Source organism: Barnesiella sp. An55 (assembly GCF_002161555.1).
Taxonomy (GTDB): Bacteria; Bacteroidota; Bacteroidia; order Bacteroidales; family Barnesiellaceae; genus Barnesiella; species Barnesiella merdipullorum.
Genome location: NZ_NFHZ01000020.1, coordinates 1 through 48,696, shown reverse-complemented (window position 1 = coordinate 48,696; position 48,696 = coordinate 1). Strand labels below are relative to the sequence as shown.

General features: G+C 45.7%; 56 protein-coding genes. 49 read left to right on the top strand and 7 right to left on the bottom strand.

Annotation, left to right across the window (positions count from 1 at the left end; genetic code table 11):
- Positions 1 to 149 precede the first annotated feature (149 nt).
- The 3 genes from B5G10_RS11590 to B5G10_RS11575 all read right to left on the bottom strand — a co-directional run bounded on the left by B5G10_RS11590 (position 150) and on the right by B5G10_RS11575 (position 2,581).
- Entirely contained in the window at positions 150 to 1,424 is a 1,275-nt protein-coding gene (locus tag B5G10_RS11590) for a site-specific integrase (RefSeq protein WP_158098822.1), read from the bottom strand.
- A gap of 38 nt (positions 1,425 to 1,462) precedes the next feature.
- Positions 1,463 to 1,771 carry a hypothetical protein gene (locus B5G10_RS11585; RefSeq protein WP_087424894.1) on the bottom strand — a complete coding sequence of 103 codons (309 nt, stop codon included), beginning with the start codon at positions 1,769 to 1,771 and terminating at the stop codon, positions 1,463 to 1,465.
- Positions 1,772 to 2,152: 381 nt separating this feature from the next.
- On the bottom strand, positions 2,153 to 2,581 hold the full coding sequence (locus B5G10_RS11575; RefSeq protein ID WP_087424892.1) for a hypothetical protein: 429 nt from the start codon (positions 2,579 to 2,581) through the stop codon (positions 2,153 to 2,155).
- 445 nt (positions 2,582 to 3,026) lie between these two features.
- On the opposite strand from B5G10_RS11575, the gene B5G10_RS11565 reads away from it, so the two are divergent.
- The 28 genes from B5G10_RS11565 to B5G10_RS11420 all read left to right on the top strand — a co-directional run bounded on the left by B5G10_RS11565 (position 3,027) and on the right by B5G10_RS11420 (position 25,071).
- On the top strand, positions 3,027 to 3,242 hold the full coding sequence (locus B5G10_RS11565) for a DUF3873 family protein (RefSeq protein WP_087424890.1): 216 nt from the start codon (positions 3,027 to 3,029) through the stop codon (positions 3,240 to 3,242).
- A 205-nt stretch (positions 3,243 to 3,447) separates the two neighbouring features.
- Positions 3,448 to 3,687: a hypothetical protein gene (locus B5G10_RS11560; protein ID WP_087424889.1), complete on the top strand. Its 240-nt coding sequence runs from the start codon at positions 3,448 to 3,450 to the stop codon at positions 3,685 to 3,687.
- Positions 3,688 to 4,081: 394 nt separating this feature from the next.
- A complete protein-coding gene (locus B5G10_RS11550; RefSeq protein WP_087424887.1) occupies positions 4,082 to 4,330 on the top strand; it encodes a hypothetical protein in 249 nt (82 codons plus the stop codon).
- On the top strand, positions 4,327 to 4,632 hold the full coding sequence (locus tag B5G10_RS11545; RefSeq protein ID WP_087424886.1) for a DUF3853 family protein: 306 nt from the start codon (positions 4,327 to 4,329) through the stop codon (positions 4,630 to 4,632). The genes B5G10_RS11550 and B5G10_RS11545 overlap by 4 nt, the downstream gene beginning before the upstream one ends.
- Before the next feature lie 21 nt (positions 4,633 to 4,653).
- Positions 4,654 to 6,714, top strand: a complete 2,061-nt coding sequence (locus tag B5G10_RS11540) for an AAA family ATPase (protein ID WP_087424885.1) — start codon at positions 4,654 to 4,656, stop codon at positions 6,712 to 6,714.
- Between the two features lie 19 nt (positions 6,715 to 6,733).
- Positions 6,734 to 7,501 (top strand): hypothetical protein, encoded by a 768-nt coding sequence (locus B5G10_RS11535; protein ID WP_087424884.1) that lies wholly within the window; start codon positions 6,734 to 6,736, stop codon positions 7,499 to 7,501.
- 8 nt (positions 7,502 to 7,509) lie between these two features.
- Complete coding sequence (locus B5G10_RS11530; RefSeq protein ID WP_087424883.1) at positions 7,510 to 8,331, top strand: hypothetical protein; 822 nt, start codon at positions 7,510 to 7,512, stop codon at positions 8,329 to 8,331.
- 2 nt (positions 8,332 to 8,333) lie between these two features.
- Positions 8,334 to 9,092: an MBL fold metallo-hydrolase gene (locus B5G10_RS11525; protein WP_087424882.1), complete on the top strand. Its 759-nt coding sequence runs from the start codon at positions 8,334 to 8,336 to the stop codon at positions 9,090 to 9,092.
- A 2-nt stretch (positions 9,093 to 9,094) separates the two neighbouring features.
- Entirely contained in the window at positions 9,095 to 9,493 is a 399-nt protein-coding gene (locus tag B5G10_RS11520) for a hypothetical protein (RefSeq protein ID WP_087424881.1), read from the top strand.
- Positions 9,494 to 9,509: 16 nt separating this feature from the next.
- The gene (locus B5G10_RS11515) at positions 9,510 to 10,064 is read left to right on the top strand and encodes a hypothetical protein (protein WP_087424880.1); all 555 of its coding nucleotides are present in this window, start codon (positions 9,510 to 9,512) and stop codon (positions 10,062 to 10,064) included.
- Positions 10,061 to 10,906: a hypothetical protein gene (locus B5G10_RS11510; protein ID WP_087424879.1), complete on the top strand. Its 846-nt coding sequence runs from the start codon at positions 10,061 to 10,063 to the stop codon at positions 10,904 to 10,906. The genes B5G10_RS11515 and B5G10_RS11510 overlap by 4 nt, the downstream gene beginning before the upstream one ends.
- 49 nt (positions 10,907 to 10,955) lie before the next feature.
- Entirely contained in the window at positions 10,956 to 11,768 is an 813-nt protein-coding gene (locus tag B5G10_RS11505) for a DUF6291 domain-containing protein (RefSeq protein WP_087424878.1), read from the top strand.
- Positions 11,769 to 11,799: 31 nt separating this feature from the next.
- Positions 11,800 to 12,378: an AAA family ATPase gene (locus tag B5G10_RS11500; protein WP_087424877.1), complete on the top strand. Its 579-nt coding sequence runs from the start codon at positions 11,800 to 11,802 to the stop codon at positions 12,376 to 12,378.
- A 116-nt stretch (positions 12,379 to 12,494) separates the two neighbouring features.
- Positions 12,495 to 13,094 (top strand): DUF4406 domain-containing protein, encoded by a 600-nt coding sequence (locus B5G10_RS11495; protein ID WP_087424876.1) that lies wholly within the window; start codon positions 12,495 to 12,497, stop codon positions 13,092 to 13,094.
- Positions 13,095 to 13,101: 7 nt separating this feature from the next.
- Positions 13,102 to 13,779: a hypothetical protein gene (locus B5G10_RS11490; RefSeq protein WP_087424875.1), complete on the top strand. Its 678-nt coding sequence runs from the start codon at positions 13,102 to 13,104 to the stop codon at positions 13,777 to 13,779.
- Between the two features lie 4 nt (positions 13,780 to 13,783).
- On the top strand, positions 13,784 to 14,008 hold the full coding sequence (locus B5G10_RS11485) for a hypothetical protein (RefSeq protein WP_087424874.1): 225 nt from the start codon (positions 13,784 to 13,786) through the stop codon (positions 14,006 to 14,008).
- Positions 14,002 to 14,436, top strand: coding sequence for a single-stranded DNA-binding protein (locus B5G10_RS11480; protein ID WP_087424873.1), 435 nt, complete (start codon positions 14,002 to 14,004; stop codon positions 14,434 to 14,436). Before B5G10_RS11485 ends, B5G10_RS11480 begins: the two co-directional genes overlap by 7 nt.
- A gap of 9 nt (positions 14,437 to 14,445) precedes the next feature.
- Positions 14,446 to 14,901 carry a hypothetical protein gene (locus B5G10_RS11475; protein WP_143241143.1) on the top strand — a complete coding sequence of 152 codons (456 nt, stop codon included), beginning with the start codon at positions 14,446 to 14,448 and terminating at the stop codon, positions 14,899 to 14,901.
- A gap of 5 nt (positions 14,902 to 14,906) precedes the next feature.
- Positions 14,907 to 15,146, top strand: a complete 240-nt coding sequence (locus B5G10_RS11470) for a hypothetical protein (RefSeq protein ID WP_143241142.1) — start codon at positions 14,907 to 14,909, stop codon at positions 15,144 to 15,146.
- The gene (locus B5G10_RS11465; protein ID WP_087424870.1) at positions 15,124 to 15,417 is read left to right on the top strand and encodes a hypothetical protein; all 294 of its coding nucleotides are present in this window, start codon (positions 15,124 to 15,126) and stop codon (positions 15,415 to 15,417) included. Before B5G10_RS11470 ends, B5G10_RS11465 begins: the two co-directional genes overlap by 23 nt.
- A 141-nt stretch (positions 15,418 to 15,558) precedes the next feature.
- The gene (locus B5G10_RS11460; protein ID WP_087424869.1) at positions 15,559 to 15,789 is read left to right on the top strand and encodes a hypothetical protein; all 231 of its coding nucleotides are present in this window, start codon (positions 15,559 to 15,561) and stop codon (positions 15,787 to 15,789) included.
- A gap of 168 nt (positions 15,790 to 15,957) precedes the next feature.
- On the top strand, positions 15,958 to 16,389 hold the full coding sequence (locus B5G10_RS11455; protein WP_241147763.1) for a VRR-NUC domain-containing protein: 432 nt from the start codon (positions 15,958 to 15,960) through the stop codon (positions 16,387 to 16,389).
- Between the two features lie 509 nt (positions 16,390 to 16,898).
- On the top strand, positions 16,899 to 17,648 hold the full coding sequence (locus B5G10_RS11445) for a hypothetical protein (RefSeq protein ID WP_087424867.1): 750 nt from the start codon (positions 16,899 to 16,901) through the stop codon (positions 17,646 to 17,648).
- 182 nt (positions 17,649 to 17,830) lie between these two features.
- Positions 17,831 to 19,264: a DNA methyltransferase gene (locus B5G10_RS11440; protein ID WP_087424866.1), complete on the top strand. Its 1,434-nt coding sequence runs from the start codon at positions 17,831 to 17,833 to the stop codon at positions 19,262 to 19,264.
- Between the two features lie 8 nt (positions 19,265 to 19,272).
- Positions 19,273 to 19,713: a DUF5681 domain-containing protein gene (locus tag B5G10_RS11435; RefSeq protein WP_087424865.1), complete on the top strand. Its 441-nt coding sequence runs from the start codon at positions 19,273 to 19,275 to the stop codon at positions 19,711 to 19,713.
- Between the two features lie 4 nt (positions 19,714 to 19,717).
- The gene (gene terL / locus B5G10_RS11430; protein WP_087424864.1) at positions 19,718 to 21,175 is read left to right on the top strand and encodes a phage terminase large subunit; all 1,458 of its coding nucleotides are present in this window, start codon (positions 19,718 to 19,720) and stop codon (positions 21,173 to 21,175) included.
- Between the two features lie 16 nt (positions 21,176 to 21,191).
- Positions 21,192 to 22,679 carry a phage portal protein gene (locus B5G10_RS11425; protein WP_087424863.1) on the top strand — a complete coding sequence of 496 codons (1,488 nt, stop codon included), beginning with the start codon at positions 21,192 to 21,194 and terminating at the stop codon, positions 22,677 to 22,679.
- Between the two features lie 121 nt (positions 22,680 to 22,800).
- The gene (locus B5G10_RS11420; RefSeq protein WP_087424862.1) at positions 22,801 to 25,071 is read left to right on the top strand and encodes a hypothetical protein; all 2,271 of its coding nucleotides are present in this window, start codon (positions 22,801 to 22,803) and stop codon (positions 25,069 to 25,071) included.
- Positions 25,072 to 25,102: 31 nt separating this feature from the next.
- On the opposite strand, the gene B5G10_RS11415 is transcribed toward B5G10_RS11420, so the two are convergent.
- From B5G10_RS11415 to B5G10_RS11400, 4 genes are all read right to left on the bottom strand, one after another.
- Entirely contained in the window at positions 25,103 to 25,369 is a 267-nt protein-coding gene (locus B5G10_RS11415; protein ID WP_087424861.1) for a hypothetical protein, read from the bottom strand.
- Positions 25,359 to 25,676, bottom strand: a complete 318-nt coding sequence (locus B5G10_RS11410; protein ID WP_087424860.1) for a hypothetical protein — start codon at positions 25,674 to 25,676, stop codon at positions 25,359 to 25,361. The genes B5G10_RS11415 and B5G10_RS11410 overlap by 11 nt, the downstream gene beginning before the upstream one ends.
- Positions 25,676 to 25,897, bottom strand: coding sequence for a hypothetical protein (locus B5G10_RS11405; protein WP_087424859.1), 222 nt, complete (start codon positions 25,895 to 25,897; stop codon positions 25,676 to 25,678). Before B5G10_RS11405 ends, B5G10_RS11410 begins: the two co-directional genes overlap by 1 nt.
- Positions 25,898 to 26,252: 355 nt before the next feature.
- Entirely contained in the window at positions 26,253 to 26,801 is a 549-nt protein-coding gene (locus B5G10_RS11400) for a hypothetical protein (protein WP_087424858.1), read from the bottom strand.
- Between the two features lie 562 nt (positions 26,802 to 27,363).
- On the opposite strand from B5G10_RS11400, the gene B5G10_RS11395 reads away from it, so the two are divergent.
- The 21 genes from B5G10_RS11395 to B5G10_RS11285 all read left to right on the top strand — a co-directional run bounded on the left by B5G10_RS11395 (position 27,364) and on the right by B5G10_RS11285 (position 48,614).
- Positions 27,364 to 28,077 carry a hypothetical protein gene (locus B5G10_RS11395; protein ID WP_087424857.1) on the top strand — a complete coding sequence of 238 codons (714 nt, stop codon included), beginning with the start codon at positions 27,364 to 27,366 and terminating at the stop codon, positions 28,075 to 28,077.
- A gap of 18 nt (positions 28,078 to 28,095) precedes the next feature.
- Complete coding sequence (locus B5G10_RS11390) at positions 28,096 to 28,680, top strand: hypothetical protein (RefSeq protein ID WP_087424856.1); 585 nt, start codon at positions 28,096 to 28,098, stop codon at positions 28,678 to 28,680.
- A gap of 13 nt (positions 28,681 to 28,693) precedes the next feature.
- Positions 28,694 to 29,800 (top strand): major capsid protein, encoded by a 1,107-nt coding sequence (locus tag B5G10_RS11385; RefSeq protein WP_087424855.1) that lies wholly within the window; start codon positions 28,694 to 28,696, stop codon positions 29,798 to 29,800.
- A 50-nt stretch (positions 29,801 to 29,850) separates the two neighbouring features.
- The gene (locus B5G10_RS11380; protein ID WP_087424854.1) at positions 29,851 to 30,162 is read left to right on the top strand and encodes a DUF6706 family protein; all 312 of its coding nucleotides are present in this window, start codon (positions 29,851 to 29,853) and stop codon (positions 30,160 to 30,162) included.
- Entirely contained in the window at positions 30,156 to 30,548 is a 393-nt protein-coding gene (locus tag B5G10_RS11375; protein WP_087424853.1) for a hypothetical protein, read from the top strand. The genes B5G10_RS11380 and B5G10_RS11375 overlap by 7 nt, the downstream gene beginning before the upstream one ends.
- Entirely contained in the window at positions 30,539 to 31,021 is a 483-nt protein-coding gene (locus B5G10_RS11370) for a hypothetical protein (protein WP_087424852.1), read from the top strand. Before B5G10_RS11375 ends, B5G10_RS11370 begins: the two co-directional genes overlap by 10 nt.
- The gene (locus B5G10_RS11365; RefSeq protein ID WP_087424851.1) at positions 31,018 to 31,434 is read left to right on the top strand and encodes a hypothetical protein; all 417 of its coding nucleotides are present in this window, start codon (positions 31,018 to 31,020) and stop codon (positions 31,432 to 31,434) included. Before B5G10_RS11370 ends, B5G10_RS11365 begins: the two co-directional genes overlap by 4 nt.
- 13 nt (positions 31,435 to 31,447) lie before the next feature.
- Positions 31,448 to 31,957, top strand: coding sequence for a hypothetical protein (locus tag B5G10_RS11360; RefSeq protein WP_087424850.1), 510 nt, complete (start codon positions 31,448 to 31,450; stop codon positions 31,955 to 31,957).
- Positions 31,958 to 32,054: 97 nt separating this feature from the next.
- Positions 32,055 to 32,630 carry a hypothetical protein gene (locus tag B5G10_RS11355; RefSeq protein WP_143241141.1) on the top strand — a complete coding sequence of 192 codons (576 nt, stop codon included), beginning with the start codon at positions 32,055 to 32,057 and terminating at the stop codon, positions 32,628 to 32,630.
- 211 nt (positions 32,631 to 32,841) lie between these two features.
- Positions 32,842 to 37,053, top strand: coding sequence for a hypothetical protein (locus tag B5G10_RS11345; protein ID WP_087424847.1), 4,212 nt, complete (start codon positions 32,842 to 32,844; stop codon positions 37,051 to 37,053).
- Positions 37,054 to 37,064: 11 nt separating this feature from the next.
- Positions 37,065 to 37,568, top strand: a complete 504-nt coding sequence (locus B5G10_RS11340; protein ID WP_087424846.1) for a hypothetical protein — start codon at positions 37,065 to 37,067, stop codon at positions 37,566 to 37,568.
- Between the two features lie 2 nt (positions 37,569 to 37,570).
- Positions 37,571 to 38,791 (top strand): LamG-like jellyroll fold domain-containing protein, encoded by a 1,221-nt coding sequence (locus tag B5G10_RS11335; RefSeq protein WP_087424845.1) that lies wholly within the window; start codon positions 37,571 to 37,573, stop codon positions 38,789 to 38,791.
- Positions 38,776 to 42,786, top strand: coding sequence for a phage tail protein (locus tag B5G10_RS11330; protein WP_087424844.1), 4,011 nt, complete (start codon positions 38,776 to 38,778; stop codon positions 42,784 to 42,786). The genes B5G10_RS11335 and B5G10_RS11330 overlap by 16 nt, the downstream gene beginning before the upstream one ends.
- Before the next feature lie 151 nt (positions 42,787 to 42,937).
- On the top strand, positions 42,938 to 43,198 hold the full coding sequence (locus tag B5G10_RS11325; RefSeq protein ID WP_087424843.1) for a hypothetical protein: 261 nt from the start codon (positions 42,938 to 42,940) through the stop codon (positions 43,196 to 43,198).
- Between the two features lie 10 nt (positions 43,199 to 43,208).
- Positions 43,209 to 44,540: a hypothetical protein gene (locus B5G10_RS11320; RefSeq protein WP_087424896.1), complete on the top strand. Its 1,332-nt coding sequence runs from the start codon at positions 43,209 to 43,211 to the stop codon at positions 44,538 to 44,540.
- 95 nt (positions 44,541 to 44,635) lie between these two features.
- Positions 44,636 to 44,995, top strand: coding sequence for a hypothetical protein (locus B5G10_RS11315; protein WP_087424842.1), 360 nt, complete (start codon positions 44,636 to 44,638; stop codon positions 44,993 to 44,995).
- Positions 44,996 to 45,253: 258 nt separating this feature from the next.
- Positions 45,254 to 46,288 carry a reverse transcriptase/maturase family protein gene (locus tag B5G10_RS11310; protein WP_087424841.1) on the top strand — a complete coding sequence of 345 codons (1,035 nt, stop codon included), beginning with the start codon at positions 45,254 to 45,256 and terminating at the stop codon, positions 46,286 to 46,288.
- The gene (locus B5G10_RS11305) at positions 46,266 to 46,649 is read left to right on the top strand and encodes a hypothetical protein (protein ID WP_087424840.1); all 384 of its coding nucleotides are present in this window, start codon (positions 46,266 to 46,268) and stop codon (positions 46,647 to 46,649) included. Before B5G10_RS11310 ends, B5G10_RS11305 begins: the two co-directional genes overlap by 23 nt.
- Before the next feature lie 4 nt (positions 46,650 to 46,653).
- Positions 46,654 to 47,187 (top strand): hypothetical protein, encoded by a 534-nt coding sequence (locus B5G10_RS11300; protein ID WP_087424839.1) that lies wholly within the window; start codon positions 46,654 to 46,656, stop codon positions 47,185 to 47,187.
- A 256-nt stretch (positions 47,188 to 47,443) separates the two neighbouring features.
- Positions 47,444 to 48,016: a glycosyl hydrolase 108 family protein gene (locus B5G10_RS11290; protein WP_087424837.1), complete on the top strand. Its 573-nt coding sequence runs from the start codon at positions 47,444 to 47,446 to the stop codon at positions 48,014 to 48,016.
- Positions 48,017 to 48,026: 10 nt separating this feature from the next.
- Positions 48,027 to 48,614, top strand: a complete 588-nt coding sequence (locus tag B5G10_RS11285; protein WP_087424836.1) for a hypothetical protein — start codon at positions 48,027 to 48,029, stop codon at positions 48,612 to 48,614.
- Positions 48,615 to 48,696: the final 82 nt, after the last annotated feature.

The window sequence follows — 48,696 nt, the reverse complement described above, 5'->3', positions numbered from 1 at the left end:
AGGCTCTAAGAGGTTTATTTTAAGACATAGGCAGACGTACCCAACAAGTATATAACTGTCTATGTCTTATTGTTTTAAGTGATACCATTTGAAACTACCATAATCAAACATTAAATCTGTTTTTGGGCGTATTTTTGGGCGTGTACATTTTACCCGTTCTTATCAGTTTTCCCGAAGTTGTCAAACCGTGCCATATTTTCGGCTTTTGCCGCATCCACTATTTTAATATAAGGCTTCATGGCTTTATAATCGCTATGTCCCGTCCATTCCATTATAACCGAAGCCGGTATGCCAAGACGAAGCGCATTTACTATAAACGTCCGTCTTCCGCAATGTGTGGTTAGAACCGCGTATTTAGGTACTACCACTTCTTTACGTTCACTTCCGCTATACGACACAACACTAACAGGCTCGTTTATTCCGGCGATTTCGGCAGCTTCATGTAGATGTTCATTCATTTTTACGTTGCTTAGTACGGGTAAAGCCCTATTGTTGGGCAAGCGTATTCCTTTGTATTTGTCAAGTATTGCAAGAGAATAGCTGTTTAGTTCAATATGTAGCCTATCCGTTGTTTTTTTAGTAACGATAGAAATATAAGGAGGTACGGCATCACGTTTGATGTCGGAAACTTTGAGCCGGGCAACGTCAGAATACCGCAAACCGGTAAAGCAGCAGAAACAAAACACGTCACGGACGGGAGGAAGCGACGGTTTATTAGGCGGAAACTTAAAGTTCAAGAAGTGTTGCAATTCGTCCCAAGTCAAAAATATAACTTCCTTGCAGTCCAAGCCCTTAAAACGTGGGCGATATTGCAAATGGGCGGCACCGGAATAATAACCGTTTGCGGAAGCCCAGCGTAAGAACCAACGAACGAAACCGACATTTTTAGCGACGGTAGTATTAAGTTGCCCTTCTTCCTTTTGCAGATAAGACACAAAGGCGGCAAAGTCAGACTTTGAAAAGCCATCTAAGGAAAGTTCCGGGCGAAAGTTCATTAAGTGATGCCTAATGCTTGCAAACTTAGTGTAGGTCGCTTTCGTCCAATTATTAGTAACGCCCATTTCGGAAGTAAACCGGTCAAAGACCTCAAAGAAGCACGGCGGTTGTTGCCGGGCTTCTTCTTTTTCTTCGGCAATGTTCCGACCGATTGAAGCATAGAAAAGCGGCTTAAATTCTTTTGGCGTTGGCGTTCGATGGTTTTCGAGTTCAAAGCGTGTTAGGACTTCTTCAACCTTAGAAACCATATTAGCCAATCCCCTATTTATTTCGCCCGAAGTTTGCTTATAGCAGTTTTTAGAGCCAAGCGTTACCCGTTGGCTTTCCTTATCCCACTTATTAGCATCAATAACATATCCGGAATGGATATCTATACGATACCCGGAATAACATACGCGCAAACGGATTGGAACGCTTTTTGCGTTCATTCCTTCACGGGTTGATAGTTGAAACTTTACGCTATACTTCATTTCTTATCGGTCATCATTTCGCCGCGCCCGGTCAGTAACCAATGCGCGGATATAGGGTAATTAGCCACCATCGTATAAATGGCTTCTATTTCCAAGTTCTTATAACGTGGTTTGTGTTGGGGATTGGGAGTTATGCCATAAGTCAGCCGCATTTCCCTATAACGTGCCGAAGTAAGGTTATGAAGTTCGCAAAATTGGTTGAGCGAATCAACCCTACCGGTATTTATAAGCGCGTCAAGAGCGACAAAGAAACGGCGGCTTACAGCATCGCTAATAGGCGAAGTGTTTACAGTTGTTCGCGGCATAAGGAAGCATTTATATTAGACACCATTGTTTCATAATCACACTTCTGAACTAACGCCGTTTCCTTTCCCGACAAATAGGCTTTTTCCAAAGCGTCAAAGACTGAACCGGGAATAAAGGGATAATAAGCCCGGTTGCTATAATACTTATCTACATTTATTTCTATCATACAGCTTTCAGTTATTTTTCTCGAATTTTCGATTTAAGCGCATTTCTCATTAAAATGGTAGTGTTACCCAACCAAGCGGAGAACGTCAAAATTAGGGGCGTTTCTGTGCGTTTAGGAGTATCACTATAATACGCTTTATTTTTCCAATTTCATAGCGTAACGCTCTCTATAATAATGTATAAGAGTTACCATAAGGAAACCTTTTTGCCGAAGTCTAAACGGCAGCGGCACATCCGGCATTTCCGTCCGTTCGGGCATTGGCTTTTTTGGTAAGTTCGGCAAGCGTTTCGATTGTCCTTTGTTGGCTTTCTATTATAGAGAGCAAACGCGCCTTTTCCTCTTTGGCATCTTCAAGGAGTTTATACAGCATTTCCGTAGGGGCTAATTCCGTGCTTTTCGGCATACTGTCTTCTTCCGGGCGTACAGGTATAAGCATTTCGCCTTCTCCACGAATCAACCACACGGGATTAAGTTGCGGATATTGCTTTGTTATTGATTCCAATTTGTCTGCTTTAATAGACTTCTTTATGCTTGCGATATACGCAGAGCCTACGCCAATAGTACGGCAAAATTCTCTTTCGCTTATATTCAAATAAGAAACAAACTCTTTAAGTCGCTCTTTTACACCACCTTCATTTTGCATATTGCATTTCAATGTATATAAATGTTAAAAATCAAAGACACGGTGAAAATTGTATGCTTTTTATTTGCTTGTTGTATGCTTTTACATTACATTTGCACCGTGTTAGTTATTCATTCGCAAAGTTAAGCAAAAAATTGGCGGACAGCAATAGCAAAAACACGCTAATTTACAGAAAAATAAAAGCTATATGGTACACACAAGTAAGACAATTAACCGCAATTTCTTGATAAAGGCAAGCGGTATAGATGGAAAAGGAAAGCGCATAAACAAATTAGTAGGCGTTACCGGGCTTCTTGAATTGATAGGCGAAGCCTTAGCAGACAAATTTGTAACAAGGGCTTTTGAATCGGGGTTGGATTGCTGCCGGTGCAAACTTAGAAGGGGGCTGCGTATAACCTTTTATTGTAAGTAACAGATTGTATAACACTATAAACATAACAGCTATATGACAACAACAATGAACGATGACAGAGGGTGCAGCGTTTGCGCCGCAGGAAGTGAAAAGTACGAAACATTCAGTACCCGGATAGGCAGGAAAAGAGTTAAGCGCGTGCAGTACGATTATCGGCACACGGATGGCGAACTGTTTAGCTGCGTGGGAAACACGTTGGAGGATTGCAGGCAACGCCGTGATAAGTGGTTGCAGGATAAAACCGCTTGACGGGTAAGGGTGTGTTATTTCTTAAAGTGTATCAAAGTAATACAGAAAGAGGAATACCACATATAAGCCAACGGAAAGAGAATCCCTCTTGTAAAGGCTATAAACCGGTGACGGCGGAAACAGCACCGCAGCGCGGAACGCTTCGGGCGTAGGTGGGGCAAACCCACTACCGCGCACGAATTATAAACGATAAAAACAAATAATTATGGTATTGACAGACACTAACAAGAGAACGGGGCGGCTCGGATTTGCAAAGGGGCTGAACCAAGTAAAAATGGGAGAATACAAGGAGGTGGTAGCGGAGTTGTACCGGGCATTGGGAATAAACAACCGTAACAGCTTCTACGCTTACCGCGACGGCAAGATAGAGCCGAAAGTAACACAGGCGGAAGCAGTGGAAAGCGTATTTAACCGCTTCGGTATTACAAACATTTGGGGCGTATGAATTTCAAGGCAGAACTAAGCAGACGGGAAAACCAAGTAGCCGAGCTGCTCGCATGGGGCGCAAGCAAAAAGGAAGTGGCAAGCAGGTTGTTTGTTTCAACGCGCACCATCGAGAACACAGCCCGGAACATATACGCAAAATTGGGCATACAGAAAGCTACGGAGTTGTGCGTATGGTGGTTTTGTACGAAGTGCGGAGTACCCGTAAGTCTTGACCCGTTGAAACGTGCCATTACAGCTATTGTGCTCCTACTTGTATTGCTTCCGAGAGAGTTATCCGGTAACGGAGATATTTTCAGAATTGGGAGAGATAAAAGGTTGGTACGAATAGCAAGGATAGTCAGACGCAACAAAGAAGGAGAAGATAATACTTTCAACTTTCTAAATTTTAGGGCATGAGGAAGCTATATGAAATTTTCGGTATTCAGTGGGAAAGACCATTGAAATGGTACGAATACCTGCTGCTTGTTTGGTTGGGGCTATCATTTTGTTGCTTAGCCGTTGATATGGACTCTATACCGCTTTGGGCGGTTGCGCTGATAGTCGGAAACTTAACGGCTTCAATTTGGATTGGCGGAAAAATACTGCCGGATATAAAAGATTTTGATGATGAATTTGACAACGGATTGGAGGACGAAAGATGAGAACGACAAATAGCAACAAAAGGGTTATAGACCTTACGCTCGGCGAACTTTTGGATGAAGTGGAAGCAAGGGTAAGGGCTATACGGGAAAACAAGCCGGAAGCGGAAGAACGGGAGAAGCCCAAAAGGTATGTGTACGGACTGAAAGGGTTGCAGAAACTTTTAGGGTGCAGCAAAACAACGGCTTCGCGCTTAAAGCAGTCCGGCAAGATAGACGAAGCGATAACGCAGGTTGGCGCATTGATTATTATCGACGCTGATAAGGCGTTGGAACTTGCAAAGAAGAATAACAAGAAACAATAATTTTTTTAATAATTCAGCTATATGAATAAACAAGTAATTATCAAACGCTTGCAGCTTGTTAATTTCAAGGGCTTGCGGAACGTCGCAATAGAGTTTAGCGACGATGTTACAACCATCAGCGGACGTAACGGAACAGGTAAGACAACCATCAAGGATGCTTTTAGTTGGCTTCTTTGGGGTAAAAACAGCGAAGGGGAAACCGATAGCAAGTTTGGCATCAAGACTACAGACGAAAACGGAAATTTCATTCCTGACCTCGAACACGGAGTTACCGGAGTTTTTGAGATTACCGATACCGAAACGGGAGCGGTTGAAAGCGTGGAACTCCGCCGGGTATTGGTTGAAGAATGGAAAGTGCCAAACGGAGAAACCGGGAGAGTGCTAAAAGGACACCATACCGATTTTTTCTACAACGGTGTGCCATTGAAAACAAAAGCGGAATATGAAGCGCGTATTAACGCCATCATACCCGAAGCTGTCTTCAAAATTATAACAGACCCATACTATTTCCTTACGCTTCATTGGAAGGCGCAACGTGAAATGTTGCTGCAAATAGCCGGGAACGTAAGCGACGAAGAAATAGCAAGAGGAAACGAACGGTTTGCCCTTCTGCTTGCGCAGCTTACCGGAAAAACTTTGGAGGATTACAAGCGTGAGGTATCCGCACGGAAGGCAAAGGTAAATGAACAACTCGAAAAGATACCAACAGCCATAAACGCAATTACGCAAGTTACGCCGGAAGCACCGGATTACGAAGCGTTGGAAAAGGAAAAGGACGCTTTGGAAGCAGAACTTACGCAAATAGACGAATCGGTAGCATCAGCAGCCGAAGCGAACCGTATTGCCTACAACCAAGCCGCGAAAATTCAAGGGGAAATTAACGCAAAGAGGACGCGGCAACAAAAACTATTGTTTGACGCTAAGGACAAAGCTCGGAACGAAGCATACAAGAAAAACGAAACATACAATAATGCGGAACGTGAGTTACGCCAAATAGCATCAAACGAGCAAAACGAGGAACGGAGCTACAAGGCGGAACGTACCCGGCTTCAAAACGACATCAGCCGCGCAGAATCAACAAAGCAAAGTTATACGATACAGCAAGACGAACTGCGCGAGAAGTGGTATAAAGTGAACGCCGAAGAATTTGCAGAAACGGACAACCTTGTATGCCCATTATTCAAGCACGTATGCGCAGATGCGACGGCTTTACAAAAATATGAAGCCGACAGGATAGAAGCACGAAACAAATTCTACCAAGACAAAGAAAAGCGGTTGGAGGGTATAAACGACAACGGGAAGAAACTGACCGACCAAATAGCCGCGCAAGAATCGGAAATAAACAGACTATACGGACTTCTCAAACAAGAAGAAGAAAAGCACCAAGCAGCCGTAGCCGATTATGCGGAAAGACGTGCCAAATTGGAAAGGACACTTTCAGAGAATCCAAGAGTAAGTACAGAACCGGATATAAAAGGAGAAGACATACCGGAATGGGTTACGATTCAAAGCGAGATAGAAACACTTTCCGCAAGACTGCCGAAAACGGATAGCGGAGGAGCGGACAATACCGCAAGACTTCGCAAGAGGAAAGCAGAGATAGCCGCTCAGCTTGACGAAGTGAAACGCAAACTGAATATACGTGCAACGATTGAAACCAACGAGAAGCGAATTAAGGAACTTAAAGCGGAAGCCGAAGTATTGGCACAGGAAAAAGCCAACTTGCAGACAGAAGAAACGACTATCGACGATTTTGTTACGGCACAAATGAACGAAGTAGAACGCCGGGTAAACTCTTTATTCAGCCGGGTAAAGTTCAAGATGTACCGCACACAGATAGAAGACGCGAAACAAGTGCCTGACTGCATTTGCTACATAGACGGCGTGAAGTATTCAGACAAAAACGCGGCAGGAAAGGTAAACGCAGGGCTTGACGTAATAAACACCCTTTGCGCTTTTCACGACGTAAGCGCACCTATATTCGTTGATGAAGCCGAAAGCGTGAATGAATTTATACCGGTTAATAGCCAACTTATAAAGTTGGTGGTAACGAAAGATGATTTTGCAGTAAACAATTTCTAACCAATAAAATAACAGTAATATGAACTACAAAGAAATCAAGTCCTACGAGGACGCTTGCAATGTTTTGAACATTCAGCCTATCAGTGAAAACGCGGTAGCAGCTTTCCCGAAAGAAGACCGCAAAAGTATGTTAGCTTACCACAAACTGACAGTAATAACAAAAGCCATCAACGGAGGTTGGAAGCCGGATTGGAACAACAGAAGCCAATACAAATACTTTCCGGTATTCTACTACGAAAATGCCGGGCTTGCGTGTGCGCTTACGGCTACCGCGGCTTCGATTACGGGTGCGAGCATCGGCTCCCGGCTTTGCTTCAAAACGGAAGCGATGAGCGACTACGCCGCCGCCACGTTCGCCGACCTGTACACGGACTTCTATTGCCTTCCGGCTTCGGTGGAAGAAGATACGGAAGCAGTGATGAGCGACGAAACACGTGCAAGATTGGAAAGTTTACCCGAAGGAGATTTTATCAAGAAAGCAACCGAAATTGTGGCAACGCAATTAGAGCCATTGACAAAAGAAAAGAAGACGCGCGGAATTGTGATGATTGCTTGCGACACGGAAACAACCGACGAAAGAGGGAAAAGCGCAACAGGGGCAATTATCGGAATCAGTGGGAACGGAAAGGCTATAACTTACGGAATAGCCGAACTCCTTACCCGGAAAGAATCTGCACCGCTTGTTAAACAGGCTACGGAAATTGTAGCCATGCAAAGACTGCATGAGCGGATTAAGCAGGAGGGCGCGAAATTCTTCGCCGAATTATTCACAGAACCCGGAAAATAGAATTAACCATGTGCCAAAGTAAACTACCGGCTACGCTTGAAGCCGCAAAAGAAAAATTCGCCTTAGCTTGCAAGGAAGCTACGACGTTGGAAATAGTGGGCAACGTAGCGGCGGCGTTCAACGCCGTAAGTATTGTAACATTGCTTCGCGAAGCCTTGACAGACGAAGTTATGGATAAGGTATTTATGCCTTTGATGAATACTAAAATAGGCTTTATGACCGACAGGACGGGGAAGCCTAACAAGAAGGGGCAGACATTGCCGCTTTACAGCCGCGACGTTGTGCGTGATTGTATCATAGACGCGGTAATAATAGGCTTGCTTCCGACCGGAAACCAATTCAACATTTTAGCGGAACGGATGTACCCGACAAAAGAAGGCTATACCGCACTTCTTAAAAAATTGGGTGTGCGCTACGTGATAGAGATTGGGCAGGACAAAAGCCAAAGCCCACAATACGCCGAATTAGCCTGCAAAATCAATTACGAGCATAACGGGGAGAAAAACAGCTTTACCGTGAACACCACCGTAGCAAGGAATGATTACAGCAGCAACGACCAAATACGGGGGAAGGCAGAGCGGAAAGCAAAGAAAGCCTTATACGAGTATATAACCGGCTCGGACTTCGGCGATGGCGACGAATCAAGTACGCAAGTGATTGATGCGGTTGCAGTTGAGATTAGGGAAGAAGCGAATACGGGGGCGGCTATCGGTTTTGAAAGTGCAGAGGAAGTAAGACCGACCACAGCACCGCAGCCGCAAGCACCCGTAAGCGAAGCACCTCCGGCACGTAACGGGCGAGGTAACAATAACGCTAAACCGGCTTTCTGATTATGGAACTTACCGTTATAGGGTCTAACAGCGAGGGCAACTCCTACGTTTTGCAGAATGCAGGAGAAGCCCTGCTGCTTGAAGCCGGAAAACCGTTCAAGCAGGTATTAGCCGCTTTGGATGGAAACGTGCGCAAAGTCGTAGGTTGTTTGGTAACGCATGAACACGGCGACCATGCCGGGAGGATTAACGAAGTATTGAGTTACGCTATACCGGTATTCGCTTCTGAAGGAACGATAGAGGGCGCACAAAAGTACATCAAGGGCGGATATAAGCCAACGCCGATAAAAGGCAGTGCAGGGAACTACGGGCAGTTTCGATTAGGCGGATTTGTGGTTATTCCATTCCAAACGAAGCACGATGCGGCAGAACCGCTCGGCTTCTACATTTGGCATGAGGAAACCGGCGGTGTGCTATTCGCTACCGATACGTTCTATTTGCCTTGTAAGTTCAAAGGGTTAAGCAACATTCTTATCGAGTGCAACTATGACCCGGATATATTAGCCCGGAGAGTAGCCGACGGAACGATACCGGAAGTTTTGCAGGAAAGGGTAAGAAGAAGCCACCTAAGTTATTATACCTGTCTGGACGCTTTGAAAGCGAACGACCTTTCAGCGGTAAACAACATTGTATTAATCCATATCAGCGACGGAAACGGCGATGGTGTGGCTTTTCGGAACGGCATAGCGAAAGCGACCGGTAAAACGGTGCATATAGCGAAGCCGGGATTAAAAATCAAGTTCAACAAAACACCTTTTTAGCCATGCTCAAAGGATTTGATAAAGAAACCCAACCGCTTACCGAGTACGAAGAAAAGGAGCTTTTACCCGTCATATTGGCAGGGTTAAAGACAAAGACGGGAAAGGAGAACGCGGTAACAAACCGGACGATCGTAATGCGGCTGACAATAGCAGGGTATAAGATAGATGAAGCCCGATGCAGGAAGATAATAAACCACATACGGACTACCGATGCTTTGCCCGGATTGATAGCTACCTCCGGCGGCTACTTCTTAGCCACCACCGAAGCGGAACTTATGGATTATGAAGAAAGCCTTTTAGGACGCGAGAACGCAATAAAGGAAGTGCGCTTAGCCATAGCCCGGCAACGTAGGATATTGTACGGGGATGCGCAGAAGCCCAAAGAAGGAACATTGTTTTAACTAATAAATTCACGAAATGATGAAAAAGATTTTTTTGTACAAACTTCTTGAAGACCAAGAAACGGAACTTATAGGACGCTTTGACACATTGAAAGAAGCGCAGGAAAAAGTAATAGAATTTACGGAGGAAGACGAAGATACTACCGTTTTTGACTTCTATACAGATGAGCAGGAATATGAGGGGATAACCGAACGAGTGAGGTCATACGCCGATGCTTGCAACGTGTTGGGAATAGAACCCATGAACGAACAAAGCATGAAGGCGCAAGGTTTCAGACAGGACGAAATAGCCCGGCGCAAATTGGAAACCATAACGGAAGCCCTAAACGAAGGATGCAAGATGGATATAAACGACACTGACGTTAGGAAGTATTATCCATACTTTGAAATTCACGAAGACGCTAACGGGAAAGGTATAGCAAAACTTGCATTTGCTGATACGGATAGCGCAGCCACAATTACGCATGCAAGCATTACCCAGCGGCTTTGCTTTCATGACAGAGATACGGCACGTTATGCCGGTAACGCATTCACGGAATTGTACGAACAAATTTTGATTGAGAAGATATGAAACAGCCCGAAAAGATACAAACAAGAAAGGACGAAGTACGCTTCAAGACTTCGGACACACGGAGAATTATCGGAAAGTATTTGGCGGCGAATGTGCTTAAAACGTGGAAAGAAGATTTTTTAGACGAAAGCACCGGCGAAGTGATTACGATTGAGCGGCATGAGATTTTGTTTGAGCGTGGAAAGTACATAGATAACGATTTGGCGACGCAAATAAATTTCAGCATCCAAGCCGAAGAGATAAAAGAGGTAGAAGTAAGCAACCAACGCAGATTAGCCACGCAGAATAAAAGAACCGGGCTTTACCCGTACAAGGTAAGCGCATCTATTGGAATGAAGCGGCATAACTTCATATTGCAGGCACAGAACGTAACAAAGGCAATAGAGGTAGCTACGGACTTCATAGAATTGAACTTTACGCAGTCTTTCGACATAACAGGCGTAAAGCTGATGGATGACGTTGTTATACTTAACGACAGGTTGAGGAAGTATGTAGAAGCGCAGGAAGGGGCAAACGAAGCCGGAGAGGAAGCGGACAACGCAGAGGAACAAAGGGGAGATGTAAAGTATTACAAGGTTGAAGCGGAAGTAGCGATAAAGGCAGAGGATGAAGAAGAACCCGGAAAGACATCCTACGACTTCATTGTACGGACGAAGGACGTAGATACGGCGAAGGTGGTAATAACGGCGTGGATAGACGCTAAGGTTAATGAACGCACCGAGAAAGACGGCGACGAACGTAAGGTAGTGGATATTTCAATACTATCGGCTTCGCCGTTTGCTTGTAACGCGATTGTGGAAAAGGCTTTTTGTATGGCATACAAAGACCAAGAGGAAGCATAGTAGTAACCGGGAGCGCGTCTAACGGCGCGTTCCCAAAAACAAGTAAGCGATGAGCCAAGATAGCATAGTGATTTTTCGCAATATAATACAGGCGTTAGACGTTTTGCCGCCGGAATTGTATAAGGAGGTTTCGCGGTTGGTTTACGCATACGCTTTTGACGGAATTATGCCGCCGGAAAGCACAGAACCGGCTGCGCTTGCTTTGTTTCTTTCCTTCAAGCCGCAGATTGATTTCAACGTAAAGCGTTATGAAAGCTATGTAGAACGTGGGAAAAAGGGTGGCGCACCCAAAGGGAACAGTAATGCAAGAAAAAAAGCGAAAGTAGAGAGCGAAACAATACAGGTTGAAACAACTAAAAACAACCTAAAACAAGCTGAAACAACTAAAAACAACTTAGAACAACTTGAAGAAGATAAGGAACAAGCAGAAACAAGCAAAAACAACCTTATATCTATATCAGTATCAGAATCAATAAATAATAATTCTGTTGATGTTGTTGTTGATAACGCGCACGCGCGAGAAGGAGAAAACAACAGGAAGTTTTTAGATGAGTTTTTCAGCGAAACGCACCGGGCGCAAATTGAGGTCATTTGTATGCAGCTTCACACAGACCCGGACACACTACGGAAAGAAGCCGAAGAAGTCATAGCGGAATGGGAACTGACAAGAGTAACGCACAATGACTACAAAGAACAGGCGCAGCATTTGATAAACCAACTACGGATAAAGTACCGTTCAAAATTGAAAGATAATGGCAGAGCAACAAGGACAAACAGGGAATCCACAGCAGCCGCAGAGGATAAACTTAGCGGCGTTTGCGGAAGCACTACGAAGAAAAAAGCCCTACGCAGCACGATTTAGAATCGACCGCTATACGCAGGACGTACCGGGAATGTTACGCGAGTGCTACCGTTATCAAGTGGAGCAAAGAGGACACGAATTTAAGCCGGACGAAGCGACAGAAGACCACATAGCGCGTGCCGCACGTTGGTTGCTCGGAGCGAGTACCAAGCCCGGATTATTCCTATACGGCGAACCCGGAAACGGAAAAACCACCTTAGCGCGTTCGATAGTGCAGCTTATAGGCACGTTGTATTATAGCGCACTTTCAACCGAAAGGAAGGAAGTAACGGTAATACCGGCATCGGCACTTACGGAAGCCGCGAGGGGCGAAAAGCAGGATTTACTAAACAGGCTGAAAGGCGAAGAGTTGTTGTACATAGATGACGTAGGAACAGAACCGGCGAGCATCAAGGTATGGGGAAACGAAGTTAGCCCGTTGGTGGATTTGCTTTACCACCGTTACGACCGGCAACTCTTTACGGTCATAACATCAAACTTGATAGGCGATGAGGACATAGCGAAGCGGTACGGTTTGAGGATAGCGGACAGGTTTATAGAGATGTTCGACCTTATAGGCTTTGAGAATCCAAGTTACCGACCAAGACTAACAAGGCTACCACCGCCGTAGGCTTTCAGAAACGCACCTATTTCGGCTTTGAATGTTCCGGGCGATAAGATGAACGGTTGGCATGAAAAAAACGCGATACGGAGGAAATAAAACAGTTTTTCAAAAAACGATTAGACATGAGAATATACATAAGCGGACAGATAACCGGGATTCCGGTTGCAGAATATACGGAAAAGTTCAGCAGAGCGGAAGCCGAGCTTAAAGCAAAAGGTTACGACGTTGTTAATCCTCTCCGTAACGGTTTGCCTTCCGGCACACGTTGGCAGGAACAGATGAAAACAGATATACGGCTGTTACTTGATTGCCAAGCTATTTACTTGTTGGCTAATTGGGAAAAAAGCATCGGCGCAACATTGGAACGCGAGATAGCAAAGGGGTTAGGTTTGATTATTGAGTATGAGAAGCCGCCTAAACATCGTGATATAAAAGCGGCGATACTTACGGCGATGGGCGTAAATTTCAAGTCAATAGCGGAAGACAGCCGTAACCGTTGGCACGTTTACGCACGTATGATTTACGCCCACCATTGTAAAAAGCGCGGAGAGCATACGCAAGGCATTGCAGAAGAAACGAGCCACGACCAAAGTACCATTTGCTACTATTTGCGGAACTACGATGCCGAATACAAGTTTAACCGGGAGTTCAGAAAGGCTGCTGAAAAGGTAGCTACGCTATTGAGTGAAAAATTAAGCAACCCAACGGACGTATTAAAGTAATTCGATTATGAGCGAATATAAAACGATACCCGGTTTTTCAAGATACCGGATAAATACAGAAACGGAAGAAGTACAAAGCAACGCTTTCGGGAAAGGTTGGAAAAAAATAAAGCCACACCGCAACGGGCTTGTACGCATTATTTCTGACGATAAAGGAACGGAGTATGCCGGAAGTCCTACACGGATATTATACGCAGCACAGAGGGGTATTAACCCGGCGAAAATGGGAAGGCATCTTGTTGTAGTGAAACAAAAAGACGGCGAATTAGTGTTGTTAGACCGGAAAGCACTTGCAGAACGCAACATAAAACAGCGGACACCAAAGAGCGTAGAATCAGCAAAAGAAGAATACGCGAAAGCGATAGACTTCTGCCGTTGTGTATTGAGGGCTTACGAAACGGAGGACTATACGGAAGTAGTTACCCATATTTGGAAGAAGCATGACGAAGCGGTAGCCTACATTAAGGCAAATAAAATGAGCCTTACAGAAGAAGGCGTTAACGAAATGTGGATGCAAGTTTTTGATATAGTGCTTACAAACATTCGCAATAAAGGCTCGTTTGTTTGTAACGTGAGCGCGTACATAAGGAAAGTTATAAGAACGCTTTACGCTCAAAAATTGAGAGTAAATAAATTATTGCGTTCATACGATGACGGACAAACAAGGCTTTCAAGGATAATATAAAGCTATGGAACAACTAACTTTTGACTTCATAGACAACGAAATAGTACCCATTCCCGAATGTTCCGGGCTAATGGCTATGAGTGGATATAAAACACACAAAGCGTTAGCCGACGAAATGGTACGGGAAGCAAAGATTTGGCAAAAGCGGAATCCGGGTAAAGATGTAATGGAGATAATAACGCCGGATTGGAAAGAATATATTAACCATAAAATCAAAGAATTATGTTAGTGATTGAATTTTGCGGTTTCGTGGGCAACGATGCCGAGATTAAGGAGTTTAACGGACAAAAGTTTATTTCGTTCAACGTAGCGACCTCAGAGCGTTACAAGGACGCACAAGGCAACACGGTAAGCCGTACAACGTGGATAAGTTGTTTGAAGCCCGGCGAAAGTGCGGTAGTGCAATACTTGAAAAAAGGAACACAGGTATTTGTAAGGGGTGACTTTTCTGCAAAGACATTCACGGGTGCAAACGGAATACAGGTAGGAGTAAACTGCCGGGTAAAAGAACTTCAACTATTGGGTACGAAGCAGGACACAGGACAAACCGCGACACAAGCCGGGCAACAGGCGGCACCTGCACAGCCACAAGCACCGGCATACGGTGGTAACAACCCGTTCGGAGAAACAACCGATAAAGACGATTTGCCATTTTAAGGAATGAGTATGAAAACAGTAGTTTTGCTTAGTAAAATATTCTTTGAGGGACATACGAAGGCAGGACAACCGACCAATTTTGCCCAAAGCGTAAAAGACGGTTGCAAGCGGCACACGGTAAGAAGCAATTATGCCTATTGGGAAAAGAAGATAGCCGCACTAAAAAAGCAAGGCGGAACGCTTTGCATACGTCAATGGAGCGGAAAGCCATACAGAAGCCAACAAGAAACGATTTTAGAAGTACCTGCTTCGGTTGTTGGTATTCAGCAAGTGGCAATAGCGCAAACAGGAGTAAGCCAACTTTCGGCACAAGTTGATGGATGCGAAATACCGATTTCAGAGATAGCGAGAAACGACGGATTAAACAGCGTGGAGTTTACCGAGTTCTTGCGACCTATATTAAAGAACTCAGAAGGGAACGAAACAACGTTTGCCGTCATTCATTTTACGGATTTCAGATATTAAGAGCCATGAAAGAAAGACTAATATGCTGCTTTTACATTCTTTTGGCGAAGCAGTACGCCGTATTTACGGCAAACAAGGATAAAGCCGGGAAATATACCTCTTGCTACATAAAAGGAGATAAGATATTTCTTGCCTCAGTTGCAAACTACTTGAAAAAAGTAGCTAAGGAACTTCACGCAAGGGCGGAAGCGATAGAAAACGAATTGAAAGAGGGCAAAGACGATGAAAATAAAGTGCAAGATTAAAGTTACCGAAGGAATAGTTTACGACGGTATTAAGGAGGGTGTAAAATCCTATTTGAAAACCATTAGAAAGGCATTAGAACAAAACGGGGATGCATATAAGGACGATACCGGTAGTTTGCGCCATTCAATGGGCTATGTCATACTACGGAACGGGACACCGGTAAGCGACAAAGATATAAAGGCATACCGGAACAAGCCAATAGAGGAAACAGGCGCGAAATACAGCGCGGCTGTAAGTATTGGAGATACTACTAAAACCGTAAAGCTATGACACGCGAAGAAAAGATAGCCCGGCTAATTCGGGCAGGTTACAAAGTGAAGCGATTAGGGCGGAACATAGAAGCCACGAACAAGAAAGGCACTTTTCGCGGCTCTGTGCATTCCGTACACCTACAAATTTTCGGGTATTGATATGGGGCATAAAGAATTTTTCGACAAGGTGGTAGCCATGCGCAAGGCGCAAAAGGAATACTTCAAGACGCGATTACCTTCCGCGCTACAAAAGTCTAAACGGTTGGAAGCCGAGATAGACGCGGAAATAAAGCGTGTGGAAAACATATTGGCAGAAAGGGAGAAAGCCCGGCAAACTTCTTTGTTCGGGGATTTTGACCGTGATTTGATAAACAGAGTAGATAACTATTAAAGCAACGACAATGGAAGATAAGAGTTTGAAAATAGAGATACAGAAGCCGGTAGCATATTTGCACCACGAAGCAACAAAATCGGTCATCCCGGTTTACAAGCCTATAAATTGGCTTCAAAGAAAGGCTATAAAGTGGTTGTTTGGATTGGTATATAAGAAAAGTTGAGCATGGGAAAAATGACTTTTGAAGAATTGTTGGCGAAAGCCAACGCGGAAAGCAAAAGGGCAAAGCCGCGACATGAGGAAAGCCAGTTGCAGCGTGTTTGTGTAAGGTGGTTTCGGATTCAATACCCGGAATTAGCGATATTGTTGTTTGCCGTGCCGAACGGAGGGGCAAGAAATAAGCGAGAAGCCGGAATAATGAAAGCAGAAGGAGTTACCGCCGGAGTTTCGGACTTGATATTACTAATACCTTCTGGCGGTTTCGCTTCACTTTGTATAGAGTTCAAGACCGAGAAAGGGAAACAGCAGGCAACGCAGAAGGAATGGCAACAGGCGGCAGAAAGAGCCGGGAATAAATACGCCATAATACGCAGCTTTGACGATTTCAGAACGGAAGTAAGGAACTACTTACCTCCTCCAATGCAACGCAAAGCGTGAAGTGTTGGCGAAGTGTTTTAGCGTTTAATGTATTAAATTGATACGTTAAACGCTTTATTTTTGCACAAGAAAAAAGATACAGCTATGACCATACAAGAACTAAAAGAAAAGATTTCGGGCTTTATTAAGAATATCCCGACGGACAAAAAGAAACACCTTATAGCAGGTTTCATTATTTGCGCGGTAGTAAGTATGATTTTCGGCTATATTATCGGTCGGCTATATTATCGGTTTTGTGGTAGCAGTGGTAGCCGGTGCAGGGAAAGAAGCATACGACCACTTTACGAAGAAAGGAACGGTAGAGTTTGCCGATTTGGGTTATACGGTAGCCGGTGCGGTCTGCTTCCTTATACTTTCAGCATTGATAACATTGCTTTTTTACGCATTTGTTTCATGTGTTATTTAGGCTTTACAAAAGCATCATATAGCTGATAGCAACGGCGACAGCCGAAGCGGAAGGGCGCGGCGACCAAACCACGCCCTTTTTTAATAACCTAAAAGCAGAAGCGATGAGAAGAAAGAAAGTAAACGAAGAAGAATCCGACCTGCATATTAGCGGCGTTGATTTCGGAAACATAGAACTGCCCGATTTGGATTTGTCGTTGTTTGACGTACTGAATGACGAATACAACGAGGAAACGCGCTACATAAAGCCGAAAGTGTACGAGTTGAAGCCGGAGTACGTTCTATATGACAACGCCGTGAAGTTGGCGAAAGATTTGCGGTTGGACTTCGGCGCACGCTACGACGTGTTTGTTAGTGGCAGCTTCATTTTTGGCGATTTCTTAGAAGCGTTTATTATGGGAAACAACGCCAAGTGCAAGAAAATGACCGTAAGCACGCTATCGCTTAACCAAAACAACGTAGATAGCTTATACAACTTGCTTGCAGGGAACTATATAGATGAACTGAACCTAATAGTAAGTGTGTACTTTTGGGGCAACGAGATAAGAAGCCTTATCCCCTATATGTACCGAAAACTTGACTTCGGAAACAAATTCCAATTATCGGTAGCGTCAATACATACAAAGACGGCACAGTTTGAAACATTGGGAGGGCGAAAGGTTGTAATACATGGCAGCGCGAACCTGCGCAGCAGCGGAAATATAGAGCAATTCACGATAGAGGAAAATCCCGAACTATACGACTTCTACGATGACCATTTAAGCCGGATTGTCGAGAAGTACGCAACCATAAAGAAGCCGGTACGCGGAAATGACTTATGGGCAGAGTTAATTAAAAAGAAGTTTAACGATTAAAGCAGGAGGCATTATGGCAAGTGGAAGCGAAAGCAGAAGCGGCGGTAGCCGGATAAGGCGAAGCACCGCAGCGAGCCAAAGGGGTTACGTTGCGTGGAATCCTTCAATGGACACACCATTTTAGAAGTGAGTAACACAGAGCCGCACCCATACAGCGGCGCGGCTCTTTAATTGGATTTTCAATGGATAAGAAAGGACAAACAACAGCAAAGCAAGTTAGGAAAGCGAACGTAGCAGACATGGTACAAAGCCAAGTTATGCCGTTGGCGGACATATACCCGAATAAGGGGCAAATTCCCGGCGTGCCTAAGAACCCACGACTTATCAATGATGATAAATTTAAGTTGTTAAAGCGAAGCATTGAGGAAGACCCGGAAATGTTGGGACTTCGGGAAATACTTGTTTACAGGCATAACGGGAAATACATAATCATCGGAGGTAATATGCGTTTCCGCGCCCTTAAAGAATTGGGGTACGTCGAAGCGATAGTAAAGGTTTTGCCCGAAAACATTTCTACTGACAAACTACGCGCCATTGTCATAAAGGATAATAGCGGCTTCGGGGAATGGGATTGGAACGAATTGGCTAACGTGTGGGATGCGAACGACCTTGTTAATTGGGGTGTGGACGTGCCGGAATTGGATAACGCGACAGTTGAGGAAGAAGAAGCCGAAGAAGATGATTTCAGCGTAGAAGAACACTTACCCAAAAAGGCAAAGGCTAAGTTTGGCGACATTTACGCTTTGGGAAAACACCGGCTTATTTGCGGCGACAGCACGGACGCAGAAACGGTTAGCCTGTTGGTAGGCGACAGCAAAGTAGATTTGCTTTTAACCGACCCACCTTATAACGTGGACTATTCAAGCAAGAATGAAGCGTTAAACGCAGCAGACAAAGGCAACAGAATACAGAAAGACATCGCCAACGATAAGATGGGAGATGAACAGTTTCAAGAGTTCCTAACGGCAGCTTTCACTAACGCAAACCACCACCTCAAGCAAGGCGGCGCGTTCTATATTTGGCACGCCGGAACGGAAGGCTTAAACTTCAAAATAGCAGTAAAGCGTGTGGGTTGGGACTTAAAGCAGATACTTATTTGGAACAAAAACAACATGGTTTTAGGAAGACAGGACTACCAATGGAAGCACGAACCATGTTTGTACGGTTGGAAACCCGGTGCAGGGCACTACTTCATAGCACGGCGTGATTTGCTTACGGTGTACGAAGAAAAGGACATCGATATAGACGCGCTCACAAAAGCGGAAATGAAAGACTTGCTTAAAAAGTTCCTTCAAGGCTCAATCCCGACTACCGTAATAGACGAAGACAAACCGCTAAGGAGCGAAGACCACCCGACCATGAAGCCGTTAAAACTCATGGGGCGTTTGATACGGAACAGTACCCGACCGGGCGAAGTCGTGTTAGACCTTTTCGGGGGAAGCGGAAGTACGCTAATGGCAGCGGAGCAGTTAGGGCGCGTTTGCTACATGGTTGAATTAGACCCGTGTTATATAGACGTGATTATAAAGCGTTGGGAAGAATATACAGGAGAGAAAGCGCAGTATTTGGGTAATTGTGCCAAAGAAAGCAAGAACAGCACGGAAAACGATAAATAACAGCACAAATGGCAGCTAAGGATATAGAGCAATACAAATTCAAGCCCGGACAAAGCGGCAACCCGAAAGGAAGACCGAAAAACCGTGTTCCCGAACAACTCGTTATGATTTTCGGAAGCAAAGCTAAGGCTAAGAAGTTCTATTGTCTTAGCGCAACCGAGATAAACGAATGGGAAGCCGCGATACTGACGCTTTCCGCAGACGATTTGAAGGTATTGGCAAAATGGAGCGGCGCACCGGCGTACCCGAAAGGGCTTGCGATAGCCGTGCTTAGTGACATGAAGAACGGAAAGACAACGACGCTTGACAAATTGCGAGAACGTCAGTACGGAAAGCCGATGCAGCGGATGGAGGTAACAGGAAAAGACGGCGCGGACTTGATACCGGCGAGGACACTCACGAAAGAAGAAGCGCAGGAGCTTTTCAAGAACTTGCAAGAGAATTACTAAGGGCATGAATGAGATAAGGGATATTGACGTAATAAAGACGTGGACGCTACAAAGTACGCTAAACTTTACGCGCTACTTCTTCAAAGAGAAGTATAAACGTAAGTTTGTCGTAGGCAAGCACCATGTTAAAATCGCGGAAGCCTTAGACCGGGTATTTCGCGGAGAATCTACGCGCCTTATCATCAACATTGCTCCACGATACGGAAAGACAGAATTAGCGGTAAAGAACTTCATAGCTATGGGATTGGCAATAAACCCCAAAGCCAAGTTTATACATTTGTCCTATTCTGATGATTTGGCACGGGATAACTCGCGCGGCGTGCAGGAAATTATAAGGGAAAGCAGTTACAGGCGTTTGTTTCCCGGCACAATGCCAACGAGCATAAACACGCGCAAATGGTTTACAACGGAAGGGGGCGGACTTTACGCCGTCAGTTCAGCCGGACAGGTTACAGGCTTCGGAGCGGGTCTGGTGGATAAGGAAGACGAAGAAGAATTAGCCGCAGAAGTGGAAGAACTTAGCAGCATAGATAACGGCGACTTCGGTGGCGCGATAGTGATAGATGACCCGATTAAACCGGATGACGCAAGAAGCGCGTTAGTACGCGACAAAGTAAACCAAAAGTTTGAAACGACCATACGCAACCGCGTAAACAGCCGCAAGACCCCGATTATAATCATCATGCAGCGTTTGGATGAAGACGACCTTTGCGGCTATTTGCAACGCTTAGAGCCGGACGAATGGGAAGTTCTAAGCCTTCCGGTAATTGAAACGGACGAAAACGGCAAGGAAACGCCGCTTTGGGAGTTCAAGCACACACTAAAAGAGTTGCAGGACTTGAAAGAAAAAAACTCATGGGTATTTGAAACGCAATATATGCAGAACCCGAAGCCGCTTACAGGCTTGATGTATGAACGCGGCTTCAAAACATACGAAACCATACCCGTAACCCGGAAGCATACGGTTAAAGCCTACATAGACACTGCGGACACAGGCGCGGACTTTCTTTGCTGCATCATATACCTTGAAACGGAAATAGGAAACTTCATTCTTGACGTGTATTATACGCAAGAGCCGATGGAAACGACAGAACCGGAAACGGCGCGGAGGTTATCCAAGCATGAGGTAGAGAGGGCGACAATAGAGAGCAACAACGGGGGGCGAGGATTTGCCCGGAACGTCGAAGCACAATGCAGGTTATTAGGCAACCGCAAGACTTCGGTAACGTGGTTTCATCAGTCCGAGAACAAGGATGTACGAATCTTCAACCATTCCGCAGAAGTGCAGAACCTAACATATTTCCCGAAGGGTTGGGAGCATTTGTACCCCAAATTCTACAAGGACATAACCCAATATATGAAAGTCGGTAAAAATGCCCATGACGACGCACCGGACGCGCTTACGGGAACGGTAGAGAAACGGAATGAGCAGCCGCAAAGATTAAGTAGCATATTTCGATAACTAAATACTTAGAATTATGACAATAGAAGAACTTTTGGAAAAGAGCGGAAGCGAACTTACCAATGTGATTAACGAGTTAAGAAACGGGCGCAATACACCCGAACCCAACTCAAAGGAGTATGCGGCACAATATGACCCGAAGCTGCATGAGGTAAACGACAGGCGGAAACGCCCGGACAAACTTGTAGTAGTGGATAAGGACAGCGACGAATACGGAGAAGTCAAGAGAATTAACCCAAACGTCGAACTTACCACCGAACAGGGTTTTAGGATTGAACCGGTAGCGCGTATAGCATTGGCAATACAAAAGCTGATCGTAAAACGTGCGGTAGCGTTCACTTTCGGAAACCCGGTAACTTACAATGCGAACCCGGAAGACGAAGCGCAAAAGGCACTTTTGCAGGCAGTAAACCGGGTATTCTATGACGTTAAGGAAGAAACGCTTAACCGACGCATAGCGCGAAGCCTTTACAGCACTACCGAAGTAGCCGAATTGTGGTATCCGGTGGAAACAGAGCCGCACGAGCTTTACGGCTTCAAAAAGAACATCAAGTTTAAGGTTGCGGTATTCAGTCCGATGTTTGGAGATAGGCTCTATCCCTACTTCGACGAAGCTCGCGACCTTATAGCTTTTTCGCGTGAGTTCACACGGAAAGACCGCGACCTCATTACGCGCACCTACTTTGAAACATACACAAAGGACAAACACTATTTATGGAGTTGCGAGGGGTTGGAAACAACCAACGGCGGTAATTGGAAATTGGTTGAAGGATATCCGAAAGACATTACAATAGGCAAAATCCCAATAATATACGCAAGTCAGCCGCAGGTAGAATGGGAAGACGTTCAAAGCCTTATAGACCGTTTGGAAAAGCTACTTTCAAATTTTGCAGATACGAACGACTACCATGCAAGCCCCAAGATATTTGTACAGGGAAAGGTAGTAGGATTTGCCCGGAAAGGAGAAGCTGGAGCAATCATAGAGGGAGAGCAAGGGGCAACCGCACAATACCTCTCATGGGCGAACGCACCCGAAAGCGTAAAGTTGGAAATAGATACGCTACTAAGAATGATTTATACCATAACCCAAACACCCGACATTTCATTTGATACGGTTAAGGGATTGGGAGCGATAAGCGGTATAGCGTTGCAGCTTCTTTTTATGGATGCCCATTTGAAGGTACAGGACAAAACCGAGATTTTCTCCGAATACCTTCAACGCCGTATAAACGTACTTAAAGCGTTCATGGGGCAAGCCAACATAAATTGGAAAGAAGCCGCAAACCGTCTTATTGTTGAGCCGAAGATTACGCCGTACATTATTGAGGACGAATTAAGCAAGATAAACATCCTACAAGCTGCAAACGGGCAAAAGCAGATAGCGAGCCGGAAAGCTACTATACAGCGTTTGGGCTGGGCTGAAAACGTGGACGATGAGGAAGCCGCAATACAGGCAGAAGAAGACCGGGAGAAGTCATATTATCAAGGAGAACCGACTTTGTAGCTATAAATGTATCACTTTAATACGAAATTGAGCGTTTGTGGGCGCGTTTTCGCTCCGCTGTGTACAAACCTATACCAACGAAGCGAAACACGCTTAAACGCCAAATCTTAGAAAAATAACTATGCCCGACAACAAAAACAGCATAATAACCCAACTTCGGGGATTTGACGCAGAGCATTATGCGGCAACCGAGCGTTACGCCAAACAGATAGAGCGGTTATACAATACGGCTTGCGATGAGTTTGCACGTATAGGGACGGAATTAGGCGGAAGCGAATCGGAGTTTTCGTTTGATAAGTTCCCTAAAACGAGAAAACAGGCGCAAGGGATATTAACCCGGCTTGTTGGCAAAATAGAAGCAGTCATTACCACCGGAACAAAAACGGAATGGTTGGCAGCTTGCAAAAAGAACGACGCTTTTATTAGTGCGATATTGCGGACAGTAAAGCTAACACGGGAAGAAGTGGAGCAATACCAAAGCCGAAACCTCGATGCTCTTAGTACATTCCAACGCCGTAAGGTGGAAGGATTGGGGCTAAGTGAAAGGGTGTGGAAGTATGCCGGAGAATTGAAGGACGCTATGGAATTGGGCATAGACGTAGCATTAGGCGAAGGAAGAAGCGCACAAGAACTAAGCCGGGATTTGCGCGGCTATTTGCAAGAACCCGGAAGGCTTTATAGGCGTGTGCGTGATAAGGGCGGAAACTTGCGTTTGAGCAAAGCGGCTAAACTATACCATCCCGGACAAGGCGTTTACCGTTCTTCGGCTAAGAACGCACAACGGTTGGCTCGTACAGAAGTAAACATGGCATATAGGGAAAGTGAGTTTTTGAGGTGGCAGAAGTTAGACTTTGTTGTAGGCTTCCGGGTAATGCTGAGCAATAACCACACAATAACAAATAGCAAGGGCGAAAAAGTTCCGTTAGTGGATATTTGCGACGAACTATGGGGCGATTATCCTAAGACGTTCAAGTTTACGGGGTGGCATCCGCAATGCCGTTGCTACGTTGTGCCTATATTGTCGGATTATGACGAATACAACCAAGACCGGGCGAACAGGCTAAAAGCTATTGTGAGGAAAGCCAAGTATGAAAGCCTACCTTCACGGCGAACTATTACAGACGTGCCGGTTAAGTTTCGGGAATACATAGAAAGCATAAAGGAACGGGCTAAGGGTTGGAAGTCCATCCCCTACTACATTCGTGACAACTTCAAAGGCGGTAAGATTGAAGGAGGGTTAAACGCGGCAATACCGACAAAAACCATGAACACGGTAAAGCCGTGTACGGAGTTTGACAGGGAAATAAGATACCTTAAACGCTGGGCATATTCTTTGGGTGGCGATATTTCCGGCATTGACGCACTTAGAACCGCAGGAAACCGCGAAGCGTTGGAAGCGGAAATAGAAAGGGTCAAAAGCATCATGGACGGGAATTTAGATAAGTGGCATGACGCGCAAAACGAGTTGGGCAAAGTCATTAGTTCCGATTTGAACGGATACGAGCAACTACAAGCGGAGTTTACAGAAATACTGTGCGAAAACGGAAGCTCTACCTCCAACTATTACGCTGATTGCATTAGCCGTTTGAAACAAGCCGTAAAAGACGCATTAGCGAAGTTGGCAAAGGCTAAGGAGGAAGAAGCGAAAAACGGAGATAAGCCGCATAAAGCATTACTCAAAGACTATACCACCGAAGCACAGGTAGATAAGACTTTCAAAGAGATAAACGACGGGCTCGCCGAAAAGTGGTTTGAGAACGGCGACCTTAAATTAGGAGTAGAAACGCATAGAGGTAATAACGGCTCTACATGGATGGACGGAAGAACCTACCTAACAACGGATAGGCTTGCACGGGTTAAATCAGCGTTAGGCAAAATAGGACAAGGAAAATCAGCAGAGATTACAGAACTTGAAGCCGACGCGATGGCTACATTTTGGCACGAGATTACGCACAACAGGAACAAACACGGGAACATGTATTTAACAGATACGCAAAGGGCATTTATGGAATTAGCTAACGAGTTTGTAGCGCGAAAGTCTTTGCCGGAGTTCTACCGTGTATTGGGATGCAAAGAAACACCGCAACCGCAATTCATGAGCAACCGCAATTCAACAGGATATAACAATATGGTTAATAACTACGATTTTGTTATTAAGCGTTTGGGGCTTGACTTTGATAAAGTGTTGGAAGCGGTACGACGTAACTTGTTTAACGAAGTGTATAGCGACCAAAAAACAGGATTAAGGAATGGTCTAATTAACGGAGGAATAAAACGCTTAGACGGAAAGAAAATTAAGGAATCGGAAATAAACAAGTTGCTTTCGATTATACGCGGAAATAGTCAAACTACCGTAGAAAATTGGCTAAGAATAAATGGATATTTGAAGTAAAAGAAAAAGGGGCAAGTAGCCCCTTTCCGAATTAGTCAATTATAAGTCCGGTTTCTTGTGATTGTTGGTGCAGCTCTTTCCAACATTCATCCTCATACTTTTTTGCGGCGTTGTAAAGTTCATTGTCTTTGGTTTCAATAGCCAAACTTTGCAGCATTTGAGCATGAACTACCGGCGTACAGCCTTCTATATATTCTTTACTTTCCAACGGCTCGGAAAAGCCGGTTACTTTCGCAAGAATTTCGGCATCATTGCAGAAGTCAAAAACGGTTTTACCTTTCAAGTCTTTATAGTTCATAATCCCTCCCTCTTGTATAACGAACATTGCAATAACTATCCTGTTCAAGTTCAGCCGACGGAAGCGGCGCACCTTTGACGGGTGGATAGTTATCGGTTACAAATTTATCAAGCATTGCCAACGCTTCACGCCGTTTCTTTCCCTTAGAGTGTTCAGCACGGGAAAGAAGAATGCCTATAATTCCAATCGGCGAGGGTTTGGCAAACATATCTTTTACGGCTTGCTTCAAAGCTAAGCCAGCCGCAAGCGTAAGAGCGGAGTTATACGCCCTATTGCCTTTTCTTAGTGCTTTGGTTGCTTCATCCATTATTGCGCTATTTTGGTTTCCACTTCGACACGGGAAATACGGGTTTGCATGATTTGCCCAGTTTCGCTGAAAAGTGGTTGTACATCTACACACCCTTTGAAAGTTATTGAAGTGGCGTTAGTACCGGCAAACTCTTTCAGTAGTGCGACTATTTTTTGTTCTAACTCCGCCTTTGAATTGAAGAAGGCTTCTTCCGGCGTGATTTTATTTTCTGCTTCCATACGATTATAAGTTGTTGTTCAGCAACAAAAGTACGGATTACTACGGATAAAACAAAACCATAACTTTTTAAGCCAGACATAAACAAAGGGAATAATATAAGCAAACGTAAGCAATCGGTAACAGCGTGATAGGAACGTAGATAACTAAATAGCCCTATTTGACACCAAAAAAGAATTAGCAATAGCGAAAAATACTCAAACGTATCAAGATGATACATTGCTTTGGTGTTTGTGTTTTTCTTCCTTTTCATTGAGCCACTTTGTTTGCCGTTCAAGACCGGATAGCTTCAATTTATGTATAGCAAGACGCGCCCGGATATTTGCTATATTCCGGGCGATTTCGTCTTTTGTGTTTCTATTTTTGGGCATCCTTGAAAACTTTGTAAGTCTTAGAAATAGTATTTGTAGCTTTCTTATTTAGTTCAAAATCTATATAACCGTCAGTTGTATTTATACGCATATCTGTTATAGTTTTACCTTCCAAAGCAGAGCAATCGCCGGTTAAGTAGATATTTAACCCATACAAGGCAGAACCAAAAGCACCAACAGTTCCCTCGCCTTTTCCGGATACGGTAAAATCCGTATTTTGAAATGTATAAGTATTTCCTTTATCATCAAGAAAAATCACATCTGCGTTTGAATCCATAGCAAGTACGTTGTTTGTACACCATTTTAGGCGTAGATATTCGTTTTCATTGACTTTTCGGAAGGCTATCCATATATTTTTCATTAGCCTACCACCCGAAGAACCTAAAACGCTTTTATCGGAAACTATTTTTTCAAACGAGGTTTCTATGATCCGTTGTTTTGTAAACTTATCGATTTCGTTCACTTTAATTTTTTGCGCATTAGCAGAAATGCAGAAAGAGATGCAAGCAAGGACACTAATTATTAGTTTCTTCATTGATTTTTGATACCTTTGTACCCACCGCCCGAAGTAAGTGTTATTTAACCGCATAGAAAAAGCGCGGACTATATAGGTTTATGTATTTGAGGCATCGCCAAACGCCTAACGAAAATAAACCGTATAGCCGCGCTTTGCCTGTATATCGGATAAGGATATACGACATTAGCGCGTAGTAGGTTTCATTTTCGTTATTTGTTAATTTGGCGATTTTCAAATACAAAAAACCTAACGCTTCTCCTTCATTGCCGGATTTCTCCCCGACAACGCCACAAAGATAACGAATTATTGGCAGAGTGCAATCAAAAAGCGTACAAACAGTAATGCAAACAACCCAAAACAAGATAAAACAAGCTGAAACAACCTAATTCAAGCAAAAACAACCTTATATCTATATCAGTATCTATAAATATATTCATTGTTGATGTTGTTGCTATAACGCGCGTGCGCACAAGAGTAAAAACGCAGAATTGGAAGTATTGGCGAAGTGTTTGACCCCTATACTTGAATATGTATCACTTTAATACGTTTACTTTTGCAGAAAGTTAAAGCAAAATAGTTTATGAACGAATTACAAGAAAAAATCTTAGCACTACTTGTAGCAAAGTTTCAAGGCGTGCGGAAAGACGGGTTACAGCATTTGGCAGCCGCAATCGGCTTACAAGTAGCTACCGAAGAAGAAGCTAACCAAGTCGTAGATAAACTTACCGCCGACAAAGTTAGCGCATTTGTAACGGAGTGGCGGCGTAGTGCCGACGCGGAGATTAGTAAGGCTAACCAAACCTACGAAAGCAGCCTTAAAGAAAAGTATGATTTCGTGGAAAAGGGGAAGCAGACACCTCCGGGCGGACAACAGACACCACCCGACACAGGCGGAGCGGTGACGCTTGACGCGATTAGCAAACTTATCGAAGAAAAAATGAAGGGCATGCAGGAAAGCATTACCGCACTTAACGCCGATAAGGTGGCAGACTCGCGACGTAAACTATTTGTAGCCAAGTTGGACGAAGCTAAGGTAGAGGGAAGACAGCGGGAAATGATGTTGCGCAACTTTGACCGCGTGAACAACTTTGCCAAAGAAGAAGACTTCAACAGCTACATGGAGGAAGCGCAAGGCGACATCGCAGCTTTGCAGCAGGAAAACGCGGATAAGGGACTGCAAGGACACGAAAAGCCCATCTTTGGAGCCGTGAACAAGGACGGGATTAGTAGCGGCGTAGCAGACTTTATCAAGGCGCAGACCGAGAACAAGACCCTTACGGGGAAAGAAGTTTAACGTAAAAACGATTTGAAAATGGGTTTGAGAATAGACCGCAGGAAGGATGAGCGTGTAGTACACGCTTGTACGCACAATTTGGCGGACATTCCGAACGGTGTAACCGTTTGTTCCGCAGACCTTATCGCCGGAGTTGTTTTGCGTGAAGGTACGGCAATAGGGAAAGACGAAGCCGGGCTTTACCACGCCATCAAGACGGCGAGAATTACGGAAGCTGCTAACAATACCGCGACAGCCTATAAGGTAGAAAAAGGGCATCACTTCAAAAAGGGTGATTTCGTGATGCTGAAAGTAGGCGCAAAGGCATACGCCATTACCGCCATTGACACATCCGAAGCGACCCACGACACTATTACGGTGGAAACGACGCTCGGCGTTGCCGCAGAAGTGGGTAACGCGCTTGTGCAAGCAGCCGCACAAAGCGCAGACACAAAAAGCGCGTTTAAGTATGCCCCCAAAGCGTTGACAGGCGACAGCTACGACGTGAAGGATTTGGATAACCACCTCGTAGTAGCGGTTACTATCGGGCAGTTCAAAGAGAGTGTTATCCCGGCATTGAGCGACGATATTAAAGCCGCATTGACCGGAATTGTTTTAATTTAATTTGCAGTAGGCTATGATAGGAACTTTAATGCGCGGACTTGTAGAAAAGGACATGCAAGCCGTCGTTAATACTTACGACTTGAAGCCCTACTACTACCCTACGCTTTTCCCATTGAAGGAAACCTATACTTTGACGTGGAAAGCGTTGGAAACGCAGGTAGGGTTAAAGATTGCCGCCGATTTGGTAGCTCGTGGCGCGACCATTGACAAAAAGACGCGCGAAGCCATTGCACGCATACAGGGCGACATCCCCAAGATTGCGGTAAAGCGTACCAAAAACGACGAAGAACTGAACGAGTACGACATCATGGTAGCCATGACTTCACAAAGCCCGGATTTACGCCGGTTGGTTGAAGCATGGGCGGAAGATACCAATTTTTGCTGGACAGCCGTAGCCGCGCGTTTGGAGTGGATGGCGTTGCAGTCTATCTCTTTGGGAAAGATTACGCTTACCAACACCAACAACGTATCGGCTATTAGCGAATATGACGTAGATTACCAATTACCAGCAGACCAAAAGGTAGGCTTCCAAACCGGCTCGGCGAATTGGGCTACTTCGGCTTCGGCTAAGCCTATTACCAAAGACTTTAAGGCGGTAGTAAGAGCCGCTAAGAAGAAAGGGCATAACTTGAAGTTCGCCTTTATGTCGCTTGACACGTTCGCGACCTTTACCGAGTGCGAAGAAGTGCAGAAGATTTGCGCATCATTCGCCGCTAACGCTTTGGGCATTCAGCAGACACCGAGCGTTGAGCAAGTGAACACCGCTTTACGCGGTCTGTCCTACTTGCGCGGCTTGCAGGTGGTAGTTATCGACCAAGACATTACTATCGAATTGGGCGACGGTAGCCGACCGTTCAGCGGCAACCCGTTTACCGAGAACGTGGTAATGTTCAGCGAAAGTAAGGTTTTGGGTAATACTTATTGGAAGAAACCGGCGGACATGAACGTACAAGGCTCGGTAGCTATCAAGGCTTTGAACGGTCACACGCTTATCAAGAAGTTTGCCAACGAAGAACCTTTGGAAGAAGTTACTATGGGCATTGCAAACGCTTTCCCGGCGTGGCTTTCTTCTTCGCGTTCGTGGCTGATGAGTACCGATAATTCGACGTGGAATCACTAATTAACAGCCGGGAGGGATAACATCCCTTTCCGGCTTAACCCGGTTAGCTTATGACGTATAAAGAATGGTTTTCCCGTACAGCGGCGCGTTTCGGCGTTGAAGGTGGAGATGTAGAACTGATATTGACAAACCAACAGGGATTAATCCCGGACGCGGAAGCGGAAGTAGATATCACGACCGCCAAACGCGCCCTTTGTGCCGAGTTCGGCTCTATCATTCCGCTTGCCAACGTGAGCGAAGGCGGCTATTCCCTTTCGTGGAATTGGGAAGCTATTAAGTTTTGGTATAACCAGACTTGCGGCGAATTGGGCATTACGCCCGTGACTTCGCCAAAAGTCAGAAACAGAAGTAACAGATGGTAACGGACGTAGTAAACAGGCAATACCCACACTACCTCTACAAGCGAACCACAGGCGGCGAAGCCATACAGGACGCAAACGGGAGTTGGAACACACCCGACGGCGAATGGTCATTCCATAGCCGATGCCGGGAAGAAACCAACGGGAAAGGTACGCAGATAGAAGCAGGGGGCAAATTTGTTACGTTTTCCTCGCTTGTGCAAATTCCGGCAGGAGTTGAGCGCATATCCGAAGGGGTGGAAATAGCGGTAACGGAAGAACCGGTAGAACCTTCTATGTTGCTTGACCAAGCGAAGAAGGAAGAAGCTAAAATTTCGGGATTGGTTAGGATTTCCGGCGAATGCTTGAAGTTCGATAAGGGGAGGTTACATTGCAGGCTATGGGTTTGACGGCGAATTTCAAAGGAAGCATAGACGGCGTTTTCGCCGCTTTTCTCGCAGAAGTGGAAAGGCAGATAATAGAAAGCCTTTGCCGGGTGGGAGAAGAAGCAGTATCGCTTGTTAGACGACCACACGCGAATGATTGGGAAGACCAAACCGGTAACTTGCGTTCTTCTATCGGTTACGTGGTATTCAAGGACGGTAGAGAAATAAGGCAAAGCACATTTGAAACCGTACCGCCAAGAGTAACCAAGAACGATGCCAAGTACAACGGAGCGAGTGAAGGGCTAAAATTAGCGCGGCAAGTAGGCAATACCCACACAGAAGGCTATACGCTTGTAGTGGTTGCAGGTATGAACTACGCCGTACACGTCGAAAGCAAGGGGCGCGACGTTCTTACTTCCGCCGAAAAACAAGCCGAAAAGCAGATAGCAAGGGAGTTAGCAGACATAGTAACTAACGTAAAGAACGCTTTCAGATGAAGAATTGCAGCAGCATAGACACCGACGATATTCTGTACAAGATAATAACGGAAGGAGTAAAGCAGAAAAAGATTACGATTTCCGGTATTGTGTGCGTACAGGACGAACGCCCGGACGACAGCGAAACCGAAGATATAGTAATAAACACTATTTCGATTACGCACGAGAAGCCGCAAAGCGGAACTTCCAACGTGAATATCTACGTTTCCGATAAGAAAGTAAAGATACGCGGAAAGGAGCAACGCAAAGCGAACCGGGAACAATTACGGAAGATAGGCGACGCTGTGGTAGCCTATTTGGAAGCGCAGAACATAGCAGACCTCGAATTTTGGATAGAGAGCGACACAGTGATTAAAGAACAAAAGGTTTACCAACACTACCGCAATTTGCGTATAGGTTGGAACATTCACTAAACACAATAACAAAATGGCAACATTAGTAACATTAGGACTTTCCAAGATATTGGGTAAGACGGGCGAACCTACGAAGTTGGATTTCATAGAAACCGATTACAAAGTATTCGGCTTGACCTACGAAGACACTTGTAAAATGTCACAGGAAGACCCGGAAACGACCGAGTTCTATGCGGAAGAAGAAGACGATCCGGTAGAAACTATTGAGAAGCAAGGAAAGATTACTTTCACATTCTCCATAATGAACCCGGATTTAGACACGCTAAAACGGTTGTTTGGTGGTGATGTAGCATCCGATGTTTGGAGTTACCCGGACGTTGTTAATTCCGTAGAGGAATCAGTTATCATACTTCCGAGAAAAGGGTTAAAGTTCCACATACCGCGTATGAAACTTACCTCCAAGATAAACGGAGAGTTCAGCAAAAAAGGATTGCTTCTTATTGAAGTAACCGGTACTGTGCTCAAACCTAATACTACCGGATTAAAAAAGATGGCAGTAGGAAAGGTTACAGCGTCAGCGTAACAATCGGTGGGGTAATTTTCTTGACGATTGAATTATATGAGTTCTAACCGGAAAGACCCGCTACTTTGTTTCCGGGTCTTTCTTCATTTTAAGAAACATGGACAATAACGAAAAGTTGGAGAACTTGACACGCGAGCAAAGCGAGTTAAGGCAGATGATAAACAGCGGCGTTACGTTCGATGTGGATGTAACCTACCGCAAGCGCAAGCCCGGACTATTGGGCTTTTTCCGTAAACGGGAAACGGTCAAGGAAAAGAAAGTGTTTCGGATTGCAGAACCTACGCTTTCCACGCTTGACAGACTTAGCGCGTTATGGCTTGAAATGACCATAGACGAAACAAAGCTGAATGATGCGGACTATTTGAGCGCAGCAAAGAAGTTGGCGGCAAAGGAAGCCAAGAAGCTCGCCGAAATGGTTGCCGTAGCGGTATTGGGCGAAGACTACTACGACGTAACGGACAAAGGCGGCTACTTCATGCGAAAACCGAACGAGAAGCGGCTATCCCGGCTTGCGTCTTTGTTTGAGCATACGGTAACACCCTCACAGCTTCTTACGCTTGCCATATTGATAACCAACGTAAGCAACTTAGGGGATTTTATAAACTCTATAAGATTGATGAGCGCAACACGCACAAGCGACCCGATGACAAATCTTATAGAGCAACAGGGTTAAAAAGTCCACACGGACGGCGTGGCTCGGTGTGTGCGCACTTCGGCTGGACGTTGGACTACCTTCTGCACGGTATAGCGTGGGGAACGGTGCAAAGAATGTTGATAGACGCGCCCGGAGTTGAAGACGAAGACACAACGGGGAAAAATACCGAAATAGTGCTTACGGACGACAACGCGGACGAAGTTATGAAACTAATAAACAACTTGAATAGATGAACATACAAGGCGGCGGTTTGTCTTTTGACATTTCGGGAACGAACAGGGAACTACTGAAAGTGCTTGAAGAAAGCAAAAGGGCTATTCAGAAGTTCAGCACGGATGCGGTAAAGAACGGCAAGGGCATAGATAAAGCCTTTGAAGCTACCGCCGCCGTGATAGAATCGGGATTTGCCACAATAGACCGCATATTTGAGGAAAACAAAACGGCTTTGAAAGACCTGCAAAAACAATATGAGGAATTGGGTAGCAGAGCCGGTAAAGCGTTCACGGAGGGGCGCGATGAGGAATACCGCACATTGACAGCACAACAAAGCGTGCTGAAAAGCGAAATAAACTTGCGGCAACAGGTAATAAGCGAAGCGGAAAAGCAAGCCGACGCGCTTATGAAAGAGGAACAGGAGCTAAACAAACAGCGTGAAGCAGCCGAAAAAAGTGCAAGGGCGCAACAGTCATTGGAAACACAGTTGCGAAAGTGCCGGGAAGCGTTGGTACAGATGGAAGCGGAAGGAAAGCGCAATACGGAAGAGTTCCGGCAGATGCAGGAAGAAGCCGCGCGTTTGGCTAAGGCGTGGAAAGACGCTACTGACCAATCCAACATATTAGCGCACGACCAACGAGGGATGCAAGGACTTATTAGCGGACTTTCGGGCGTTTCCGGCGGATTTGCAGCCGCACAGGGAGCGGTAAGCCTTTTCGTAGGGGAAAACGAGAACTTGCAGAAGGTTATGCTAAAAGTCCAAAGCCTTATGAGCATAACGATAGGCTTGCAACAGGTAGAACAAATGCTGAATAAGGATAGCGCGTTTAGGCTTGTAACCGTAGCAAAGGCAAAAGACTTGCTTACGGCGGCAAACGTGCGCCTTGCGGCAGCGTTGCACATTTCCAACACGGCGGCTGCGGCTTTGATGGCTACGCTTACATTGGGGCTTTCCGTCGCCATTACCGCCGCAATTGTAGCCATTTCCCGGATGCAGAGCAAACAGGCGGAAGCAAAGAAACAGGCAGAAGAATTTAACAACAAGGTAGCGGAAGCCGCAGCAGAACCGGTTACGGCTTACCGGACATTACAGGCGGAATGGTTAAGCCTTACGGGGTCATTGAAAGAGCGTGAAAAGTGGGTACAGGATAACGTAGATAAATTCGATGATTTAGGCTACTCTGTGCGCAACGCAAAAGAAGCGGAAGAATTATTAGTTACCAATAGCGCAAAATTTGTCGAAGCGATGATGCTCCGGGCAAAAGCCACAGCGACCAGCGAACTCGCCGTAGAGAAGTACAAGAAAGTGATTGAAGCGCAGAACAAGTTAGACACGACACCCAAAGCGTATGTTTCAAAAAAAGGAACTTATACAGACGGCTACGGAGTTCAGCGCAAAGGCGTTGTTATTGAAAAAAGCAGTAATTGGAAAGAAGCGGAAGAAGAATTGCAAAAAACACAAGACACATACAACAAACTTATAGACCAACAAATCAGTTTCACGCAAAAGGAAAAGGAGATATTGGCATCCATTGGAAACCAAACCGGGAAAGTGGTAGCCGGAAGTGTAGAAGAAGCGGAAAAGGAACTTAGACGCTTGCAGGAACTTTATAACAAAGCGGCTACCGACACGGAACGAGCGGACATAGCCAAACAAATAGCCGAACAACAGAAGGAATTAGACCGTATCAGCTATAAAAGCGGAAACAGCGGAAGTAAAAAGGAAACAGACCCTTTTGCCGAACAACTGAACGAACGGAAAGCGTTGTATTCAAAGTACCTAAAATGGGTAACAAGTTCAGACGAAACGGTACGGAAAGCAGCAAATACGGAATTTGCCGCGCTTCTTCAAGAAGGTACGAGCTACCTCGATTATTTGGAGAACCTACGCGATAAGATTTCAAGCAAGACAAACCAAACTGCAACAGACTTGAAGAACCTTTCCACGCTGAACAACGAAATAGCTAACGCAACCAAAGAAGCGGTTATTTCAGACTTTGACGCACAACTACAAAGGGAATTATCCATGTGCCAAACGGTAAGCGAGCAATTAGCATTGATAGAACGGCGGAGGGAAGAACTTAGCGGCGACAATTCGGACGTAGATAATGCCAAAGCCGACATTTTGGACGTAGCCGAAGATGATGCCAAGCAACAGGCGAAAGAAGAAACAAAGGCACTTCTTCAAGAATACGCGAACTATATGCAGGAGAAGTTAGACTTTGAAGAAAGCTACGCCCGGAAACGTGAACTATTGCAAAAGGCATCGGCGGAAGCCACCAGCGAGCAAGAAAAGCAGGTAGCCGAAGCCGCATTAGCCGCATTGGAGAAGAAACGTAAAGAGTATGAGAGCCGGAGCGGAAGCGAGCAATACGACCAACTGCTAACAGAATACCAGACTTTCCAAGAGAAGCAGACGGCAATTTTGCAGAAATACTCGGAACAACGCGCCGAAGCGGAAAAGCAAGGAAACTTATCCATGATTGCGCAGATAAACGCTAAGGAGCAGGAGGAACTAAGCAAACTTGCAGCTTCACGCCTTATGGCTACGGAGAGTTGGAATCAGTTGTTTAGCGACCTTTCACGGTTAAGTACAAGTACAATAAACAAACTGCTTGAAGACATCAACAACAAGAAGATAACCTTTTCCACGCAGTTTAATCCGGCAGACTTACAAGCCATAAATACACAGTTGGAGAAAGCGCGTAACGAGTTGGAAAGCCGTAACCCGTTCTTAGCGTTGAAAAATAGCTTAGCGGAACTTCGAGCAGCGATGAACGCGGAAAAACTGTTGGATAGCGACGACCCTTTTGTTCAGTCATTGGAATCCAAGAAACAGCAGTACCAACAATATACGGAGGCTATTAACAGTTCGGATGAGATTTTAGCCGGTGCAGCAAAGACGGCATACGCCGACCTTCTTAAAGAAGGCTCATCGTACATTGACATGTTGCGCCGGAAAATAGCGGAACTTGAAAACATAAAACTTACCGTAGGGCTTGAAGTTGAGGGAGAAGAACAATTAGCCGTGTTGAAAGCCGCACTTAAAAAGGAAACCGGAGAAACCAAGAGTGTAGGCGAAGCGTTCAAAGACACGTTTAGCGGAATCGGGAGCAGCATAGATTTTGTTTCCGGAGCATTTGACAGCGTGGTAAGCGGAATAAAAAAGATGGGCGTTTCCATGAGCGACGAAACGCAAGCGATATTAGGCGACATAAGCGGCATTATGCAAGGGGCAGGGCAATTAGCCACAGGAATAGCCACCGGCAACCCGTTGGGGATTATTCAAGGCTCTATCGGCTTGCTGTCTTCCGCTTTCGATTTGTTCAACTTCCGGGATAGGAAAGCCGAAAAGTCCATAAAGCGGCATCAGGAAGCCGTAACGAAATTGGGTTATGCTTACAACGCATTGGAACACGCCGTAGATAACGCATTGGGCGAAACGGTCTATCAGAACCAAACCGCAATGATAGAGAATTTGCGCCAACAGCAGGACGAAATAAACGGAATGATAAGTGACGAACAGAGTAAAAAGCACACAGACAACGGAAAGATAGACGAATGGCGAGAGCAGTACGCGGAATTGGGAAGACAGATTGAAGACATCATAGCCGATATTACGCAGAGCATTACGCAGACTTCCGCGTCGGAACTTTCCGACCAATTAGCGGATGCGCTTGTAGAAGCGTTCGAGAACGGGAAAAGCGCGGCGAAATCGTTCGGCGAAGTGGCTAACGACGTGCTTAAAAACGCAGTCAAAAAAGCATTGGAGTTGCAGTTTTTGGAAGAACCGTTGCAACGGGCTATAAAGCAGCTTCAAAAAGACATGGGTTTTGACGAAGAAGGTAACGGCACATTTGACGGTTTGACAGAAGCGGAACAGAACCGTTTCAAGGCAGCTATACAAGCGGCAGGACAAAACTTTGCGGCGGCTATGGATATGTACAAAGACCTATTCAAGCAAACTGAAGATATTGGCGACCCGACAACCCTAAGCGGTGCTTACGCTACGGCGAACCAAGAAAGCATAGACCTGTTAGCCGGACAGACAAACGCGGTAAGACAGAACCAAGTAACGAGCATAGCACTCATACGCCAACAGCTTACCTACCTTGCAAGTATGGATAGGGGTATAAGCGTGATAGCGGAAAGATTGCTACGGATTATAAACAGGCTTTCAACGCCTACCGATGACGGACTACGCTCACAGGGCATAACAGACTATTAAAAGGATAAGTTATGGAATTTCAACAGCTAAAAAAGAAACTTGCGGAAGAAGCCAAGGCGAACGGGATTTGCGAAGAATGGTACAATTACATTCTAAACGCGCCTTCAAAAGAACGGCTTTTGACGCTTTTTATAAAAGGATTGGACTTTTGCCTAAGAAACGCATTCACGGATGATTTATGGGCGGAGTTCAAAGGAATACGCCAGCACTACGGCGTATTCAAGAACGAGCCTATCGAAGTAAAGGACTTGCGCAACGTCGTTGCTTTCGGGACTTCGGAAGGTACAGCGAAATTTACGGGCTTTCATGTGGCACAGGTATGGGCAAGGGATAACGCGAAAGTCAGTATCAAAGCAAGCGGTTACGCTTATATCACGGTTGATATAGCAGACCGGGCAACAGTAGAGGTAACAGCAAGCGACGCGGCGCGTGTAAGTGTATTCCTTCACGGCGGAAATTACACAGGAAACGCGACCGGCAACGCTAAAATCAAAATAATCGATAAACGTAAATAGTTATGGCATTAGAACAAAACTTGATACTTAACATACCGTTCGATGAAGCCAACGGCTCTACGGTAGCTTATGACTTTGCGCAAAACCGGCATGACGCAACGGTTACGGATTGCAGCTTTGTTTCCGGCAAACAAGGGAACTGCATACACTTTGACGGTGCAGGACGTGCGGAAATTGAAAGCAACATAGTAACGCTTTCGGGTAACTTTACCATACTTGCATGGTTGAAAAGCATACTTTTTGATGACGGATATACTAACAAGCGTATAGGTATATTCTGCAACACAGACCAAAGCGAAGGAGGCTATCGGGAAGCATGGATAGACATAGAGCCGGGAAGTTGGGGGTACTTTGCGATTAGAAAGGCAGGAAACCAAGTAAGTATCTATTTAGATACACAGTTGATACAAACGCTTATACTTCCTTCAACGCTGACGGGTATAGCAATCGTTCAAGACGTTTACAGCACGGGGAACGGATATGGCGATTTGGACGAATTGAAGGTATATAACGTAGCATTGAGCGAAAACGAAATAGCGGAAGAACTGAACAGCATTTCGCAGCTTGAATACTACTTAAACGGTGTAAACTTCAAAGAGTTTGACCTGCACGTAGAAAGTTCAACCGGAGTTCTTGACTTGCCTAAGTTGAAAACGCCTACTTCCGTAGATTGGGCGGACTATCACGGAAAAGTTATTGATTTGACAGATAAGCGATACCAAGAAAGGGAAATAACGCTTAACTGTTGGCTGAGAGCAACCGGAAAGATGGACTTCACGGAAAAGGTAAACAGGCTTTATGAGCATTTCCGGCAGGACGGGACGCAAAGGCTTATGATTTCGATACACCCTACAAAGCCGTTGGTTTACGAGGTATATTGCGAAGACGGGGTAGCCCCCTCCAAACGTTGGCACGACGATAAGATGATAGGTACTTTCTCCTTGAAACTGAAAGAACCCGACCCGGTTAAGCGAGTGATAAGACACCAAAGGATAAACGCTTCCAACGCGGAACTTACGATAGAGTTAAAGAGCGACAAAATGGTTAATGTCTATTGGGGTGACGGAACGGTAAGCGAAGACATTTACGGCGACTATACCGGAAAAAACGCCTTGAAACATACTTATGCCGATAACGGGATATATTACACCATTGTTGCCGGAGTGATTGAGGAAATTACGGATTTCGACACTAACGGGATTGTAGTATGGAACAGATTATAATCAAGAAACCCGACGGAACGGAAATACCGCTTTTCAGCCGGAAGAATGTTAGCAGCGTGAGCAAGGCGAACCAAAAAACCGCCTTGCTTTCCGATGATGTGGTAAGCATTACCGTTTCTTCCGCACTTCCGTTGGATTTGGATATAGGTTGCGTTCTTGTATTGTACGGCAAGCCGTATAAGCTGAACCAACTGCCCGAACCGGCGAAAGAAGGAGAACGGCGTTATACCTACGAATTGAGGTTTGAGGGATTGCAGTATGATTTGATAGATGTGCATTACCACCTCCCCGAAGACGCATACGGGGAAACCTATTATTCTGACCTTGCCGGGCATTTGCAGGTATTGATGTGGAACATAAACCGCATCTTTCCCGGAAAGTGGGTATTAGGCACATACCCGGAAAACACGGAATACAAGAACATTACCAATTCCGGAAAAAACTGTCTGCAAGTGGCGCAGGAACTTTGCAGCGATTACGGCGTAGAATTTGAGATAACAACAAACGGAACGACTTACACGCTCAATTTCAAAGAGAAAGTAGGGATAACACACACTTTCACGCTAAGGTACGGACGTGGTAAAGGTCTGTACCGGTTAGAGCGAAAGAACGTGAACAATGCCGGGATAGTGACCCGTCTATACGTTTACGGTGGAACTGAAAACTTAGGGCGAAACTACGGGCATACAAGGCTGTGCCTTCCGGGTGCTACGCGGCTTACTTCATACATTGAGGATGAAGCGGCGATAGCCTTGTACGGCGTAAAGGAGGGAGAAAAGACCTACGACATCAAGCCGCAGCGCGTAGGTACGGTTACAGCATTGGGGGCGGACGTGATTACATTTGCGGACAACACGATGTTTGATTTGAACGCAAAGGCTTCGGACGGGAAATCCACGAAATACCTCATAGACGGAACGAGCGCAAAAATAAAGTTTGAAAGCGGAGGGTTGGCAGGTTATGAATTTGACCTGCACAGCTACGACCACGCTACAAAGACTTTCGTAATAAACAAGTTCCAAGACGAAAACGGCTCGGTATTCCCGTCGGAAACTTCTGCGGCTTTCCAAATAGCGGTAGGCGACAAATACAGCATTTCAGACATACAGCTGCCCGATGAGTACATAGAAGAAGCCGAAGAAGATTTGGAGGAAGAAGGTAGCAAATACCTCCCTACGGTAAGCCAGCCGCAAGTAAGCTATAAACTTGAACTTACCGAAGGCTTCTTTACTTCATTGTTCGGCGATGAAGTGGAAACCGAGATTTTGCACGTTGGCGACTTCATACCCATAGAGGACGAACAGATAGGCGTAAACAAAGCCGTAAGGATTACGCAGATTGAACGCGACCTGTTGAAACCGCACAGTTACGACATCACACTAAGCGACACCATAACCAAGACTACAACCGTGCGCGTTTGGAACGAATTGCAGGAGATAAACGAGGTTATCCATATCAACAAACTTGCAGACCCGGCAAAGGCACGGCGCAGATGGAAAGCTACGCAGGAGCTTCTAAACATGGTATTCGACCCGGAGGGCGACTATTACAGCGAAAAGATAAAGCCGCTTTCCATAGAAACGCAGATGTTGAGCGTAGGCGCGAAAAGTACGCAGTTCACGCTGCAAAATATCACATTCCAACCAAACTACGGAGGGAACGCAAACACCCTGTACGTGTCAAACGGTCTGCTCGTACATTACGCGATAGACCCCGACGGCTTGAAGTATTGGATATTGGAGGGCGCAACATATTCCGGGCTTACTTCCGGTACGGCATACTACATTTACGCTAAATGCCCGACAAACGGCACGGCAGGAAATATAATACTTTCAGAAACGGCAAAAACAGTTGATAGCGAAGCCGGGTATTACAATTTCCTTATAGGTGTACTTAATTCAGTTGTTACAGATGAAGGAGGAAAGAATCCGGGCAGGCTTGTAAGCCTTACCTACGGAAGCAGCACGATAAACGGGCGTTTTATCCGTACAGGACGCATCGAAAGCAATGCCGGAAGTTGCTATTTTGATTTGGACAACAACGAGATAGGCGGCGTTATCAAATTCGTAAAGAACGACGGCAGTACGGGAAGCGTTTCAGACGTGGATGATAAAACAAACGAGGTAAAGGACTATATAAACAACACTTTACCGGGCATATTGAATGAAATTCAATCGCAGTTGGACGGTCAGATAGAGCAGTTTTTCTACGAGTACGACCCGACTACAAGCAACGTACCGGCTAAGGACTGGACAACTACGCAGCTTAAAGATGAGCATTTAGGCGACCTTTTCTATAACACGGCTACGGGTAAAGTATTCCGTTGGGTAAAGAACGGTAATACTTATAGTTGGCAGGAATTACAAGACAGCGAGGTAGCACAGGCGTTGGCACTTGCAAACGACGCTTTGAAACTTGCAGGGACGAAACGGCGCATATTCGTTTCAACCCCTACAACTCCTTACGACGTAGGCGATTTGTGGGTACAAGGAACGACCGGCGACATCATGCGTTGCAAGACGGCACGGACTTCCGGCTCTTACAACGCTTCCGATTGGGTAAAGGCTTGTAAGTACACTGATGACAGTGGGCTGACCAACTTTATAAACAACAACTTCACTCCGACCGTAAACAATTTGACGAACCAAATAGACGGGAAAATAGAAAGTTGGTTTCAGACTTCCGACCCGGCTGGCGCGTGGACTACTACGGAATTGAAGAAAGCCCATGTAGGCGATATGTGGTACAGTTCAACGACAAAATTATTAAAACGGTATAGTTCTTCCTACGCATGGGTTACGATAGAAGACCAAAAGGCTATCGACGCTTACGAAGCGGCAAGCAAGGCGCAGGACACGGCAGACGGCAAACGACGTGTGTTTGTTTCTACACCGAAACCACCATACGACATCGGCGACCTTTGGCTTACGGGAGGAAAGACAGATGGGCTTTTGAAACGGTGCATAACCGCACGGGCTTCGGGAAGCTATGTTGCTAACGATTGGGTAGAAGCCGTTTACTACGACAACACAAAGACAACCATAGACGGCGGAATAGTAACAGCCGGAACGGTGCAGCTTGCAGGAAACGACCAAAGCATCAAAGCCGGTATAACCGGAGAAGGCACGGCGGACACAAGCGTAAGGTTTTGGGCTGGTGCAAGCAAAAGCAACAGGGCTACCGCTCCTTACCGGGTATTGCAGGACGGAAGTTTTGTAGCGACCAAAGGAACGATAACCGGAACTATTTATGCCAACGCCGGAACAATAGGCGGATTTGAGATTGCAAGCGGAAGAATCGGCGTTTCGTCATCTTCGGGAGCAACAAGCGGCAGCGGATTTTCATTGTATGGCACATTCATAAAGTTCTCGGACTCGTACCGTTGGGCTTCGATAGGTACAAACGTACTTCCGGCTTCTACAGGAATTGTTGGAGTTGGACGATTTACAAACAATACGCCTAATCCTTACGGGACTAACTACGGAATACTTATCAATGTTTCCGGCGCAAACACCAACATAGGAATCGTGAGCAACGGCGCAATCGTGAGCAACAGTTACATCGTAGATTACGGGATAGCCAAGCTAACACCTTCTGCTAATAATTGCCTTGTACCGGGCGATGCCACAAAGCCTACTTTGTTCAAGTTGATGCCGAGGTTTATTTACAGTAATTCGGGCATAGGATTGCCAAGACGCGACTCCATTTGTACCGTATTGGGCATAAGCAATTCTACGGCATTTGCGGTGCGTATAGTCATTATTTGCGACCGGACAAGTACGAAAGTCGGTTACGTTTGTGGTAGAAACCAATTCGTAAAGAACAGTTCGGGGGGGAACGCGATGGACAGCAACTATTACCCTTACAGGATGGGAAACAACGCGGACACGGATATGGGCAAATGGAACATGGCTAAGGGCGATATTCGCGAGTTCCTTTTAGTTTGGGACGGAAGCAGCGGTTATTATGCATACTTGCTCAACATAAGAGAATAACATAGAAATCACGGCAAATAAGCGGTAATAAGCGGTTTGTACCCCGATTTTCACGGCTTCGGAGTACAAACACTTCGCCAACACTTAGCGAGCGTATCAACTTGATACAACTAATTGATACTTTTGTAGGACAGAGTAAAAAGATAAAGTTATGCAAAACAGAAACGGCGACTTAGTAAGCGCACAAATATCAGTAGCCGGAACGGTTGATTTTTCCGGCGGCAACTTCAAGATGGACACGCCTTTTTGCTTGAAGAACGACGGCGAAACGGCGGTAGTGCTTGAAGTGAACCTTTGGGGAATGCCCGAAGGCGAGTTCATCAGCACACGGTTTGAAACCGGGTGGAATCCCGAAATCATACGAGAGATAAAGAAAACGAGTTCAGCAACCGCCCTTGTTTGGGGCTATTAAAATTATAGTCATGGGTATATTTATAGGAATTGGGAATACAAAACCGACTTTCCCTTACGATTATTATTACGGAGTGCAAATCAACGTGAATGTAGCAGACCCGGCATTAACAAGGGTTGGGCGACCGGAATTGCACGTTACGCTGCCGGTACAGTCATTGATGCGCCGTTGCTTGATTAACGACAACGGCGAGGTTGTAACATACTTGCACCCTACCGACAGCACGAAAACAGACACGGGAGCGACGGCAGACCTTACCGGAACAACCGGGCAAGTAATGGTAGAGATACCAAAGCACTACCGTAAATTCGAATTTGACGGCACAACTATAACCGTACTTATTTCATTGTACAACCTTCCGGGCTTCCATGAAGTGCCGAAGATGTACAGAAGTGCATACGAAGCGACCATAGACCGCACAGTAAGCACAACCCCGAAACTTGCAAGCGTAGTAAACAAGACGGCTAATTTCAGAGGTGGGAACAACAATACCGCATGGGATGGAACATATAGAAGCCTGTTAGGACTCCCGGCAACCGCTACGAGCCTTACCAACTTCCGAAAGTACGCACGAAACAGAGGGGAAGCCGGGCTTAACGGTTGCGGTTGGAATTGCGACCTGTACGCTGCACAGCTTGCGACATATTGGCTTTACGTCATTGAGTACGCAAACTTAAATTGCCAAGCCGCATACAACGCAGAACCTACAAGCGAAGGGTACAAGCAGGGAGGATTAGGCAACGGAGTTACCACCTTGAACGGTACGAAGTGGAACGCATACAACAGCTATTACCCGTTCATACCTTGCGGTACTACAAATAGTTTAGGAAACCGAACCGGCGTTGTTGAGTTCACGATGCCGGACGAATACGACACGGGAGTAGTTACCAAAGTAAGCGTACCTTCTTACAGGGGAATAGAAAACCCTTTCGGGCATTTGTGGAGTTGGACTGACGGATGCAAGTGCGAGATACAGAGCGAAGCGGACGGAGCAAAATCGAAGTTTTATGTTTGTGATGACCCTGCTAAGTTCCAAGACAGCAGCTATAACGACTATGATTTGCGCGGAGAGTTGCCGAGAAAAGAGGGCTATGTTAAACGATTGATGGTTGGAGAACACGGCGAGAATATGCCGACAGAGGTAGGAGGAAGTTCAACGACCTACTTTGCCGATTACTTCTATACCAATATACCTGCTTCCGGCGCGGCTATGAGGGGTGTGCTCTTCGGCGGTTACGCGAGTTCCGGCGCGGCTGCCGGGCTTGCGTCTGCGTTTGCGATTTACACGGCTTCGTTTACGCTTGCGTACTTCGGCTCCCGGCTTTGCTTTATCCCGGCGTAGCATTACGTCACGAAACGGAAACATAAACACGCCCCAACCGCCGCGCCATTATTGGCGGTTGGGGTTGCAAAAGTACAATGATAATAAATTAGGTTATGAACGAAAATAACAAGACACAGCAGACAACGAAAGAAGATGACGGAAGTTTGTCGTTTTTGGCAATACCGCAGGACGAAGCAAACAAGCATTTCAACTGCCGGGAAACGACACAGCAGAAGTTGATCAACCTCACGTTTTGGGTTTGCGACTTCATCGACGGAGTTAAAACGAAGTTCGGAGCGGAACGCTTTTTAGTGAAGATAAAGAGAAACCGTGATGACAAAGACAGCGAAGCCGAAAAGTTCTTTACCAATTCGAGCGAAATAAAGTACGTTTTGAGGGAAATCAAGAAACGCAACGCATTTCCACGCCGGGTAACGATGAGGGCGAGCGGCACACGCTATTACTTTGAGTGAAAAAATAAAAGGTTGTTTGTTCTTCGGGTGTGCTCTTCGGCGGTAACGCGAATAACAGCGCGAATGCCGGGCTTGCGTATGCGAATACGAATAACACGGCTTCGAATACGAATGCGAACATCGGCTCCCAGCTATACTGATACTTTTTGTAAAGTTTATAAGGACAAAGACCTCGCCGAGAAAAAGGCGGAAAACAGTAAACATTAACGGGATTTGGTAGGGAAACCGAAGAACCCCGACTAATCAGCAAAGCAAGCTATGCAAAGGTTAGGAAACTTATACGATAGGATAATCAGTTTAGAGAACTTACGGCTCGCAGACCAAAGGGCGCGTAAGGGAAAACTTAACACATACGGCGTAAAGGTGCATGACCGGCACGCTGAAGAAGACCTTTTGGCTTTGCACGAAGCGTTGAAAGCAGGAACTTACAAGACTTCGGAATATAGCACATTCTTTATATATGAACCGAAAGAGCGTGAAATTTTCAGATTGCCGTACTTTCCCGACCGCATTGTACACCACGCAGTAATGAACGTCTTAGAGCCTGTATGGGTGTCAGTATTCACGGCGGACACTTACAGTTGCATCAAGGGGCGCGGCATACAGGCGGCAGCGAACAAACTGCGGAACGTGATAAACCGGGATAAGCCCGGCTGCGCGTATTGTCTGAAAATTGACATACGCAAGTTTTACCCTTCCATAGACCATGCCATACTGAAAAGGATTGTACGCAGGAAGATAAAGGACACACGGCTACTTAAACTTCTTGACGAAATCATAGACAGCGCGGACGGTCTTCCGATAGGCAACTACCTAAGCCAATTCTTAGCTAACCTCATGCTCGCCTACTTTGACCATTGGGTTAAGGAGGTAAAGCGCATAAGGTACTATTTTCGTTATGCCGATGATATTGTAGTATTTCACAGCGAAAAAAGGTTTTTGCGCGGTCTGCTTGCGGATTTTGAAAGCTACCTTTCTACACGGCTGAATTTGGAAGTAAAGGGAAACAAACAGATATTCCCAGTAGCGAAAGACCACAAGGACAGAACAGGACGCGGCATTGACTTTTTGGGGTATGTATTCTACCACAACGAAACGCGGTTACGGAAAAGTATCAAGAAGAATTTTTGCCGGAAGGTAGCCAAGTTGAAGAAAAGGAAGAAACCGATAGGCGAAGCGCAGTTTATGCAAGCCGTAGCCGCGTGGTGGGGTTGGGCAAAACACAGCGATAGCGAGTATTTTATTAACAAGTTAAATAAGATTGCACCTTATGAAATCAAATTCAGACGTTAGACCGGCTATTATCCAAGATTTGGGTAACGGCTCGTTCCATTACAACTACAACGTAACGGAAAGGAAGATAGAAGACGAAGAAGTAGGCGAAAAGACCGTTTATGACTACGATACTGTGCAAGTGTGGGAAAAGCCGACTTACGACAACCTTACACGTGCCATCATACGCAGCGAGATAGACGAAACCGAAGAATTTTCTTTGATTAACGACTACTATGCCGCACAGTTGGGAGTAGAAACGGACGAAGACCGTAAGACAAAGGCGGTAAACGACTACAAGGCTTACCTCGCACACGTTGCGGATATAAAACAGATGGTGAGGGATGACCTTGCTACGGTTGGATTGGACGAAAGCGCATAAGCCTATGGGTACATTAACGGAAACGGTAAACGTAATAGTCGGAATTGTAGCATCACTCGGCGGCGTAAGTCTGATTAAATTCCTTTTCTTCATGCGCCCGGAAAGGCGCAAAGCACAGGCGGAAGCAGGGCTAAAAGAAGTTGAAAAGGAAGAGCGCGAGCTGGGCGTAATGAAAAACCTCGTAGAAAGTTTGCAGAAACGGATAGAACAGCAAGACCAAAAGATTAAGGAACTTAACGAACGTCTTGACAGGTTGTATGCCGAGAAGCATGAACAGGAACGGGAAAATAACGCCCTTATTCGTGAAAACAACGAATTGCGGCTCGCGCTGAAAGAAGCCGAACACAATGTTTGTGTACGCCCCGATGATGAATGTTTCAAAGGGCGTTTGCCTAAGCGTACTTATTGCCGCTTGAAGAAACTCGCGGCAGGAGATTACGACGCTTTCTATAAAGACGAACCGGAAGGAGAAACCGACAGCGAAAGGAAAGAAAACAATGAGGATAACGGAATACTTGAAAAGTCTGATAAGGGCTAACAGCTTTGACAGCAGCAAGAGTTTCGCCCTTGTGCTTTCTGTATTGGTTGGCGCATTGATTGGGCTTTGTGTTTGCTTCTGCCTTGTGTGGGATGTGTGCAGTAACGGGCATTTGGAAACCGACCTCGAAGGGTTGGGGATATTTCTGCTTTGTACAGGTGCATTCATGGCAGGGGGCGGAGTAAACAAAGCCCTTTCAGAGCGGAAAAAGACTTTGAATAAAGACGGAGGTATTAACAACAAAAAGGATTAAGTTATGGCAAAGATTGACATTTTAGCACCGTTCATTTTGAGTTGGGAAGGTGGGTTTTCAAACCACCCGGCAGATAAAGGGGGCGCAACGAACAAAGGAGTAACCATCGCCACATGGAAACAGGTAGGTTATGACAAAGACGGCGACGGGGATATAGACGTAAGCGACTTACGGCTCATTACCGAAGAAGACGCGGTAAACCGGGTAATGAAACCGCACTATTGGGATAGGTGGAAAGCCGATCGGATAGAAAGCCAATCAATAGCAAATATAGTTGTTGATTGGGTATGGGGAAGCGGAAAGCACGGCATTACGGGGGTGCAAAAGCTGTTGGGTGTGACGGTGGACGGCATTGTAGGGGAAAAGACCTTAGCCGCCATCAACGCGCAAGAGCCGCACGCACTTTTCGACCGTATCAAACAGATGCGCGAAGAGTTCATCGAAAATTTGGTAAGGCGCAACCCGTCGCAAAAGGTTTTCCGCGCCGGTTGGTTGCGTAGGCTTTCATATATTGACTACGGAAGTCTGACGTACAACACCGTACCGCCTACAAAACATTCATTCACGGAAAGATAACCAAAGACGTATGAAATGGATAGGATATATTATATTGTGGATTTTCCTGCCGATATTGATATCCGGGTGCAGTTCGACACGGAAGACCGTAAAAGGAACGTCAGAAACGAACGTATCCGCCACGCAGGAAACAGAAAGCAGGGAAACAGAAAATCGTTTGGCGGAAGTGATAACCGCTACCGAAACAAACGACCGTACAAACGTGGTTATCGAGTTCACGAGGACGGAGTACAACGACGGAAGTACGGGAACAACGGCAGAACCTGCCGGGCAGACTTCCGACACGCCGGAGCAGAACCGGGAAGATCGGCACAATCCGACAGCCGGAAAGAAAAGCGGCATAAAGTCAGTTACCACCGGACGGATAAGCATCAACGGCGACAGGACGGAAGCGACTACGACGACACGGAACGAAGCGAGCCAAAAAGCTACGGATACAAATGCAGGAACGGACATAACGGCAAGCCGGACAGAAAGCCAAGAAGCGGAAGAAAAGAAAACGCCTAAAACGGGCTTCATTGATTGGATTTTCTTAGCCGGGATAGTCGCAGCTTGCGCCGCCGGGATTACATACGCTATCAAACGCTTGAAAACATAAAAACGCCCACAAAAGCCAAAAATGGGCGTTTTTATGGGCGTTTAATTCTTAACTTGCTGATATTCAGCATTGGAAGCGGAGA

What these genes read in the sequence shown, in the direction of transcription:
- B5G10_RS11575 (WP_087424892.1), bottom strand. Translation starts at nt 2,581, where the DNA reads ATGCAAAATGAAGGTGGTGTAAAAGAGCGACTTAAAGAGTTTGTTTCT.
- B5G10_RS11415 (WP_087424861.1), bottom strand. Translation starts at nt 25,369, where the DNA reads ATGAACTATAAAGACTTGAAAGGTAAAACCGTTTTTGACTTCTGCAAT.
- B5G10_RS11560 (WP_087424889.1), top strand. Translation starts at nt 3,448, where the DNA reads ATGGTATTGACAGACACTAACAAGAGAACGGGGCGGCTCGGATTTGCA.
- B5G10_RS11545 (WP_087424886.1), top strand. Translation starts at nt 4,327, where the DNA reads ATGAGAACGACAAATAGCAACAAAAGGGTTATAGACCTTACGCTCGGC.
- B5G10_RS11315 (WP_087424842.1), top strand. Translation starts at nt 44,636, where the DNA reads ATGAACGAAAATAACAAGACACAGCAGACAACGAAAGAAGATGACGGA.
- B5G10_RS11390 (WP_087424856.1), top strand. Translation starts at nt 28,096, where the DNA reads ATGGGTTTGAGAATAGACCGCAGGAAGGATGAGCGTGTAGTACACGCT.
- B5G10_RS11455 (WP_241147763.1), top strand. Translation starts at nt 15,958, where the DNA reads ATGGGAAAAATGACTTTTGAAGAATTGTTGGCGAAAGCCAACGCGGAA.
- B5G10_RS11490 (WP_087424875.1), top strand. Translation starts at nt 13,102, where the DNA reads ATGAGCGAATATAAAACGATACCCGGTTTTTCAAGATACCGGATAAAT.
- B5G10_RS11305 (WP_087424840.1), top strand. Translation starts at nt 46,266, where the DNA reads ATGAAATCAAATTCAGACGTTAGACCGGCTATTATCCAAGATTTGGGT.
- B5G10_RS11340 (WP_087424846.1), top strand. Translation starts at nt 37,065, where the DNA reads ATGGAATTTCAACAGCTAAAAAAGAAACTTGCGGAAGAAGCCAAGGCG.
- B5G10_RS11410 (WP_087424860.1), bottom strand. Translation starts at nt 25,676, where the DNA reads ATGGATGAAGCAACCAAAGCACTAAGAAAAGGCAATAGGGCGTATAAC.
- B5G10_RS11550 (WP_087424887.1), top strand. Translation starts at nt 4,082, where the DNA reads ATGAGGAAGCTATATGAAATTTTCGGTATTCAGTGGGAAAGACCATTG.
- B5G10_RS11510 (WP_087424879.1), top strand. Translation starts at nt 10,061, where the DNA reads ATGAAACAGCCCGAAAAGATACAAACAAGAAAGGACGAAGTACGCTTC.
- B5G10_RS11525 (WP_087424882.1), top strand. Translation starts at nt 8,334, where the DNA reads ATGGAACTTACCGTTATAGGGTCTAACAGCGAGGGCAACTCCTACGTT.
- B5G10_RS11345 (WP_087424847.1), top strand. Translation starts at nt 32,842, where the DNA reads ATGAACATACAAGGCGGCGGTTTGTCTTTTGACATTTCGGGAACGAAC.
- B5G10_RS11590 (WP_158098822.1), bottom strand. Translation starts at nt 1,424, where the DNA reads ATGAACGCAAAAAGCGTTCCAATCCGTTTGCGCGTATGTTATTCCGGG.
- B5G10_RS11530 (WP_087424883.1), top strand. Translation starts at nt 7,510, where the DNA reads ATGTGCCAAAGTAAACTACCGGCTACGCTTGAAGCCGCAAAAGAAAAA.
- B5G10_RS11325 (WP_087424843.1), top strand. Translation starts at nt 42,938, where the DNA reads ATGCAAAACAGAAACGGCGACTTAGTAAGCGCACAAATATCAGTAGCC.
- B5G10_RS11330 (WP_087424844.1), top strand. Translation starts at nt 38,776, where the DNA reads ATGGAACAGATTATAATCAAGAAACCCGACGGAACGGAAATACCGCTT.
- B5G10_RS11505 (WP_087424878.1), top strand. Translation starts at nt 10,956, where the DNA reads ATGAGCCAAGATAGCATAGTGATTTTTCGCAATATAATACAGGCGTTA.
- B5G10_RS11445 (WP_087424867.1), top strand. Translation starts at nt 16,899, where the DNA reads ATGAGAAGAAAGAAAGTAAACGAAGAAGAATCCGACCTGCATATTAGC.
- terL (WP_087424864.1), top strand. Translation starts at nt 19,718, where the DNA reads ATGAATGAGATAAGGGATATTGACGTAATAAAGACGTGGACGCTACAA.
- B5G10_RS11535 (WP_087424884.1), top strand. Translation starts at nt 6,734, where the DNA reads ATGAACTACAAAGAAATCAAGTCCTACGAGGACGCTTGCAATGTTTTG.
- B5G10_RS11320 (WP_087424896.1), top strand. Translation starts at nt 43,209, where the DNA reads ATGGGTATATTTATAGGAATTGGGAATACAAAACCGACTTTCCCTTAC.
- B5G10_RS11370 (WP_087424852.1), top strand. Translation starts at nt 30,539, where the DNA reads ATGGGTTTGACGGCGAATTTCAAAGGAAGCATAGACGGCGTTTTCGCC.
- B5G10_RS11405 (WP_087424859.1), bottom strand. Translation starts at nt 25,897, where the DNA reads ATGGAAGCAGAAAATAAAATCACGCCGGAAGAAGCCTTCTTCAATTCA.
- B5G10_RS11360 (WP_087424850.1), top strand. Translation starts at nt 31,448, where the DNA reads ATGGCAACATTAGTAACATTAGGACTTTCCAAGATATTGGGTAAGACG.
- B5G10_RS11395 (WP_087424857.1), top strand. Translation starts at nt 27,364, where the DNA reads ATGAACGAATTACAAGAAAAAATCTTAGCACTACTTGTAGCAAAGTTT.
- B5G10_RS11290 (WP_087424837.1), top strand. Translation starts at nt 47,444, where the DNA reads ATGGCAAAGATTGACATTTTAGCACCGTTCATTTTGAGTTGGGAAGGT.
- B5G10_RS11540 (WP_087424885.1), top strand. Translation starts at nt 4,654, where the DNA reads ATGAATAAACAAGTAATTATCAAACGCTTGCAGCTTGTTAATTTCAAG.
- B5G10_RS11285 (WP_087424836.1), top strand. Translation starts at nt 48,027, where the DNA reads ATGAAATGGATAGGATATATTATATTGTGGATTTTCCTGCCGATATTG.
- B5G10_RS11565 (WP_087424890.1), top strand. Translation starts at nt 3,027, where the DNA reads ATGACAACAACAATGAACGATGACAGAGGGTGCAGCGTTTGCGCCGCA.
- B5G10_RS11310 (WP_087424841.1), top strand. Translation starts at nt 45,254, where the DNA reads ATGCAAAGGTTAGGAAACTTATACGATAGGATAATCAGTTTAGAGAAC.
- B5G10_RS11465 (WP_087424870.1), top strand. Translation starts at nt 15,124, where the DNA reads ATGAAAATAAAGTGCAAGATTAAAGTTACCGAAGGAATAGTTTACGAC.
- B5G10_RS11335 (WP_087424845.1), top strand. Translation starts at nt 37,571, where the DNA reads ATGGCATTAGAACAAAACTTGATACTTAACATACCGTTCGATGAAGCC.
- B5G10_RS11385 (WP_087424855.1), top strand. Translation starts at nt 28,694, where the DNA reads ATGATAGGAACTTTAATGCGCGGACTTGTAGAAAAGGACATGCAAGCC.
- B5G10_RS11470 (WP_143241142.1), top strand. Translation starts at nt 14,907, where the DNA reads ATGAAAGAAAGACTAATATGCTGCTTTTACATTCTTTTGGCGAAGCAG.
- B5G10_RS11485 (WP_087424874.1), top strand. Translation starts at nt 13,784, where the DNA reads ATGGAACAACTAACTTTTGACTTCATAGACAACGAAATAGTACCCATT.
- B5G10_RS11460 (WP_087424869.1), top strand. Translation starts at nt 15,559, where the DNA reads ATGGGGCATAAAGAATTTTTCGACAAGGTGGTAGCCATGCGCAAGGCG.
- B5G10_RS11515 (WP_087424880.1), top strand. Translation starts at nt 9,510, where the DNA reads ATGATGAAAAAGATTTTTTTGTACAAACTTCTTGAAGACCAAGAAACG.
- B5G10_RS11475 (WP_143241143.1), top strand. Translation starts at nt 14,446, where the DNA reads ATGAAAACAGTAGTTTTGCTTAGTAAAATATTCTTTGAGGGACATACG.
- B5G10_RS11355 (WP_143241141.1), top strand. Translation starts at nt 32,055, where the DNA reads ATGGACAATAACGAAAAGTTGGAGAACTTGACACGCGAGCAAAGCGAG.
- B5G10_RS11375 (WP_087424853.1), top strand. Translation starts at nt 30,156, where the DNA reads ATGGTAACGGACGTAGTAAACAGGCAATACCCACACTACCTCTACAAG.
- B5G10_RS11495 (WP_087424876.1), top strand. Translation starts at nt 12,495, where the DNA reads ATGAGAATATACATAAGCGGACAGATAACCGGGATTCCGGTTGCAGAA.
- B5G10_RS11365 (WP_087424851.1), top strand. Translation starts at nt 31,018, where the DNA reads ATGAAGAATTGCAGCAGCATAGACACCGACGATATTCTGTACAAGATA.
- B5G10_RS11585 (WP_087424894.1), bottom strand. Translation starts at nt 1,771, where the DNA reads ATGCCGCGAACAACTGTAAACACTTCGCCTATTAGCGATGCTGTAAGC.
- B5G10_RS11420 (WP_087424862.1), top strand. Translation starts at nt 22,801, where the DNA reads ATGCCCGACAACAAAAACAGCATAATAACCCAACTTCGGGGATTTGAC.
- B5G10_RS11380 (WP_087424854.1), top strand. Translation starts at nt 29,851, where the DNA reads ATGACGTATAAAGAATGGTTTTCCCGTACAGCGGCGCGTTTCGGCGTT.
- B5G10_RS11300 (WP_087424839.1), top strand. Translation starts at nt 46,654, where the DNA reads ATGGGTACATTAACGGAAACGGTAAACGTAATAGTCGGAATTGTAGCA.
- B5G10_RS11440 (WP_087424866.1), top strand. Translation starts at nt 17,831, where the DNA reads ATGGATAAGAAAGGACAAACAACAGCAAAGCAAGTTAGGAAAGCGAAC.
- B5G10_RS11400 (WP_087424858.1), bottom strand. Translation starts at nt 26,801, where the DNA reads ATGAAGAAACTAATAATTAGTGTCCTTGCTTGCATCTCTTTCTGCATT.
- B5G10_RS11520 (WP_087424881.1), top strand. Translation starts at nt 9,095, where the DNA reads ATGCTCAAAGGATTTGATAAAGAAACCCAACCGCTTACCGAGTACGAA.
- B5G10_RS11435 (WP_087424865.1), top strand. Translation starts at nt 19,273, where the DNA reads ATGGCAGCTAAGGATATAGAGCAATACAAATTCAAGCCCGGACAAAGC.
- B5G10_RS11500 (WP_087424877.1), top strand. Translation starts at nt 11,800, where the DNA reads ATGTTACGCGAGTGCTACCGTTATCAAGTGGAGCAAAGAGGACACGAA.
- B5G10_RS11480 (WP_087424873.1), top strand. Translation starts at nt 14,002, where the DNA reads ATGTTAGTGATTGAATTTTGCGGTTTCGTGGGCAACGATGCCGAGATT.
- B5G10_RS11425 (WP_087424863.1), top strand. Translation starts at nt 21,192, where the DNA reads ATGACAATAGAAGAACTTTTGGAAAAGAGCGGAAGCGAACTTACCAAT.